The organism is Fodinibius sediminis, assembly GCF_900182555.1.
Taxonomy (GTDB): Bacteria; Bacteroidota; Rhodothermia; order Balneolales; family Balneolaceae; genus Fodinibius; species Fodinibius sediminis.
Map to the genome: position 1 here is coordinate 115343 of NZ_FXTH01000013.1, position 48807 is coordinate 164149.

The following is a 48807-nucleotide window of genomic DNA, read 5'->3' on the forward strand; positions in this document are numbered from 1 at the left end:
TGAAGAGCACAACGCCATTGATTATTTAATCGTAGCCGGTACCGATCTGGGGGGATACCATGCCATCAATACAGCACTGAAGTATCCGTTCGTTTTTGATAAAGCTATCGGGATGAGTGGCATTTATGATATTAAAGGTTTCCTGCACGGTTATTATGAGGATGACGTCTATTACAATAATCCCACGGACTATATTCCCAACCTGAGTCGACAGTCGCTGCTGGACAAGATACGGGATATTGACTTCCGGCTGGTGAGCTACAGCCGGGATCCGCGCATTGACTATGCCCGCCGGATGAGTAATGTATTCCGTATGAAGTTTATCAGGCATGAGCTGGATATCTGGGACAAGGATACGGACCAGGAGTGGGACCAGTGGCAGCAGATGCTTAAAACTCATATTATTTAACACCTTATGGCTGATATTTCAAAGATTTTAGTAGCCAACCGGGGGGAGATAGCTTCCCGGATTATGCGCACATGCAAAGAGCTGGGGAAAAAGACCGTGGCGGTGTACTCCACGCCCGATGCCGAGGCACCCCATGTCCTGATGGCCGATGAATCGATACATATCGGCCCGGCAGCTTCCTCGGAGAGTTACCTGGTGATTGACCGTATCATACGGGCGGCCAGGGAATCCGGGGCCGATGCCATTCACCCGGGGTACGGGTTTTTAAGTGAGAATGCCGACTTCAGCCGCCGGTGCCGCGAGGAGGGGCTCGTCTTTATCGGTCCGGGGCCCGAAGCGATCCGAACGATGGGAGATAAGACCGCTGCCCGCAAGCTGATGAGCCAAGCCGACGTCCCGTTTCCACCGGGTACCAAAAATGAGCTGAAGGATATTGATAAGGCAAAGCAGGTTGCCGATGAGATTGGCTATCCTGTGCTGGTCAAGGCAGCGGCCGGCGGCGGTGGAAAAGGAATGAGAATTGTGGAAGACGAACAGGCATTCCGGGCCGGCATCAAAGCGGCGAAATCGGAAGCCCGCAACGCCTTTGGCGATGACCGCGTCTATATTGAAAAATACCTGGTGGAGCCCCGGCATGTGGAATTTCAGATAATGGCCGATGAGCATGGCAATGTGCTGCATATTTTTGACCGGGAGTGTTCCATACAGCGCCGGCACCAGAAAGTGATTGAGGAGGCACCTTGTCCCATGCTGACGCCAGAGCTGCGTTCCGAGATGGCACAGGCGGCCATTTCTGCAGCACGTGCCGTGGATTATGTGGGTGCAGGGACTATCGAGTTCCTGGTTGACGCAGATCGCAACTTTTATTTTCTGGAGATGAACACCCGGCTGCAGGTGGAGCACCCGGTAACGGAGCTTGTTACGGGGCTGGATCTGGTAGCGCTTCAGCTATGGGTGGCAGAAGGCAAGGCGTTACCCTTTGGGCAGGAGGATATACGGCTGGATGGTCATGCGATTGAATGCCGTATTTATGCCGAAGATCCACGCGAAGATTTCCTTCCCAGTACGGGGACCCTGACCAAGCATCGTATCCCGGCAGGCAACGGTATCCGGGTCGACGCCGGGGTGGAAGAGGGCCAGACGATCACCATCAATTATGATCCGATGATATCCAAGCTCTGTGCCCACGGCAAAGACCGGGATCACGCCATCCGCCGCATGTTGCGGGCCCTGGATGAATATGAGATAGCCGGCTGCCGTACAACCATCCCGTTTTGTAAATATGTTCTTACTCACGAGAGCTTTGTGAATGGCATGTACGATACCCATTTTGTGGGCGACCATTTTAGTACCGGGATACTGGATGAATTTCAGCAGATGCCTTCCGAGGTACAGGCGCTGGCAGCCTCTCTGTTAAAAGAGGCCGGCAATGGAAATCTTTCCCCGGATCACCCACCGGCATCCTCAGGCGGCGGGACCTCGGAATGGTGGAAACGAAGAAAAAAATAACGGGCGGATTATTATGAAAACACTGATTAGGATTGAAGAACTGGGAATCTTCGGGCTTTCCATCATTCTGTTTGCCCAGACTACCTTCGCCTGGTGGTGGTTTCCGCTGCTGTTGCTGGCACCTGACATCAGCATGGTAGGTTATTTGGCTAATCCCCGTATTGGTGCAGCGGTTTATAACCTTTTCCACCATAAGGCGGTGGCAGTTGGTTGTATTATCGCCGGTTATCTGTTATCCATGCCGTGGGCAGGACTCGCAGGTATTATCATGCTGGGCCACGCAGCCATGGATCGGTTGCTGGGATTCGGGCTGAAGTACCCGGATTCGTTTCATCATACCCATCTCGGGCAAATTGGCCAATATTAACACCAGGATTTATTATTTTAAAGTCTTCTGCTGACGGTTAATGCAGTACGGCCTGCCGACAGCTTTTGTTACAGGACCGTAATATCAGGACTGAATCACTTCCAATAGAATTCTATAAAAAAATTCAACGTGAAAAACAACGAACAAGGTCTTTTTACCCAACTCAAAAAACTGGATACTGAACAGCGTAACACCAATACCCGTGAGATCGATTTGGCCGATTCACTTGAAATTGCCCGCCTGATTAATGCGGAAGATAAAAAGGTGGCGTTTGAGGTGGAAAAAAAACTGCCTGAGATTGCCAGGGGCATTGATCTGGTCAAGGAAGCGTTCGACAAGGGCGGACGGCTGATTTACGCAGGAGCGGGAACCAGCGGGCGGCTGGGAATACTGGATGCCTCGGAATGTCCACCTACCTTCGGGACCGACCCGGGTCAGGTAATAGGACTGATTGCCGGGGGAGAAGAAGCGGTTTTCCGGTCGCAGGAACGGGCCGAAGATTTTGAGTCCAACGGCCGTGAAGCACTGCAGGAGATCAACCTGGCTGCCGAGGATATTGTCTGCGGCATTGCCGCCAGCGGACGAACGCCTTATGTACACGGTGCCCTCAAAGAGGCCCGTGAAACCGGTTGCCATACCATTTTTGTCACCACGGTACCCGCCTCTCAAATTACCATTGAGGTGGATGTGATGATCGATATCCCGGTAGGCCCCGAAGTCATCATGGGCAGCACCCGAATGAAGAGCGGGACAGCCCAGAAGATGGTGCTCAATATGCTGACGACGGGATCGATGATTCGCAAAGGCAAGGTCTATGAAAATGTGATGGTGGATCTGCAGCTCTCCAACGAAAAACTTACGGAACGATCCAAGCGCATTGTCATGTCTTTTACCGGGATTGACTACCAGGAGGCCGGTGAATGGCTCGAAAAGGCGGGGGGACATGTCAAAACGGCCCTGGTGATGATTCTGGGCGGATTGGATCGATCGGAAGCGGAGCAAAAACTGGCACAGCATGATGGCTTTATCCGGAAAGTGCTGCAGGAAACAAAGCAGTAATGACTGATGAAAACACTTTTCAGTATTTTCTTATGGATATATTGGGCGGTGTGCATTATCGTTTTTTTCGGGGTGGTGCTGGTATTATACCTTCTGACATTTCCTTTTGACCGATTTCACAGGATTCCGAATAAGGTACTTAAGGGGCTCGGGCGGGTCATGTTGAAGGTGAATCCGGGGTGGTCCATTGCCATGCGAGGAGCGGAACAGGAAAAGATAGCGAGGCCTACCATTGTAGTGGCAAACCATCAGAGTTTCCTGGATATGCCGCTGCTCTACCTGCTGCCATGGTCGATGAAATGGGTAGCTAAAAAGAGTCTTTTTCGTATTCCCATCCTGGGGTGGGTTATCTATATGACGGGGCAGCTGGGCATCGACCGCCGAAATATGCGGTCAGCCCAAAAGCTGGATGCCCTGGTTGCGCCCGTGAAGGCCGGTATTCCAGCCATGATTTTTCCGGAAGGGACACGTAGTCGAACAGGAGAACTTCAGCGGTTTAAAAACGGGGCCTTCAGGCTGGCAAAGGAATATGATTTTAATATCCTTCCGGTGGTATTGCAGGGGGGGAATCAAGCAATGCCGAGGGGAAGCTGGCGGGTGGCCCCCAAACAGCATTTTGATATAGCAGTGTTGGATCCGATTGATCCCGGGCAGTTCGGATCGGTAAATGAATTAAAGGAGGAGGCTTTTTCGTTAATACAGAAAGAGCTGTACGCCTAACAATAGCTGTTTCACAAATTTGATTTCCTTGGACGAAGCCTCCTCAAATAACTACCGGAAAAATTCTGTCTACCGGGTGAGATTTCTGGCTGCTGTAGTTGTCGCAGAGATTATCATGCTGATGATGATTAAGCTGTGGCCGGTACCGGCACAGCCTGATCAATCGCTGAAGGAACGCGATTTCTCCGAAGAGGTCATTCAGCTCGAGGATGCCGTCATCACCCGGCAGACGAGCGGTCCGCCGCCGCCTCCCAAACCTACAGCTCCCATTCCCGAGCCTGCTGATGAGATCATCGAAGAGGAGATTACGGAGCTTGACGATATTCAATTCTCAGAGATTACAGATTCACTTTCCAGTGAACTCCTGAGAGGGCAGGGCAGCGAGGCAGGCCCCATAGCCGGGAGTCCCCAGCAGCCGCCGCGCATCATTCGGATCGTCGAACCCACAACCCCCGATGCAGCACAAAAGGCCAATATCAAGGCGGAACTCACCGTACGTATGCTGGTGGGCACCGACGGGAGGGTGGAGGATGCCAGTATCGAGAAGATTCGTCTCTATGAGCGTCCCGGCTCCCGCGAGTTCAGGATTGTGGAGAATATCGGCTACGGTATTGCTGAGACCACGCTGGATGCCGCAATGCAGTGGAGGTTCCAGCCGGCCCGCAGTAACGGCGAGCCGGTACGAACCTATTCCAGGCAGATTTTTACATATGGTTTTTAGTCATATTCTGAATGATCTGCTATTTATCATTGCATCGCCCTGAAAATTAGCCTATATTTGCGATCTTTCTTAGGAGAGGTGGCCGAGCGGTCGAAGGCGCACGCTTGGAAAGCGTGTGTGCCCTTACCGGGTACCGAGGGTTCGAATCCCTCTCTCTCCGCATTTAAATCACTTTTTCCGGCTCAGGCTTCAGCCAGGTAACCTTCCAGCCGATCCCAGGTTTCTGTGAATCCTTCTATGACCCCCATTTCTACAACGGATTCCAGGGCATCCGGCGAGTCAAACAGGGTGCGGCTTACAAGCTTTGTATCCTCCTTCTTATCAATGAATTCCACCGTAATCTGCATGCCCGGCATCTCACGGTTGATCGAGCCTTCGCTGTCGGTAAAGTAATCGTTGTAGACAATTTTTGAGGGGTTCTCAATGTGCTGGTAAATTGCTTTTCCCCATGATTCATCGCCCGGGTTGGGCCCCCGCAGGCAGTAGCGCCATTCTCCGCCCTCCCGGAAATCCATGGTACATTCTTCCATCGGCCATTGATGGGTTCCCCACCAGTGTTTGAGGTGGCTGCAGTCTGTATATGCATTGAATACGAGTTCACGCGGGGCCTTGAAAACACGCGAAATTATAAGCTCCCGTCCCTTTTTTTCCACATCCATTGTATTATTAGTCATCGTTGTTTTCCTCTTTTGCTTGTAATTGTTGAAGGTAGTTGTCGAGCCGGTCAAAACTGACTTCGAAAAATTCACGGTATTGTTCCATCCACTGATCGATCTCCCTGAGGGGATCCGGCCGGAGATGACAGGGCCGATACTGCGCTTCCCGACTCCTTTCGACAAGCCCGGCTTTCTCCAGGACTTTTAGGTGCTTGGTGATGGCAGGCATCGTCATATCGAAAGGTTCGGCAAGATCAGAAACTGTTTTCTGGCCAGTGGTGAGCTGCGCCAGAATAGCACGGCGTGTAGGGTCAGCAAGTGCTGAAAAGGTATTGCTGAGCTGATCGGTTGACATTATCCTTATTTTACCTATTGGTTATTTAACTATAAAGTAAAATATAGGATGCGGCTGTAATTGTCAAACAGGCAGAATACAGATTTATAAATGCAGGAATACGGCTGATCGGCGGGCAGAAGAAGAAAACGGGAAAAAGACGGTATCAGCTGAAGGAGGCCGCTGATTGGTTCTTGCTTATCTTCACGGGTATAATTACTGTTGTATATAAGCTCCTGAAACACCGCATAAGGAGATCCTGTTGTATCATCAGCGAACCGGTGGTCAAGAGTCTCCAGTTGTACGCATCTTTGCTTGTACATCATGCTGACGTACAGCCCCGAGATAATATGGTGGATTGATGCCATCTGCGCACAGTTCTCACCGTTAGTTTTCTGATCATTAAGAAATGACTGTAAAAACCCGGCGGGTAGGACGAGCACGCCACCTGACTGTTATGGTTATTCTGCCGCAGGATTCTTTGCTGCGTAACGAAAAAGCAGGGCTGATGCAAGGAACATCAGTATGAAGAAGCCGTTGATGCCCATGATCTCGATCACAGAGCTCCCGGCTGACTGTTGCATACCGGCAATAAGTGCAACGACGGTGAGCAATGCCTGTGCAAGTGCTGTCGCAAATAGTGCGCCTGCCATTGCATACGGCCGGAAACGGCCGATGAGGGCACCGGTGATTCCGACAGCGGGTACTCCGAAATACCACAGGTTAAAAGGGTTGTTCTCCGAACCGATGAGTCCGACGGCAAGGTTCGACCAGACAAGGAAGAGCCCGGTGAAGAGGGCGATGCCGACGGCGACCCGGTAAGTGATGTTACCCGACTTTCTTGTGACCCGTTTGTAGGTGAGACCGGTACCCAAAAGCAGGGTTCCGGCAACAAGGAAATCGGTCAGGGTCCAGGTTACTTCATCGGTAAATTGCATTGCCAGCAGGGGAATCAACAATAGGAAGCCCGTAAGAAGGGCGGGGCGGGCAATAGATTGATATAAGGTGCGATCTGTATTCATGGGTATTCCCTCTCGTTATTTTATCCATCGTTGTTGTTCTTTGTGCTGTGGTTACAACGATTTGGTGGAGTTCTCATTTTTACAGCTCTTAAGGATGCTCGCCAAAACGAGTCTTTCCTCTCCATGGACAATATCTGCTATTGGGGGTTCTTTTGCCAGAAAATTTTCTTCCCGTGCTAATCCTTTGCCAGTTCAGATGCATCGATTGTCCATACAAAGCTGTTGGCATCAGCATTTATATCATAAAACATGAAAAAGGATCCCTTTGAAGAGAGGGCAGTGATGTTATGAGTAAATTCAAGCTCGTACTCATAGGGAAAGGGAGGAAGCTCCTGCCATTCATAAGATTGCAGGTCGAGCGCCCACAGGTCGTAATATGCAACTTTGCCCGGTGAATGGTAGCGGTAGCTTAATCCAAGGTATGCTTTTTCATCGTGGACAAAGGTTACGATCCAATCGCTTTTATTGCCGGGATAGGCCGCTACTTTTGTCCAGCCTCCGGTCACCTCATTAAACCGGAGAATGTGAAAGTTCTCGGTAACAGCATAAATGGCATCGTCAGTATGGAATGAGTTTATAAAAGTGTTCAAATTGTAATCGGCCAGTTTTGTACTTTCTCCCGTCAAGGGATCGAAGGAATAAGAGTACCTGCTGGAAAAGTAATAGCCGGTGTTCTGTATCGCAGCACCAAACATATCTCCGCCCCGGTACGCTGGAACAGTAATGGTCCCGAACAACTCCCATTCTTCCGAAATTGCGTCATACCGGTAGGAAAGTGTCTCATCAGAGGCGAAATAGGCGATATTGTCGATTGAAAAAGCCACGTAGTGCCTTCCCGTTGTGCCACCGCCCCCCTGAAAGGAAGGGAGTTCGTTCAGCGAAGCATTCAGAATGTCATAACTGTAAAATTGGCCGCTTTGATAGATAAAATGAGGGGTGTTGTTTACTATTACTCCAAACGTTTGATCAAAACCCAGGCTTGGTTTCGATACGATTTCTTTTCCACACCACGGTTTTGTATTGGCGGACCCCCGGCTGACAAATACCTGGGATTTTGAGTAATATTCTTCGTCCTCGACTTCAACAAAGGCACTTACCCTGTAACGCAGGCCGCAAATTAAATCAGTGGTCATAGTCGTGTCAAAAGTTGAACGGTTGAGCTGGTCACTGAATTCAACCATTCTTCTGCCATCCCGGCTGGTGATACTGAATCCATAATTCTGGACAAACGGATATTTGTCAAAGGGCATTCTGAGCCTAAAGGTGGCGCCATGCTCATTGACCTCCGTAATTTCGGGCTTGAGGGTGGCAAAATTATCTTCAGTTAGAAAACGCCTTTCAGCTACTTCGCTGGATTCACAAGAATAGAAAAACAGGATGAAGAGGAGGGCCGCTGCCAGTATTCTTTTACAGTTCAACCTACGGAAATGGGCGACATAGAGGTTCATCGTGGTGGTCATCTGTGTGTGGGTAGGATGAGCTTGTCTGCATTGATTGAAATTGAACAGAGGCTGAACGGGAGGCTTGGACACGGAATGCCGCAAGGAGGAAGGAAAAACAATTAAAAATCGACCCTTCGCTGTAGAACCCGTCATCCCCGTTTATGAACCACCCCGATTCGTAAGTCATACTAATGTAGTAGTTTAGGGCAGGAGAGGCAAGTAGTGACAGGCAGCGCCCTGGTTGAGTCGGGATCCAGGGCTGACACTGCGATGAATACCACATATAGTTTCTGTTCTTCAGGTTGTTTGCCCGTTTACGCAGCATGTTGACTTACCAGCTGAAAGGCATCACCTGCATACTGACGCGGTTCATGGGTGCGGCACCCTGTAACACAGTGGCATCCTTTGAGTGCGGATGTGGCTGCTCAAAATGAGCTGCCTGCAATCAGTCTGGCGCTATTGTCCCCGGACCAGGGCTACCCAGTCTTGCTGCTGATCTGATGACGGGCGGCCGATGTTCTGTATCCCCGACCCGCGGATGGTTTCCACGCTGCCGGTTTGAAGCGTACCCCCCGTTCGGGGATTATACCAGTGAATGGACAGGCTTTTTTCGGCATCGCCAATGTCCAGGTCGGCCGTTCCGCCGCGGGGCAAATAAATGGCGTAGATGCTGTCGCCGGCGAGAACGTAATCATCCTCGGCCGCCGTCAAACTATCGGCGCTCTGCATCTCATGGAAGGGGAGATGGTCGCGAAAAAAAGACAGCGCATAGTGCGTATAATCCCACATACGATCCCGCGCCCGCCAGTTTTCGTTATTCAGGTCGTTATGGGGATTGTCATAGCCGAAATACCACTCAACACCGCCCCCGCCGGCCATAAGGTTGCCCCAGAGAACGTATTTCCGAACAGAATCCTGGTTGTTATTCTCAACGAAGTCCGGGTCGACACCGCGGCTGGCCGGTCCTATCTCATCGATATTCACCACCCACTGTCTGCCGGCCGAATCAGACTTTGCAAGCCACGCTTTGGTTTCGCTGTGGGCGTTCATGATATTCCCGATCTGTATTGAAGGTCCATCCAGGTGCTCGAAGCCCAACAGCGGACTCATAATTTCGTATCGGCTATGCGGGGCGGAATGGGTATGGAGCACCACAAAAGAGGGGTAGGGGTTGTGGGTTTTGATATAGTGTATCATGTCTTTTTGCTGTCGCGTGTTTTGCCCGTTGGGGCTGAAGCTCGCGGGACCGTTTTCTTCTCCCATATTCCAGGTCACGGCCAGGTGATGTCCAAACCGGGCGATCAGCTCCCGGTAGTATAGCTTGCGTTGGAGCCCGGTGTCCCCGTCGTCGAGCAGGCGTTCGTTTTCCGTTTCCTGGGTCACAAAATGGATCATCAGCCCAAGCTGCTGCATGTGATCGAATACAACTTCCCACTGGTCCAGCTTGCTGACATCAAAACGGCGCCGTTCAGCCGGATCGGTATACGGCCAGACGTCCTTGCCGTCACCTTCAATATTCATGGTGAGCATATACACCGAATTCATTCCCTTGGAGGCCAGATAGTTTAAGGCCCCGATAATTTCTTTTCCCTTTCCGTTTTGCCAGGCGGGGTCGTCAGGGGACCAGTCATCAGCGTGTGGCCCGTAGTGATGCAGTTGGTCCGTGGTTCGGGCCTCACCAGAACGATTTTCACCTTCTCCCATACGGTAGGTGTTGTCGAACTGGTAATAGGCCAGAAAATTTTCCGGGCTGTCGGCTCCGCCCTTGAGGAAATAGTCATCCGTTCCGGCAAATTTCAGGTATCGTTCATCTGAGTGAATCAAGCGGCCTTTGGCCCGGAAGTCCCGCCCGGTTTTATCGGAGGGACCAACCGTAAACGACCCGGTTGTGCCGTCGAGCGGAGCAACGGCGCTGCCGGCACCGGCACTATCATTTATGGCAATACGGTCACCGGTTCTGAAGGAGATTTGATAGTCCCATTTGCCGGTGGCATTCGGCCGGAATCGGATCTGCCATTTATTTCCGGAGGAGGCACTGGTTTCGGATGCATTTCCATCAGCGGCATAAAAACCGGGCACGGTTATCTCCCGGTCGCCATGAGTGAACGTAGCCTGGAGGCGATAATCCAGGAAAGGATTCTCTGCTCCGCTTTCACTTAGCTCAGGTCCCGGGAGGGTAAGGGTAACCTTGTGCCACTGTTTGAGCTCACCGGAAAGAGGGGCGTCGGTACTCTGTTTACAACCGGAAATAAGGACAGACAGGATACAAATTATCAGGAGGTATTGGTCGCGAATAATCATTTATCGTAGGTTAGTTTTATCTGAATAAGTTTGAATGGTTTAAAGCGGTAAAATGACCTTGCAATCGGCTTGCTTTCTTCATGGTTAATCGAATGTTGCTGGTATTGTCCGGGGATGGGAACCGGTTGCCGACATCCTGGCAGTGAGCAGTTTGGCCAGGATCTCCCGGGCTTCAAGGCCGTTAACGCCACGTTCCAGCTCTGCAGATGCCCTCATTACGTACACAATATCCAAAGCAGGGATAACCACCAGAAGCTGGCTGCCGCTGCCGGAGGCGAAAAACGCCTCGTGCCCCAGCACAGATTCCCCGTATATCCACCAGAGATAGCCGTAAGCATAATCCTGTCCATAGGGTACATCCGTTTTAGGGGTGGTGCTGCGGGCTATCCATTCTTCCGGCACAAGCTGGCGGCCTTCCCACAGACCCTTGCGCTCGTATAAAAGGCCAAATCTTGCGAGATCTCTGGCAGACATGCGTATGGTATAAGCCGGGTGGCGCGAACGTTCCGGCTGGTAATGGTAGGCTCCCCAGCCACTGTCATAATCCTGCATTTGGATGGGGGCGGCAATATGTTCTTCAAACGCCTGGAATATACGTTGCCCGGTTAATCGTTCAAAAATGACGCCCAGTACATTGAAATCCCAATTGTTGTAATACCAACGCTGGCCGGGTACGGAACTGCCGCGGTCCGGTTTCTGCATGCCGGGCGGCTCAAATGCAGCGGGATGATAGACACCGGAACGGGCTGTCAGCAGGTCAGCTATGGTTGCTGATTTTTCAATCCTGGTCAGCTTTTGCCTGTCATCTATGCCCAATGCTCCCAGTGTCATGGTGGTATCGACCACACCTTTCGCAATATAGATTCCGTACAGGGCACTGAGAAGGCTTTTGCGAATGGAAAACACAGGGGCCAGCCCTGTATTATCTCCCCATTCTGTCACAATAACCCCATTTTCAACAAGCATAACGGCTTTTGCACCGAGGGAGTCGGCAAATTGCCTGGCCCTGTTGACTTGAGGCGCTGACCAACCGGCCTTTTCCAATGAGGCATATTGTTGCCAGGCGGTATCAGGAATGGGACGGTTCAGCTTGTGATGGGACTGGCCATCAACTGCTGAAAACGATAAGGCGGATAGAAAGAGTACAATGAAGGCGCTGCGGCCTGTGCTGTTTCGGCATCCCATAACCAAGTGTCCCGTTGATAAAAAACAAATCTATAAAATTATAGTGAAGCTCTAAAGAAAGAATTCGGGCACCTCCCGTGAAGTTGCGCGCGAAGGGAGGCTGGAAATTGGAATATTGCGGCGGGAGCCGCGGTCTATCTCAAATGAAAGGGTATAAGTACCCTGCTTGGTGCCGGCCTGCAGGCGGTGAAAACGGGGATAGAGGACCTGCCAAACCGGTCGCCGGAAAAAAATAAATTTTTTTGTAAGGATTCCCTCCTTTTTCACTCTTACTTATAGAGGGAAGTAACAGAGGTGGCCCTGCGGATCAAGGATGATCCGCGGGAGACCATAATCTCTCAACTCCCAAAAGGGAGCTGGTCAACATTTAACAAACATACAGCATTATGTCACTCCAATTCTATTTGATACCCAATCACATGACTTCCGATCCTGACGACTATATGGCCGTCAGCAGCAACTCGGAAACGTACACCATAGAAGATGTTTATGAGCATATGACGCGAGAAGGCTCGACCATTACCAGGGCCGAAGCCCTGGCAGGTTACGAGGAGGTAACGCAGGGCATCATCAATCTTGTAAGGGAAGGCAATTCGGTGGTAACCCCGCTGGCCCATTACAGCTCAAGCATAAAGGGCGTATTCCGCGGCGAGGAAGACGACTTCGATGCCAGTCGTCACCAGGTGAGCGTCAATATGTCTACCGGCCGGCGGATGCGGGAGGTAGCCGGTGATATACCCGTACAGAAAGTCCCGGTCAGGCAGCGTCAGCCTGCCCCCGTTCATTTTCACGACAATGCCAGCGAAAGCCGGGATGCGATCATTACTCCCGGTCGGGGTGCCCGCATCACTGGTTCGCTGTTGAAATTCAACGAGGAAGATCCCCAGCAGGGCATCTTCTTTGTCAATACTGCCGACGGCAGTGAAAGCAGGGTAGCTTCTCAGCTGCTTAGAAACAAACCGGGGGAGCTGATCTTCGTGAACCCCGGGCTGCCCGCCGGCACCTATCGTCTGGAGATTCGCACTACCCTGGGTGACACGGCTGATTTGCGTACCGGCGCACTCTCTTCTGCATTGACCGTAGCCAACGACGGTTGATGCGTGTTGGTCGCATAGTCGAAGCCTCTCTATGGGAACATAGAGGGGCTTTTTTTATGGAAAGAGGATGTCATAGCTTTTGAAACGTCTCCAAAGGGCCTTTTAAGGGGGGCAACCCTGCCTTTCAGTCGGCTCCAAAGGGTATTACAAGAGGCTTAAAAGGGGCTTACAGGCAGAGAAGGCCGTGAAAATGCTTGAACAGGTCCGCTCGGCTGGGCAGTTAGGGCTTCAAAAGGTGGCGTTACTGATCCCATGCTCCCGGCAAATGGCTCCAACTTTTAGCCCTTGCTCTTGTTTTTTGAGAATGGAGATGATTTGTGATTCGCTAAAACGTGATTTTTCATGATTGGAAGTAGTGAATTTTCTCTACTTTCAAACGGTCAACTTTCAGGGAAGACTACAGTCAACCAGAAAGAAGCTGTTGCATAACGTCCCGCCACCCATCTGTTGAAATAAGAGTAACGTTAAAGTTGGAATCAGACAAGAAAGGGTGCGGCCTGTGCCTCACGCGCATAATCAGCTGTACTTATATATCGATCAACGAGCAGCCTGTTCAATAAGATTAGTATGAGGCTAAGTCAATAAGAAAACAATAGGTTACTATTTGCAATAGTGGTATTTTGATATACTGATAATAAGCTATGCCTCTCTCAGAAATTAGATCTCTAAAATTAGCTGTCCGAGACCTCTTCCTTTTTATCGAATCTAAAAATAAAACAGAGTTTAATTACTCAAAGGTAAATAATGAAACCAAGTAGGATAATACTAAGTTTAGGTATCCTGTTATTAACAGCCCTTTCGATTAAGGCCCAGGATTGTAAATGTCCCGAAGCGGCAATGGAAGATGTATCGGAATTGACAGTGATTGGCGTAGCCGATTACGCAAACTTCTTAAATATTAATGGGTTGAAGAAATATTCAAACATCAAATACGAAGGATTACCGTTCAACTCCACAGAAGTGAGAAGGTACATTCTAAAAAACGATAGAAGAAATACCAGAATAAAGGCCACCTATGGAAGAGATGGAAACTTGATTAATGGAATCTACATTATGAAAGATTCTCCTATCCCAAAGGTTATCCGGGATTACCTGGTAACGGACAGCTATAGAGGCTGGACGATGACAAGTAACAAAACCATCGTTCATGACTTTGATATGCAGAAGACTGAGTATGAAGTTAAAATTCAACGTGGTAAAATGAAGCAGACGTTGTTTTTTGATCTTTATGGCAACCGTATAAAAAAACTTGCCCGTACCTAACGATTGATTGGAATCGTAAAAATTAGCAGTCAGGGCTATGCAAATTTGCATGGCCCTTTTTTTATGCATTAGCATAACTTATAGCCTGAGAAAGGCTGTCCCTTCTGTAAGATACCGGCACCGGGCGACCTTGTTCAAACGGAAAAGACGCCACCGCGTCGAAACTATTAATAACGAGTCAGCGATAATAAGGAAAACGCCTGTCCACTTGGTGGCTCCTGATGTCGTTCACGGGGTTGCTGGAGATGCCAAGCCGTGTCCCCCGACGGGATTCAGTTCTATTTGTTCATCGAATGCTGCTATCAGGGGGCGGCCCCGGCTCATGGCCTCCTTTACCGGCGGAAGCGAAAGAGATGCTTGATGATGTTCTTTGCTCTCCCATATTTCGGTAACCCAGATCACCTCATCATGTTCTGAATCATTGGAGACGATGTAACTCAGGCAGCCGGGCATGTCGGCTGATCCTTCGAGCAGGATGTTGACCAGCGCTTCTCGCTGGCCGGGCCTGGCTGTTATTTTTCCTATCAATCCATACATATTGGTATGTTTTTTTATTGGTTTAGGGGGTAATACCCGGGCTGGGGCACAGGCAAAAGCCAACGCTCCTGCACTGGCCATGGATAGAAACTCATTTCGTGAAATGGTACGCTTCATACAGTTACGGTCTCGGGTATAGGGAAAGTTCTCCGGATGTTGAATGCATAACAAAAGGAAGATTAACGAATTTACTGTCGGGGAGCAAGGAAGGCGGAGGTACGGCCGGCTTATTCACTTTTCTTCTTTTTTATCATCTGGACGGCTGTTTGAACCAGCTGGGTATTGTCATAGACAATTTTTTGTCCGGGAAGATAAAGCGTATCCTCGAGGCCTATCCGGCTGTAATAGTTTCGCTGAGCCGCTTTCTTTATCATGGGCCAGGCCGAGCCTTCGTATCCGTGCAGCAGTCTTGGCAGCCCCGGTGAATGGTGATCCAGTACATGCTCAATATCATGCAGAAGCCTGGTAGCCTGGTCGGGAGGCAGGTCTGGAATCTCAATGAGTACCCGGAGGGCTTCCTTCGACTGGGCGAAGGCGGTAAACCGCTTCGCCGCTTCAACAGAATGTATCCCCGCCTCCATTCCTATGTCGAGGGAAAGCAGAAGGCGAGCAACCTCCCGGGCTCCGCGTTCATGAAAATTAACCGATGCAAAGTCGGGCAGCACCGTCCAGGAATCTATCCGCTCAAGTCTCTTGGTTACATCGGGTTCAATCCATTCGCCGGTACTCACGCCGATGGGAGCCGTAACCTCAGCAGCCCGGACAGCATGTAAAGCAGCGGATAGATCGGCAGCGGCTAAACTTTCCTGTCCCTCTTCCCCTCTTGGATGCATATGAATGGCATGCGCACAAGCCTCAACAGCATGCCTGCTTTGCAGGGCGATCTGCCCGGGAGATACTGGAATATGCGGATGTTCCTCAGGGAAACGGCTCCCATTGAGGGTGACTTGTAACAGCATAAGCTATCTGGATCTGCGATGGCCAGCGGCCCTGGACACACGACGCATGCCCTACACGCTGAAGTTATGTAAGAATGAATGACGAAAACCGGTCATAGCTAAATCGGCTGCCGGATATAGCTGTCGGCATCAGTAGCAGTGCTGTCGCTTCAGGTAACCATTTTTCAGACCGGCCATCCTTTTTTTACTTTTAATGAAGGTTTAACGTTACCTTAAAGCCTTCCTGTAAACTGTACACAAAAAGTTGAGATACTTTTAAATGTCTCAGACCCTGGAATGAGTTAGGAACCGGTATGTTTTTACCCTTTCATTTAAATCAGCAGTTTATCCTTTTACATTAATTTTGAAGATGGGTCTGGAGACAGTTGACAAATTCAACGGGGGAATGGGGGGGTGACAAGCAGGGTCTTGTGTTTTAGTGTTAAAACCACGCATTTGTGGCGGTTTGTGGCATAGGCCCGAAAAGTGCCCAGTTCTTTATTGTTGAAGGTGCCGATCCAGCCAAATAATCCTCCATTGCCCATCAGCCGCCAGGATCCTCTTATAGCCTGCGCATTGAATTCGGCATCAACCAGGTTGTGGATATCAAATTCTTTTGTCCAGCCTAAACGGTGAATAATCAATTTCTGGTCGTCAATACTATACCCCTTGATCATAAAAAAAGGCGGTATGAGGATCAGGGCACCCATGGCTATAATCGTGACCGGCTGCGGGTTGAAGTACATAAAGGTCACTGCAAATAGAGTGACGCCAACAGTAATAAACTGCAAAAGCGGGTCCCAGGAAGAGGCCTTAAAGTATGTCATCATAAACGGCTGATGATCCTTTTAGCTGGTTTGGTAGAACGGCACTGCAGTCAGGCGGTGCTGGGGCTGCAACTATATTACAAAAGACAAAATTAGACTGGTAAAAGCAAGGGAGAGTGGAATGACAGCGCGGCTTGACGGCCATGGTGGCTTTAATTTTCGTTACCGGGCCGGGAAGTCCAGAAGAATTATGTCTCCTGCTATATTTAAAAAGGAGGTGATGCGGAAATGTCTTACATTATGGCCATTGATGTAATATGCTGTATGTTTTTAGAATTTTATAGTTAGACCAGGACTATCAGTTGATGAATTATAGCTTCCTTGTGAACAGGGAAAGATGGATATTAACCACGTCGCCCCGTTTTTTTCTCGAGAAATGTTGGACAAAATAACGTCAAATCATTTCCCTGAAATTTCTGATTGTATTTCCAATGACTATGAATGGGCAGTCTTTGGGAATGGTGAGTATTTTGATATGGGAGCCCTGCCCATGGAGGTTCCCCATATCATTCACGGTGGTTCGGCCAACGGTTATAAATCGATGCCTGTAACCATTATTAAGGGGGGAGTGGATTACCACAATGCTGGCGAATTCCGGAATCAAACAGTAGAAGTAACGCTTGTACATAAGATTGTTCAAATACCGAATAAAAACCCATATCAACAATGAAATACGTTATATCATGGTTACTGCTGTTTATGATCGTGCATAGCGGGGCCGTAGTATATGCACAGGATAACCCTCTTACAGGTCTCTGGATGATAGAAAACGTGCAGGTGGGAGGGCAGGAGATGACCCCGGTTGCCAAATGGACCCGGATCAACCCTGACGGGACCTATGAGTCGGGCAACGGATGGCTTAAAAATTCCGAGGGCACCTGGACTTATAATGAGCAAGCCCGAACTTTTCTTGCAAAAGAAACCAACGGGCTGACTGATCCCTATGGAGCTTTTACGGTGGGCCTTGAAGAAGAGCAGATGAAGTGGGTGCGAACAGAGGAGGGGCAGGAGGTTACGGTAAGGATGACCCGTATCCATGAAATACCCCGGTCACCCGCCGACAAGGTACAAGGGCTCTGGGAGGTGGACAGGGATACGCATGATGGAAAAAAGGCATCCTCAACCAGCGATCCCGGGAAAAGACATACCCTGTTTATACGATGGGATCGAACCTATATGGAACATACTCCCGAGGGACAAAGACAGACTGGATACTGGCATATGAATGCCCACAGGCCTGAGATCACCTTCCTGAGCCACGGTGGAGAACAAAAGCCCCCTTCGTGGAGGATAAAAGTTATAAATGATCATGAGATGGTTATGACCGGACTTGCTGATTCCACGAAGGGGCAGGTGGTTAGATACAGCCGACTGAAGTCCTTTCCAGAGTGACTGCCATACGAAGCTTTTTTCACAGGAGCCGGGGAGCAATTGGGAACGGACCCATGTGAATCAGCACCGGCTATGAAGAACCCTGAGGCAGACAGGCACGGACCAAGCCATCGCTTATCTAAAGGCTTGGTTCGTATTCTCTTTGCTGCTTGGTTATAGCTTCTTGTTCGAATTAAAGAATACATTAAATTTATGGCCGTCCGGGTCGGAAAATACGCATACATAATAGCCGTTTTCGTCGTACCATTCTTTGTTGTCCTTCTGTGGATCGAAATGAATAGTCCCACCCGCTTTTTTAACTTCTTCTACCCATTTGTTCACTTCCTCTTTGCTTTCCGCTGAAAGTGTAAACATTATTTCATTTCCTTTCCTCAAGTCTGCTATTTCTCCCTCCATACTGGACTTAAACCGGTTGATTTCAAAAAAATGGATTACAAAATCATCATCACCCACCAGGAAACTTGCCAGTTCTTTGGTAGAAGGGGGGCAGTTCGGCTTAAATCCTAATTTGAGGTAAAAATCCCATGTCCTTTCAACATCCTGTACTGCTAAATTAGCCCAGATTTTTTTGCTATTCATTTTCTGCCTTTTTGATTTGAAAATTTTCTTGAGCCTGTTGCCGGCCACCCTGTGATCCTTTTCTCAGAAAGAGTGCTGGTCTCTGAATTATAGGGACTGGATGGGCCAATCGATGGGTGGTATTGCGACATTATCAGAGGGTAATGGTGACAAAACGATTTTTTGGAGTATGATTGCCAGTCACATGCATAAGCGGCTCCTATAATAGCGTAAAGGTAACAAATTCAAGAATAACGGCTCATTAATACTGTGCGGAGCTAGCTTGAAATGCTGGTGATAGTGACGTTGCATTTATTACGTAAGGTCTGTTAAGATTTTCGACTGCTGATGTTGAAGTGGGGAGGAACCAAGGTAAGCATCGCAGCCTGTAAACGATGGAACCAACTTTCAACGGGGATGCGCCGTTAAACATTGGCCAGAGAATCGTAAGAATTTCGTGATAACTTCGTCTCTCGAGATACTTACCTATAGGGTATACATTCAACCCAAATAAAAAAACAGGCAAATATCATGGGCCTATATCCAGACCAAATAAATGCAGGTATTGTAAGGATGATATTGGCCGTTGGACTTGTATCCTGCAAGGATATATTTCCGGGAACCGGGAGTGGTCCGACAGCCGAATACGAAGTCACGATCGAAAACGTAAGTGAATCCTATACGATTCTTAAAAGTGATGCTTTTGCGGTCTACCATGAAGGTAACCCCATTTTTGACGAAGGGAAACCCGCGACTGGCAACGGCCCCGAAGAGGGCATGTTCGACAAGCTGGTGTCCTCACTCTCATCCGACGGTAATGTTTCGGAAAGAGGAGGATTTAATCAACCTGCAGGAGCCAACGGCCCGGGTTCACTGCTGCCGGGAGAGCAGTATAAATTCAGGTTTACAGCTGCGCAGGGTGATAGATTGACATTTGCCACGATGTATATACAGTCTAACGACCTGTTTTGCAGTTCAACGGAACAAGGCGTGACACTCTTTTCTGCCGCCAACCGGATCTCTGGTGATATTACCGACCAAATTCTTCTTTGGGATGCCGGAACAGAAGTTAACGAAAAACCGGGGGGTGGCGGGCACCAGGTTTTGCGACAAACCGGACTTGGCACCGGAACACAAGAGGGCAATCCCAATGTGTACCTCGTTAACGACCAGTATAATAAGGGGATGTCCCCGATCGAATAAAGGTACCCACAGGGCATGTGGATAAATAAGTATAAATGCTTAAGGTGAAAAGTCAACCCCTGTTGAATGGGGGGACTTATATCCAACGTAGTAAGATATCTCAGCATAGCATTTGTAATTTTGAGGAAAGCTCAGTAGCTATATTGTATGGACAGGAAAAGAATACTAATAATAGAAGACGATGAAGAAATCATTGAGTTGATCGAGATCAATGTGGAGCATCTGGACTATGAGACAGATACGGCTGTTGATGGAGAAACTGGACTTCAAAAGGCGGAAAATGGACAGTATGATTTGATTATTCTTGATTTGATGCTACCCAAATTAGACGGGATGGAAATATGCAAAAGGTTACGATCCGAAAAGGACAATACTCCGATTTTAATGTTAACAGCCAAATCAGAAGAGTTTGACAAAGTAATGGGGCTGGAGTTGGGAGCCGATGATTATCTGACGAAGCCGTTCAGTATCCGTGAACTGTTGGCAAGAATAAAAGCAAATCTGCGGCGGGTTGAAGTGGATAAACAGGAGAAGTTCAGGGAAATGAAGAGGGAGGATCTATCCATTGGTCAATTAGTAGTCGAGCCGGACAAACGAAAGGTAACGATCTCGGGTAAATCTGTTTCGCTGACCCCTAAAGAGTTTGAGTTGTTGCATCTTTTTGCGGCTAACCCGGGGAAAGCATTTTCACGCGAGGAACTGTTAGAGCAGATATGGGGATATAAATTCGAGGGATATGATCATACCGTAAATTCCCATATAAACAGACTTCGGAATAAAATTGAAGAAGATCCATCTGATCCCATTTATCTAAAAACAGTATGGGGCATAGGATACCGTTTTGCCGAACAGGAGGAGATCGAGGAATGAAAAGGTTTTTTCAGTCATTTTATTGGAAACTCTCACTGGTTTTCCTGTTGCTGCTTATTGCGATGGGCATAGCTCAGGTAACCATCACCTATAACTCTTCAATGCAGTTTGTACGGCAGGCCGATCAAAAACTGAACTTGAACCTGGCCGAAAATATGGCCGCCGAATTTGAGGCAGAGCTGGAGGATGAGTTTGATATCAGCCGGATAAAAAGTTCCATCCACGATATGATGGTCGTCAATCCCAGGATAGAGATCTACCTGCTTGATTCTTCCGGAGAAATACTGGCTTTCTTTGTGGAGAAGGGAAGGCAGATTAAAACAGATTCTGTCGGAATGCAGCCGATTCACGAGTTTCTGAATAGTCCCCGGTCGGATCTTATTCTGGGTGAAGATCCCCGGGATCCCACCAGAACTAAACCAATTTCAGTGGCAGAGCTGGATATAGGCAGCCAGCAACCCGGTTATGTGTATATTATTTTGGGGGGCGAGCAGTATGATTCCGCACTCAGCATGCTGGAAAACAGTTATTTTCTGCAGACCAGCCTGAAAGTATTTGGCATCATTTTGTTGGTTACGGGCATTGTGGGTATGATTCTGTTTGCCTTCCTTACCAGGCGTCTGCACCGCTTGTCAGGTGCTATAGTAAAATTTGATGAGGGAGATCTGGATAAACGGGTGCCTGTGCATTCCAATGATGAGATCGGACGGCTGGCCCAGAGCTTTAACTCCATGGCCGACACGCTGCAAGAAAATGTTAAAGAGCTGAAAAAAACGGATCAGCTTCGTCGCGAGCTTATTGCCAATGTCTCTCACGATCTCAGGAGTCCGCTTGCTTCCATCCAGGGATATCTTGAAACAATACTGCTCAAAGGAGCTGAATTGAGTGAAGATAAAAGAGAAAAGTATTTTAAGATCATCCTGAAGAATACCGTTGGCCTGCGAAACCTGGTAGACGAGCTTTTTGAATTGTCAAAACTTGATACCCAACAGGTGAAGCCGGCGGATATGGAGCCTTTTTCAATAAGTGACCTGGTACAGGATGTTGCGTTGAAATACGCGCCCAAAGCTGAAGAAAAGGATATCGGTATCAACCTTGAATGCCCTGCTGGATTGCCGCTGGTCAAGGGAGATATAGCTATGATTGAACGGGTGCTGAGCAATCTGATTGAGAATGCCATTCAATACTCAGAAGAAGGAGGAGATATTCAAATAGAGCTTAAGAAGAAGAATTCATCCGTTCTCATACAGGTGAAGGATACCGGTCGGGGAATACCCGAGAAAGATCTGCCGTTCATTTTCGATCGGTTTTACCGGGCTGAAAAAAGCCGTTCCCGCTCAGGCGGAGGTACGGGTCTTGGATTGGCTATAGCCAAAAAAATCATGGATCTGCACGGGAAAGATATAACAGTCCGGAACAGGAACCATAAGGGAAGTGTATTTGCATTTGAATTGGGTATAGTTTGACCGTCCATGCCGATTATTCTACTTACGTAAGCAGTTCTTGCCTGTTTTGTCTCGAAGGGTTCTTTCCACAGTATGTGTCACCATCTTACTGACAGCTAAGCCATAGTTGAATCGCTGGAATTATTCAGGCTGTTCAAAGTTAGATGTGGGAAAAAAAACAAAAAAGTTCAAAGCCCGCCGACCCAACGGGGAACCGAGTCCGTGCGGATATTGGTTGACTGGCCGTATAAGAGCTGGTATTGTTTTCGTGCATCAGCGGAGAACAAGCCTGTCTTAGCTGAACGGGGGGGGATGCCCGGCAGGCCCTCCAGCCGTGATCACTGAAACGGGTTGCTGCATAGCCGATGAATTGCAGGCTCTGAAATAATAATTGCTGGGTGGGGGGATCTCCTTGATAAATTGCTTTAACTTTAGTTTTTCTTTAGCAAATGTGAGTATGCCTTGTATCGCTCAGGAGTTGCCGTTATCTTTTGTGCTTTTATTGACGTTCTTACTCAATAGAATGTTTGTCCCCAATCTCTTTTTTCATCATGATAGCGAGTAACAGCATAAATAATGGAGCTGTGATTGCCCAGGGAGTGGCAAGAAGTAATAACCGTTCAGAAAAGTCGGGATAGAAGTAAACAAACGCTATCAAAGGAGTGGTAATAGTATGAGCTATAAAGGAATATCTAACCCACTTTTGAATTCCATGTTTTTCAAATACTGGAATGGCAATGAAAGTTGCCAAGCCCATAAATATGTATCCAATGGCATCAAAGTCCCAGAAAAGAGAGTGGGGTGTTTGTTTTAGAAGCTGGATTTCTTCAGCCGTCCCTTGTAATGTTGCAGGAATTACTGTTGCCAATTGCACCACATAGTTGGCAGTGACAAATACAACGTATATTGCGGTAAAAAGAAGGGCGGCATGACTCCAAAATTTTTTCTCTTCAGGTACAACATGATGAAAGGCAAGCATTTCAAGCAGAAAAGGGAGTGTAATACACAGCGAGAAACCATAGATAAGAATCTCATCCATTGGATAAATAAGTAGATCCAGAATTTGCAGCATTTGAACGATGTAAAATGCTACTGTTGCTATAAAAGCAGCGAGTCCTGACCAGTACCCAACTTTAAATATTCTTTTGTTCATAACCGCCAAATGCTAAGGTGTGGAAATTGCTTGCAAATGAAAGATTAACTAATAAATGGATGCCGGGCAAGAAAGGGCGGGCCCAGTGACGACTGCATGACCAAAGTAATTGGCTGGGTATCCAAAGGGGTATTCTAAAAGCGGGTTAGCTGATTTAGCCCTTATTTATTTCATAAATTTTTGTGTTGTCGACAATTGGATATTTATGGGCCATTTTTTCTGCTTCCTCAAGATCGCTTGTTTCAATAATAATGTAACCAGTAATGGAATTTTTAACGAACGGAAGTTCGTTGGTTCCTGATTGAGTAATTTTTCGACCGTGCCGAAGTTCATTTCTGTCAGCCTGAATAGTTGCAATTGATTCAAACCATTGATTCCAGGCGGCGAGACCATCTGATGTTGGTTTTTCAAACCCGGAATGTAAAATTAAAAAGTTCTTTAATATTGATACCTCTTCATATTTTATTCCGATCATTTTTTATGCCAATGAACTATAGTAACAATTCTCTCCTCAAAAGCTCGTTGGCCAACATTCTTTTGTAATACCTGACAACCTGGCGAGGTGCATCCCCTTGAGACGCTGTTATATTTCTATGGTCTTATTATTTGTAAAGTGGCAATGTTAAAGCAAGATTAAATTTCCAGCCAGAACCTCGTGAAATCATAGTTCCTTCATAAGATTGATTATTTATTTCATAGGTGACATCTACTTCTTCCACTTTTTGAAGTCCTAATGAATAATGAGCACCAACGGTAAGTTTCATCCCGCGAAAAATGGCAAAGTTGATATCCATGCCCGCTTCTGCCAGGAATTTATGTTTATTAACAGTTCTTCCCACTGTTTCATACTCAACATAACGGCCATAACTGCCGCTTGAAGTGCCCGTTAATCCAGTTCTTTGACTAGTGAGCCAAGCAAACCCAATTTGGGGAGTCAGGCTTGTTAGATTTGTCCACTGCAGGGTTCTACCAATGTGAACTGGTATTTTAAAACTTGAGATGCCATTTTCAAAAGAGCGTTGACCAAAAGTATTTCCATTGCGTGTGTCAAAATAAAAAGAGTGCGATAGTTCATTTCCATAAAAGCCTGTGTGTAATTCCCATTTATCTTTCTTGATAATGATAGGGAGTCCATAGGTTCCCGCAAGTGCCAAGCCAGGTTGTAAGATTCCACTATCATCATCAACGCTAAATGTATGACGGTTAAAACCAATGGAAAAACCTCCTTCTACAGATGTTTGACCTTTTGCGAAATCAGTCGAGGCAATAAGGACGAGAAGAACAGTAATTATTTTTCCAAAATGACGAAATAGACGCATGATTGAATTTATTGTTAGAAATATAACGATCTCGTACACAAGGGGAAGCAAACTCCGAAACGTAAAATTAGTTTAAAGCGAAAGATTAGCTAGTAAATGAACAGGAGGTTCGAAGATAGCGAGGCCTGTCCCAAGGTAAGGAGCAGGCCTGCGGTTTTTTATTTCGGTTCAATAATAACCCTTTGATACCCGGTTAAGTTATGGGTTCCGTCATCCGTTACCTCCAGTATCACATGGAAGCTCTTGTCAGCCGAGTCGGACGGAACCTCTATCGTTAGCTGGTCAGAATTTTCGCCTGAGAGTGTTACCTCCTTGTTGTAGGTACCCGCTGCAGACATAACCCACCATGAGTAGGTCAGGTTATCCCCATCGGGATCAGAGGTACCCGAAGCAACAAGGGTGACGGAGGTTCCCGGTTCAGGGGAAAGCTTGACATTGTGTAGCCGGTCTCCGTTGACCCTCACAACCGGATTCCGATTGCCGGTGCCTTCTGCTGCCCAGTCCATACGGGCGGCAAAATTGTTGAAGGTGGCCGGGTAGAAGTGCTCCAGCTGGTTTCTGCAGATGGAATACGCCTCCATCTCATCATGGTTGGTGTAGGCATAGGTTTCTTCATCTGGTCCCATTGCCCATTCAAAATAACCACCCCAGCTCCCCCAGCCCGGCTGTTCTGGATTGGTTAGGCCATTCGGCAACACATGCAAGAAGGAAGGGGTGTCGCCTTCGACACCATATTTGTATTTGGGATACATACCACCAAGCGTGCCGTGACCTTGAATATGAGTCGCATATTGATTCCATTTCCCCCTTCCGGTGCCATTCTGAAATTTCCACGCGCACTCGTCCCAGATAAAAAACAGATCCTTTTTAAATTCCTGGCGCATCCATTGATGGGAGCTGATATTATAGGGGGTACCATCTTTATAACTACGATCCTGGTCAGTAATGGTATAGGCGCGGAGTTTGCCCAGGAATGTCTTGAGCTGTTGATCAGTCCGCTCCTGCTGTACTTGCCAGATGGCCTGGGCCAGCGTGTTGCCGCCACCCCAGACAAGAATCCAGAGCGGACGATCATCATGTTCATTAGCCATCTCGATAATCAGATCGCTGCCGGCCGACACATTGTCTTTGCCGATCTGTTCCATACCTCTGGACTGGCTGCCTACAACAGTTCGGTCCCGTAGGTAGCCGGGACTAGGCCAGTAGCCGAACTTCTGTCTGGTCTCATTATCCTTAAAATCATCCTGCCCGGACCGTTTGCGCAAATTGGGCAGATCCTCTTCGTAGGCATCGATCGCATCGTGAATCAGGCGTACCCACTCAGCATTTCCGCCGCTGTTACTCCAGCCGGTGGTAGCCACCAGTCCTTCAATTTCAAGCAAGTCGGCATGTACAAGCAGCCGGATCATGGATTCCATGTCATCGGGTTCCACATTGTTAGGTGATATATCAGTCAGTACGATAACACGTGGTTTTAGTGAATCGGCAGGAGATATAGCCATAAGGGCAGATAGAGGAAACAGTAAAAGCGCCAATAGAAGAAATATTCTCATACGTTTATTTTTTACTCGTAATTAAATAGGGATTCATTTCAGGGCTGCAAAAATACAGCCAGCAACCTTGTGTATAAGGACCTTTAGATTATCGGTAGTAAAATAATTATATCTTGGAATAATCGAAGAGCAACCGGGAGCTGACGGGATGACCGGGATAAGGGATTTGCCTTCCGGGCCAGTGTATGTACGAGTTCCCCGACTATTTCACACCCCACAAGGCACTAACTAGAATCTAAGCCCGATGGGCTTGTAAAAGTAACGTGGGTGTTTGCTTTCAGTCTGAAGTTCCCTACTAATAACTAATATAGGAGAGAATATGACGGAAGTGAACTACTGGCTTGGGGTTGACATATCTAAACGGCAACTGGATTGGAAGTGAATCAGACTAACAACCAACCCCTGCGCTCAGGAAGAGGTTAAAACAGCTCCCGCGGGGTTGCCAGGTTGCTGGGAAAATGGTTCTGTCAGGGGGTATATCCAGGAGAGATAATTAGAACGTGCCGTCTTAATGCTCAACCCTCAACCCTGCATACAGGGTTTTAAGCCCTCTTGACAAGCGGTCTGTGGCATATGCGCAGTGGCCGGAGTGATAAAAATTATTATCAAAAAAGAAGAGTAACTAATAAAAGGGAGGCGGGCAGGGCAGGCTTAGCTTGTGGACGATGCCTCAAGGAACGGGTCGCAGGGTGCTTCGAAAGAGATGGTAGTGTATAACAGGCTCTGAAAAGCATATTCCTGCGTCGGTCGATGTAGTTTCAAAGATAGTACAAATAGTATGTCAGTAGGATGGCTGTCATGTTGTAAATTCCATGGGCTATGATCGACGCCGTTAATCGTTTGGTATATAAGAATAACGCTGTATAAGCAATGGTTGGAACTAAAATATCAAACCAGCCTAATGCATCGGCCGGTAAATGGCCGATAGCAAAGAATGCAATTGATAAGAGAGCAGCAGTCCAAAGTCCTGTCTTTGGATTGTTAAATAGGTCTTTTAAAACATTGATGAAGTAGCCTCTGTTAAAAATCTCTTCTGCAATGCCGCCTCCAATTACTCCTAAAGCTATAAAAGAAAGTGTGCCTAATAATGTTCCATCGAACATCGAGACCATCTGGGCAATATCAGTCCTTTGAGCTCCTCCCGTATTCGGGATGATTAATCCGAATTGCAGCGCTGTCCAAGCCAATCCGGTTAGCAATCCCAGCAGACTATCTGTTTGCCAGTTCTTCGCGGACCAGCCGATATACTGGAAATCTTTGTGCAATAATCTGAGTGAAAAATAAATTAACGAACAAACAGCGGTAAGCTGGAAGAGTGCAATGATCAATAAATTTATCCCTGTAAGACCACCGTTAATTTTTGTAATACCAAAGAATAAGTTTGGGAGAACAAATAAAATAAAGCCCGTAATTATTGTACCGATAAAAATTGCAAGTGTCTTTCTCTTGCTAACTGATCGTTTGATTGTTTTCATTCGTTCTACAAATGGTTGGTTCTTTAACTAGAAGGCTGTACGGAATACTATTTTAAGTTGTTGCAGAAATATGCAGCAGAGACCTTTCTGAATCGATAGAGCTGAATAATGAGTGATCCCCGCCCTCTAACGGCCAATTGGTTAACCGGCCTGGTCTTTTGCCACCGGATGTGGTCAAGCAGTTTATGATGCTTTCTGTATGGCACGGGCTACTACTAAAACGTTTTTCCAGCCCGAACGATGGTCCTCGAACGACCAAATAGCTGAAAGTACAGCCTGGGCAAATCCCCATTGGGCCATTCGATCTTTGTCATAGCCTGTCATTTCGGAGATCATATCTATACGGTTTTTGATCAGGCCTGCCAAATTATCTTCATAAACCAATTTTGACAAGGGATTCCGCAAGAATGCACCTGCTTCATATTCAGGTTCACCAATGACTCCTTTTGGATCAATTGCTAACCATGGTTTTCGTCTACCGGCCAGTATATTTTCGTGATGTAAGTCTCCATGCAGAAGAACAGGGGATGCCATACTTTCTATAAGATCTTTATAGATCGCTTCTCCATTGTCCATAAGATCGGGTGGGAGGGGGCCGGACTTGCCGTCAAATTGAGCACGCAGCTGGTCAAAGCCGGTTCCCCAGTCTTGCAGGGTGGGGAAATTATAGCTTGAATCAGGGGAACGGTGGATTTCCTTAATGACAAATGAAAAAGCTTTGACAGCCTGTTTTTCGTCAAGCTGAGTAATACTGTATCCTGGTTCTATCCTTTCGATTAGCATTGCCCCCCGTTCAGTACTGTATTTTAACAGGCGGGCAGCACCGTTTCCGCCAAAGAATTGTAGAGACCTTGCTTCAAGATCTAATGCATCGCATGGAACTCCAATTTTGAGTACCGTTTTGTTGCCTTCATTGGTTTCGGCCAGGGCCACATAATTATAAGTAAGAGAAGGAAGATAGGTTGAAACCTGGATATTCCAACTTTTTTCAATTGAACGAATTAGTGAAGGTAATTGGTCAAACCATCTTTGCCCGTTGGATCCATGCAACTCCAGGACCCTTTGTTTAAACCCTGATGGAAATTCAGCCATGAGCTTTTAAGAGCTATTCTGCATAGCGGTCCCGCGCAAAAGATGCGCGCAAACCATGGTAATTTAAGAAAAATGTACTACACAAATTGAAGAACTAAAAACCGGCAGGGCAGAACCTGCCGCGGTAATACTATTAAGGTAATTGTTGATTTATCTAAGCAGTAATCTTAAGGCAATTACAGGGTGTGACTATGCCTGTTATTGCTACACCCTGACAAGAGGTCTGGCTCGGTCAGGCCGTGAATTAAACCATTTTAAGTGTGTTTTTCCTCATCCATCATTTCTTACCTGCAGACTATGCTTCGTCCAATATCTGGTAAGATAGGGGGTTTGGTGATTCAACAAAGGCGCCTGATACAGCCGAAACGAATTTCTTTACATCCGCGCCTGCCAAAAATGTATGGCGTTTGGCTTTTGATGTCCACCGCTCAAAATGAACCGTCACGGCAGGATTGGCAGCGGAGCGTAAAACACTATAGGCGATGCAACCCGACTGGGTACGTGCAGCCTGCGCCACATCACGCGATGCTTGTTGAACTATCTTCTCTTTTCCCGGTTTGGCTTCAGCGGTTGTTATGACTATAAGATCGGAGCTTTTCATTTTGTTTAGTCCAGGTTGATAATTTTAGAAAATGAATTATGCATTAGGATGATTTTCGAGAGATGTTTGTTGTACTGACCTGTCCTTCTGACCTTTCAGAGTGGGATCCCCTTTCCCTTTCGTAATTAAGTCGAACAGACTATGGTTGATGTAAGTATCCCAGGCATCTGTACAGACGTCGTGGCATTCATTTTCAGGTACGAGCCCAACATGCGTAAAGCGAATTTCTGTTTGGTCTCCCTTCCTGGCAATATCGAAAACAACATCTATGCCCGTCCACTCGGTTTGCTCCTCAACGAAGCTAAAGTAGTTTTGTAGAACATGCCATACTACTTTTTTGCCCGGCATAAATTCAGTAATCTTAAACGTGCAGCGGTGAATGTCTTGGTAGTAGTAATAAAATATGCCGGGTCTGTCGGTGTCACCTTCAATATTTTCCGACCACCATCCACGCACGTTATTAATGGCCCTGAAAACTTCTTCTGGAGTTTGGTCTACCAGTATGCTGGTGCTAAAATTTTGATCTTTCATTTTTTAATCCTCATCAGTTTTAGGATGTTGTAAATTTTATACAGACAAGGTATTGTCTACATACCACTTTCGAAGGGTGTAAAATAGACTTTCTAACGGGTTGATTTAGACACCGGTTAATTTCTACCTTTTAAAAAAATATTATGAAGCATTTAACCATCATTGTCCCGGCCGGCCGGAATAATCTGGAAAGCATTGTTGGCCCATATAACATTTTTTCAAGAGCCAACAAGCATTGGAAGGAAAGCAGCGGAAAACCCTTGTTTGATATTGAGTTGGCCGGCCTTTCAAATGAGGTGGGATTCTATGGCGACTTGTTTGCGGTGAAGCCACAGACCCGCATTGCGGCTGTATCCAAAACCGATCTCATTATTATACCTTCATTGAATCATAATTACCGGGAAGCGGTAAAGGGAAACAAAGAGTTGGTTGACTGGATTAAGAGACAATATAAAGAGGGTGCTGAAGTAGCAAGTATATGCACGGGGGCTTTTCTGCTTGCTTCATCCGGCTTGCTGGATGGGAAAAGCTGCTCTACCCATTGGTCTGCTGCAGATAATTTCAGAAAGATCTTTCCCAACGTAAAGGTAGAACCGGATAAATTGATTACCGATGAAGATGGAATTTATACCAATGGCGGGGCGTACTCTTTCCTGAACCTGATGATCTATCTTGTTGAGAAATATTACGACCGGCAAACAGCCATTTACTGTTCCAAAGTATTTCAGATTGAAATGGACCGGGAATGCCAGTCAGCATTTATCATATTCAAAGGACAGAAGATGCACAAAGATGAAATAGTGAGAGAAGCACAGGACTACATCGAAAAAAATGTGCATGAAAAAATAACTGTCAAGCAGTTAGCTTCCCGATTTGCGGTCAGCCGAAGGCAATTCGACCGAAGGTTTATCAGCGCCACCGGAAACACTCCTTTTGAATATGTACAGCGTGTAAAAGTGGAAACGGCTAAGAAACTTTTGGAAGTCGGCCGGAAAACAGTCAGCGAGGTAATGTATGAGGTGGGCTATTCCGATGCCAGCGCCTTTCGCAGGGTATTTAAGGAAATTACCAGTCTGACTCCCGTGGAGTATAAGAACCGATACAACAGAGAGGCGGTGGTGTTATGAAAGTGTTGGCTGTAAAGCAAATGTTACCAGCAGTATCCGAAGTTTTTTAATGCTTGCGACATCTCAATATGGGATCTACATATAGGTTTTGACGAAAGGAGGGATACGAACCATACTTCTCCTTTAAACAAGCTAATGTTCTATTCCTTTGAAAAAATAAAAGGGTCAATGACCGGTGCACAGTGCCCTGCTGCCATGCGTTGATTGAAATTGAATGTATTTCAGAAACCGTTTACCACAAAACCGGCAGAAAAGGGCAAACTCTGCCGAACCCTGACGGAACGGCCTGATGGACTGCACAAGTTATAGGGCGAATTTTAAATAAGCTAGCTGCCTTAAGGTCCGGCAGTACCTGTCTTGACTTTTCCAGCCCGCTCGTAATTGGCCATAATCACCCCACTTGGGGTAACAGAACTCTCTATTAAGGTAAAGACTGCCGGAATCGTACCGTGGTCAAACAACTTTTTCCCTTGGCCGAGAGTCACCGGGTGAATTTTGAGCCAGAGTTCGTCCACTAAATCATTATTAAGTAGCAGCTGAATGAGCTTGCCGCTGCCATGAACCTGAATATCAGAACCGGTTGAATTTTTGAGTTTTTTGATATCAGCCAGGCTATTAAGGAATACTGAGTTTTTCCAATCTGAGTTCTTCATGGTCTTGGACATGACGTATTTTGTGCCATCATTGATACCCGGCCACAGGTCTGCATGTTCAGGCCAGTAGTTGGCAAAAATCTCAAATGTTTTTCTACCCAGAAGATAATCTGCAGGATTAGTCCACAGCTGTTTTTCCAGGACCTTGCCATAAGCTTCGTCACCATAAGGTGCAGTCCAACCGCCATATCTGAAACCGCCTGATGTATCTTCATCAGGCCCACCAGGTGCCTGCATTATTCCATCTAATGTAATCATTGATAATGCAATTATTTTTCTCATAGTTGTTCACCGTTTAATTATTAATTAGAACCTGACATCTACGCTCCATTCATCCCGGTGATCGGTCCGGGCTGACAAGTGAGACGGCGAAACCGTCATGATCGTTATCCCTTTTTTCGCTGTTCACTCTCTTTAATCATAGCTGCCAGGTCGGCGGCCGGTCTGATTTCCCAGCTGCCGCCACCGCGGCCCAGCCGGAGGGAGGGATGCTTTGACAGCAGGCGGATGGCATGATTAAGATCGGCAGCTTCAAGGATCATGATGCCGCCTATCTGTTCTTTGGTCTCGGCAAAGGGCCCGTCGGTGACGGAGACTCTGCCGCTGCGCCATTGCAATGTGGTGGCGTTCTGGGCATCCTGAAGGGCTTCCCCTCCGGCATAGTGACCGTTGTTCTTGAGTTCTTTATCATAAGAAAAGCATTCATCCATAAAAATCTGCCGTTCAGGTTCAGACATTGTTTCCCAGACTTCATTATCCATGTATCCCAGGCAAATATATTTCATAGCGGTTTTTCATTGGATTAGGTGAGGTCCGGACAAACAGTAAAAGGAGTCTGTTGTTCTTTTCCGGACCTCATATTATATTTATCAGTTGTTATAAGTTACGGTTTACTTTACCACCTTTGACGGCTTCTTTCACGACAGGATTATCTGCTGCCTCCCGGACGTCTTCAGGGAAGTCCTCTTCTTCAAACACCTGGCGGATCTCAATTGCATCGCCTTCGGCGGCGGGACATTTTGTGGCCCATTCAACAGCTTCTTCCTTTGAATTTACATCTATCACCCAGTAGCCGCCAATGACTTCTTTGGCCTCTGCAAATGGTCCGTCGGTAACCGATGGCGTTTTCCCTTCGAATGAAACACGTGCGCCTTTCGCCGGGGGATGCAAGCCATCGAGGGCAACAAGGGCTCCGGCTTTGGCCAGTTCTTCATTAAACTTCGTCATGGCCTCAACCGCTTCGGCAGGAGGAGTAAAATCTTCACCAGCCTGTTCATCAGCGGGGGTTTGGGGTTGATAGACATTTGGGATCATAAACATTATAAACTCCATAATATATCTCTGAATTGGGTTTCTATTTGAATTCACAGCGAGTGTTCACGGAGTAGTCGAATAGCAAGCGGTGAAATCGACAATGAATCTGTATTTTTTTGAGAAAATTTCGACCAGCCCTTCCCCTCAGCTGTTAATCAGCCCTCCGCTTATGAATTACGATCTGCCTCTTATTTTTGTGTGGGGGACATCATTAGCTGTTCCATCCTTTTCCACAGGTAATACGATAGAAACATCACGGCAAGAAATACGAGCGGACCGATGATTATTTGAATTTCCCCGATATAAGCACCCGAAGCGGAGGCCCCGATAAAATCAAAGGCGAAACCGGCGTAAGCCCACTCCTTGAGTGTTTTAAACCTTCCCATAACTAAAACAACCGCTCCCAGAAGCTTGGCAATCGCCAGGATGGTCAACAGGTATATCGGGTATCCCAGAAGCGTCATAACCTCCTTGCTCCCTTCAGTTGGTATGAGCTGAACAATTCCGGACTGCAGCATTGCCAGTGCGAAAAGAATGGTAACTGTCCAATAAGCAATTTTTATTTTTTTCATGGTAGTTCACTGGTTTTCTGGAATTACTATTGTTGTGTCCACCAGGTAGTCGAATAACAGGCGGGTAAATCGACATTCAGGATTTAACATCTATTGGGTTACCTTCCAAGTTCGTTAAGTTTCCGTTTGATAAATCGCCGCTCAGGATTCTGTTGTGCGAGGGCAAGGGCACGTTCCCAGGACGCCCGCGCCTCTTTTGTTTGGCCCAGTTTCTGGCAGAGTTCCGCCTGGGCCGAGTGGGCCAGGTGATAGTCAGACAGTTCTCCGCGATCCAGGATCGTATTAATTTCATTCAGCCCGGCTTCAGGTCCATCGCGCATGGCAATCGCAACCGCACGGTTCAGTTCAATAACAGGTGAGGGGTTGACGCGCAGCAGCAGGCTGTACAGCCCCACAATCTGTGACCAATCCGTAGTATCGGGACTCTTTGCTTCAGCATGGGCAGCTGCAATAGCAGCCTGAAGGACATATGGACCTATCCGGTTGGACGTAAAGGCTTGTTTGAGCAGCGATAATCCCTCTTCAATCATGTCGGGATCCCAGAGTGAGCGGTCCTGTTCTTCCAACAGGACAAGATCTCCCGTCGGGGTAGTGCGGGCCGGCCGGCGGGATTCGTGCAGCAGCATGAGGGCGAGAAGACCGACAACTTCGGGGTCAGGCAGCAAATCGAGCAGAAGGCGTCCGAGACGAATAGCTTCCCTTGAAAGGTCAAGGCGGGTTACCGTTTTGCCCGAAGAGGCGTAATAGCCTTCATTGAATATCAGGTAAATAACCTGGAGTACGGTCTCGAGCCGATCCGGCAACTCGTGCTCCGGGGGCACCTGGAACGGGATCTTCGCCTCTCGAATTTTGGCTTTGGCCCGTACAATCCGCTGAGCAAGCGTAGGGGGTTTCACAAGGAAGGCACGGGCAATTTCTTCGGTAGTCAGATTGCATACCTCACGCAAGGTCATGGCTGCACGTGCGTCGGAAGAAAGGGCAGGGTGGCAACAGGTGAAGATCAGCCGGAGTATGTCGTCTTCAATTTTTTTGTCAACTTGCATGGACGGGTCGGCTATATCGGCTTTTATGTTTCTGGTCTGCTTTGCGTGTAAGGGGTCGAATTTTGACTGGCGCCGCATACGATCGATTGCTTTAAACCGGCCCGTGGAGATGAGCCACGCTCTCGGGTTGGAAGGGATGCCTTTGTCGTCCCATTGCTCCAGGGCCGTTTTAAAGGCATCATGCATCGCGTCTTCGGCCAGATCAAAGTCTCCGAGCAGACGAATAAGCGTTGCAAACACACGGCGCGACTCTTTACGATAAATCTCATCCACGAGTTGTGAAATATGGTCAGGAGAATTTTTCATGATTGTTTCTTTACTTCCGGAGTATTCACACTGCTTCTACTACTCGTCAAAATTTCAGCTTTATCCCGGGTTTTTAAGGTGCTCGCCCAAAGTGCCGGCTTTTCTGCCTTTTCACCCTCTGGTTTCACAATAAAAGTTTGAATTCTCATAATGACATAATATCCCTGGCTACGATTCTCAGGTCGTTGTTAAGTGAGTGACCGCCGCTGGGAATTTCCCGAAAGGTTGCCCAGGGAAGGTTATTCCTGTGATGGGTGAGATGAGCAAAGGGTACCTCTTCATCGTCGCGGCAATGGTAGAAAAAAGTCGGTACGTCCCTGGGTAGCTTGTCAGCAAAATCTACTTGCAGCTTAAGTCCCTGCACCCAATCTTCATCACCGCTCCAAAACGGGGTAGAGATGAGAAAAATGCCGACAATCTTTTTTGGGAGTTCTTTTTCCGATAAGCATTTTAACAGCATGGAAGCACCCAGGGAGTGTCCCACCAGCGTAGCTTTGCCTTTGATGCCGGAAATTTCTCTGCCAATCTGTTCAGTCCATCCAAAATCAGGCAGGGTTTTATCGGAGGATAGTTCAGGATAATGTACTTCATACGTTTCTCCCAATGTCGTACCTAAGGAAGCTACTAACTTAGCGTCTGTTGCATATCCTTTTTCACCTCCTCCCTGTATGAATATGATAAGCTTGTTCATATCGGAGGTTGATTCATCTGATGTATCATTGAAACGTACTATTGGTTTTACATGACGTTATAAGATGATCCAATATTTATGGTAGTTTAATTTCTTGAATTAACCTTTGCATGGTGAATATGCGACAGCTTGCAGGGGTTTTTGCGACAGATCAATGTAGATTTTCAAAGCCCAGTCACGACCAGGTGCATTAGCTGCAGACGTACAAATGTTAAGCTGATAAATAATGAACGGAGAGCTAAAAGTCAGAAAGCGGCAAGTACTTGGCGGTAAGTGAGCAGGTTCTGTTGAGATTTATTGTACAGACGCATAATAAATTATTCCAGCAGTTCTATTACCAGCTTGCCGGTTCAATAGGATGATACCTATACCCGAGAATGCCATAATGAGATAGCTGACGAAAAATGCTGTTTGCTTATTCTCAATACCTATCCTAAGGCCTTCACGGGAAAAGCGAATATTTTTGCGCTTCTCTACCTGGGGTGTTTAAGTGGGGGGGCAGTAAAAAACCGACATTTGTGATCGATAATGAATTAAATCCTGCCGGGGGCAACCATTCCAGTGGTACCAAATCCCTAGTGCTCCGTCTTTTGCCGTATCGAACCCGTTTATTCAGGATTTTCTTGTATTGCGAGGCGTTATGCCAAATTGAAGTCAATAGAGGATACAACATGCGCAAAACCGGCAGGTGCCAGGGTTTGGAACTGTTTGGGAAAAAAGGTAGACCCGAAAATGAGAAGCTGGTAAAAAGGGGCGGAATTAATGTGTTTGTCAGGTGTATAGCTTTCACTCCCCGAATAGCTGTAACATTAACCTTAGCCTTCTAATATTTTCAGGCTATAGCCCTGTTTCTAAATCAGAGTATGTCATCTTCTCTGTTCCCTTCTGTTATAAATTATGAATGTTTTGTTACAAATCTGTGATAACTACCCTCATAAAAAACCATAATTTTTTTATAGAGAAGGCAAGTTCTTTCGAGAGTAATATCTCAGTTAATGATTCAATTTAGATAATCATCTATTGAATCCTGAACCTGCCAATAACGGAAACCAATAACTAAATCCCATAAAAATGTATGTATTCAAATCAATCCATATTTTTGTCGTAATTGTGATATTCACTTTCATCGGGTGTTCGGATATTGCTAACCCGGAAATGGAGAGTAGCAATGATAAGCTTGCCCCGACTCTTTCTTCAGCTCATTCAGGTCAAGGTGGTGGCGCTTTGACTGCAAATGGGTGGTACGAGGGGGAAGAGATTTACTATATCCATAATGGTATAGAAGAAGGAGTTACTGAACGAGGAGAAAACGATATTTACCTAATTGGAGGTGATAGACTTCACCAGGCCAACGTCGTCGAATTTATTCCTGGCGAATCTGGATACTCACCTCACTGGAATGTATATGTCGTTCACTCAGCTGAAGGAGTTACCGTTCAGGATATCCTCGATTCTGGTTATGCATCAACCCATTATGAGAGTGAAGGGGTATTATTTGATGATGTTGAAGACCTCCGAGCGGCACTCCAGGCCGGACTTGTTACCTTTGATCGTCCCGGTGTTGTTGTAAACTGCCCGATCATTTCAGAGAAAGGTGCCGAAGCTCCCGGGAATACAGAATTATCAGAAGAGTTCCAACCTTTTGGAGAAACATTCTAATTGTATTCCTCAGTTACTTATATAGTCTCCTCTTCCTGTAAAATTGGATAAAACAGGAAGAGGGGATTATTTATATTTAAATACAAATACATTAGTGGTTCTAGGCGGAATGGGGCCAGCTGATTACTGATTCTGAATAATCATCCTTTGCCTTTTAAAGTAAATCGTAGCAAATGTTGAAAGCTTCTATAGCTTTCATTGACCGAAAATGGAAGTCTAAAGTTTCCTTGCCATAATGATTGGCTACATATTTTTCAGCTTTATGAAGGGATTCAATCACGGCTATTATGATCGCATCTCTGGCTGTATCTGCATTTAAATTTTCGTATGCAATCCAGCCCCGTTCGGCAAAAAGTACTATGAAACTTATCTGGCATCCAAATCAGTTGATAAGCTTCTTCTTCCAAATTTGATATATTTTGCTGATTTTCAATTTCAGCTAAGTCAATTCCAAGAGTTATTAGAAGAGGAGAAAAGTTTAAAAACGTCTCAATTCCATTATTTTTTTCTTTTATCTCTCTGAATTTTGGATGTCTTCAATTTTAGGATTTTTATCTTTTTGACATAACTCTTAATTCTATTGCAACCTAACAGCCTGGTGATTCTACTGCCGGGCGTACAACTCTAAAGTCCAAGAAAAAACCTGAACCGGTCAGCAGGATATAATTGTTAACTGCCACGTATTCATAACACAAGTGCTGCAAACAGAAGTCTAAAAGGGATTCAGATCATTTTATGGAATATTGAATATATGCCGCAATGGCTCACCTTCCGGTACTTGAACGATCCACGCATATTCTCCAGGTTCATCGATTTCTAAAGAGAAATATGTAGCACTTTCACCAGGAATGGCATCATAGGTGCTGACACCCCCGAGGAAATCAGCGGGGGCAGGAGTTCTGAGGCCTCCAACTTTGTACCAATCCATCCATGTATTTACTTCATTCAGATCAGTGTTTCCCTCTGTTTTGATCAGATGAATATTATTATGAACAGGATTTCCCAAAGAGTCCGCTTCCATGAGCACAGCAAAAGAATGGGAGCCGGCTTCAGCTTTCCATTGAACATCAATCTCTTTTTCTTTCAGCGTAATTATATTTTCGACAGAGGGTTCAGGACTGTTCGTAGATTCATCGGTAATAGTAAGGGGCCGCGTCATGCCGTTGACGAGGTGAATTACACCATCCTCCGTCTTAACCCAGCAATCCACAGCATACAATCCCGGTTCAAGATATACTGTTTTCTCAGCTGATCTTCCCGGAGAAACCAGTCCCCGTGCGTTCACATATTTTATGCCATCGGCCCAGTCTGGCAACAGTTCATTTACCCGCTCCGATATATCGGAGCGTTCAACTTCACCGGCTTGAAATTCCTCCAATAAAATTTCCCAAGCCCCAACATATTCATCCAGGTATTCTCTATAAGTAATATTTTCGGAGATACGGGCAAAACTTAATTCATGGATTTTATGAGCTTGTTCATTATTTAAAATAAAAGTAATCCATCCGGAGGGTAATTCAGCCGGAGCCTGAAATGCATAATCATATGCGGTAATCTCCACTCTATATTCATCCTTATTTTGTGGACTGCAGCCCCACACCAGAAGTGAGATCAAGGGTATACAGCTAAGATATTTGAGTGTATCCATTTTGTATAGCCGGTGTTTATTTGAATGAATATAGACTGGCAGTTAACAAACTGGCGCTTACGGTGCGCAGAACTTAGTGACTTATTAATAGTCTACTGATTTGATCTTCTATTAGCAAGATCCGAACCCAACGGCGAGTCTGCTAAGGGTAGCGCTTGTTAGGCTGTAGTATGTCGTCATCTCTTACGACACAAAGACTGCACTACACAAATTCGATTCTCCTGAAGATTTTTGCCAACATTTTCCAGTTTCGTCGGTGCCGCTTCACCCATCAGCAGATGAAGACCAAGGGGGGACGGACCTGATTCTGCAAGTTGCTTTGTAACGGAGTTAAACCACTGCACAGACGACTGTGAAACATCCTTCCATTGGATAATCTCCAGACCAGCTTTCTCCAAGTTGCTACGGAAGTCTTCTTGAGAGATCAGGAAGCTGCCGGAGGATACATCGGCCCAAGGGACTGGTAGGTATGGTTCGGCTTCGGAGATTGAGAAAATTTCATGGAATACAAAGACTCCCTCTGGCCGAAGTACCCGTTTAATTTCATCTATGAGCTGATCTTTCGACGAGATATTCATTTGGACATGCTCCATCCAGACTACGTCAAAATGTCCGTCTGAAAACGGGAGTTCCAAGGCGGAAGCTTCGTAAAAGCTTGTTTTTTCTTCCAGGCCCACCATGTTGGATAGCTTCTTTGCCAGCGAAATATAGGTAGGCATCAGGTCAATACCAGTGACAGGGCAGTCGAAGCTGGACGACAGGTATCGTGCGGTTCCGCCCAATCCACATCCAACATCAAGAACTTCTCTGCCGGTAAGCTCTCCTAAAAGCTCAGTCAATTCCGTAGTTGATTCTCTACCACGGATGTGGAACTCGTCAACCGGGGCCAGGTTATCAGGACTGATCTCTGTACCGTCGCCCAATTCTTTCTGAATCGCGTTAAGAAGGGTTTCTTCCAGTCCCTTCCGATCATAGCATTTAATCACTTGTTCGTATGTTCGTTCCATAACTGGTCTCTTTTTGATATATGGATGTGAAAAGTGTGAAACCTAACGACCCACGTTAAAAGGGCGGGATCTTCCCAAAATTCCGATGTTCCGGGGTCATTTAAATTAGGGCTATCAACCGTAACTAATTCAAGGAAGACCTCATGATCTATTTTGAAATAGAACTGCACTTAAATAATATGGTAAATGTAGCACTCAACGGCAATGACAAGGTGGTAAGGGAGGCAAAACTGTCAACTTCTCGATGATCACGGATATTTTTTTTCGATACCTTTGACAGTCCTGTGAAAGCGGTGGTCGAATGTACGAGCAACTGGTACTGGCTATTGGACTGGTGTCGGGCCAACGATGTTGATCTGATCTTGGCTCAGGCGAAGATGGCGGGCGGATCAGCAATGCCAAGGTAAAGACTGACACAGTGGATGCCAGGCGGCCGTCTTCGCCTATACCCATTACAGGATGGTGAAGAAATTCTATCGCAGGATTAAACGACAGAGTGGTCGTCTGGTGACAAGTACGCACTACCGCCGGTTTCAGAGCTGCAAATAGCGTAAACTTGAGGAAGGGAAGCAATGCCCGGTGGTTCGAAACAATGTAGGCAACAAGCTGATAAAAATTATCTGTGTCATATGGAACAGTGGGTGGCCTGCCAGCCTGCTCATGTTTCTCGATTTGCCCGGCCAAAAAAAGAAAATAACCTTTGATAAAGTCATAGCATTCTGGGATAGTAGCATTGTGAATGCTGGAACCTCTGTCCATTGGCAGAAGAGAAGCCCGTAAAAGGGGTTTGGATGCCGGCAGGTTCAACGACACTAAAGCTTTGATGAACAGGTAATCCGAATGTGATCGACGAAGCCGGTTGACAGTTAAAGGTTTGAAACGAGGATGTATTGAATTGCTGCATCTTAAAGATAGCTGAGAACTGCCTGCTTAACAGTTCCCTTTTTAAAAGGGCAGGTGGCTGGATTGTTGGAAGTGTAAGTAGGAATTTTTAATGCCTGATATTACACACGGTCTTTTCAATAGAATCCCACAATGTGTTTAATAAAAGGTATATATAGGATAATTTAGCATCATAATGGTATATTTATATATAGATAAAAAATCAGTTAATAATTGAAATCAAATTTTTGACACTATGATTAAGCAAAATATAGAAGAAGAAATAAACAATCAGATTCAAGAAGAATTTCAGTCAGCATATGCTTATTTGGCGATATCAGCGTGGTTTGAAGAGAAAAACCTCAGCGGCTTTGCTAGCTGGCTGAAAGCCCAGTGGCAAGAGGAAATAGAACATGGTATGAAGTTCTACAATCACTTGATTCAAAGAAATGGCCGACCAATATTGCAGGATATTGAAAAACCAAAAGTGCAATTTGATTCTCCGCTGAACGCGTTCGAATTTGCTCTTGAACAGGAGCAGCATATCACGAAACGTATTCACAAGATGTATAATCTTGCCAGGGAGGAAGACGATTATCCGCTCGAAAGTTTGTTACTTTGGTTTATTGATGAACAGGTAGAGGAAGAAGAGATGGTGCAAGATATTATTGATAAACTAAAATTAGTCGGAGAAGACGGCTCTGGACTGTACCTGCTGGATCGCGAGATGGGTGAAAGACAAGGCCAGAATGGAAAAGAAGCAGAACAAAGTGAAGACCAATAATTGCATAAATATTATTAGTTGGTTGTAAATACAATCATCTTTTGATATAGGGTGATTTTATAATTTAGCAAAAATTGACCGATCTATAGAAAAACCGCCGTCTCGGCTGTGCTGAGACAGGTGGGTGAGTCGAAAGCCATAGCTTACGGCCGTTGTTGTGTGCCTTTTTTATTTCTTCGCTTTTTTGTAAATCAACGAGCCTGTCAAAAGAGTGTCATTTTTTATCTTAAAATCCCTTATTAAGACTCCCAAATTACTAAAGTAACCACTTTCTTCGTTCTTATAGATTTTTCCATTTAATATGCCCCAGTTAAATATGTAGTAGTTATCCTTTTTGTCAATGGAAATGGTTGGCCAATTTTCTGTATTTTGATATGTGCCAAGTATATTATCATTACTATTGCTTACCCTTAGAAATTGCGAATCGTTAGGGTATGAGATTTCATTCTCTATTTCAAAACTCTTGGCCAATTTTGTTTTTTCACTCTTGAAAATACTGTCCGCAGGTAATGCATTTATTAGGTTGTAAGCATAGTCTGCCATTAAATGAGGCAATAAATAAGCTCTGTTGTCATTAGAGAAAGCAATGACCCCAATTTTTTTCTCTGGCATAAATGAGATGTGGAAACTTATCCCTGCCAAATTCCCAAAGCGTGTCAAAATTCTTTCCTTCTGGTATTCAGCAATATCCCAGCCTAAACTGTAGCCCGTTCGTTGGTATGTAAAATAGTTTCTGTCTTGCGGTGTGGTCGAAGCATGAAGTTCTGACCAAGAATATTTATTCAGTAAAATATTGTCTTCTCTAATGTTTGCACTTAACCATTTTGAAAGGTCGTTTACAGTTGAAATTATCCCTCCTGCTGCGTGCATTGTGATGTCCTCTTTGTAAAAGCCCTTTTCAATGATTCCCCTGTTTTTGGAAACGGTAAGTGATGGACGAATGTCTTTTAATTCATAATCACTGACATTTGCACTTGTGTTTTCCATTTTTAATGGTGTGAAAATATAGTCTTTCATTTCATCTTTCCATCTTTTACCCGTTACGTTTTCCACAACCATACCAGCAATGATTGGACCAACATTTGAATATCGAAATTCACCTGATGGGTCAAAAAGAAAGTCAGTATTTAAATCGTTGATTAATTCTTCATTTTTACCACTATATCCCAAAAAGGCTGTTTTCCACGCCATACTGGTGCTAAATGTGCCGTGAGTGTGATTTAAAAGGTTTTTAATTGTTATTTTTTTTGTGTCTATACTGTCATTGTAATTTAGTTGAGAAGATAATCATCAAGTGAGTTGTTTAAATTGAGTACTTTTTTCTGTTCTAATATTTTGAGTAATGTTCCCGTGAATGATTTTGTGCTGGATGCAATGTACATGAGGGAATTATTATTCAGAGAAGATTTTTTGCCATTTAAAATCTCTCTGTTGATAGCAAATGAATAAGCCAATCCATTTTCATCAACTACAGCAAAAATAAAATCGCCAAACAATGCTTTTTCTTTGTAGATGTTTTTTAATTGGTGTTCAAATTTTGAGGAAAATTGGGAATGTTCTTCTTGGAATTTTGGGTTGTTTAGGAATGTAGAATCCTTGTTTGTCGGCTCAGTTAAGGAGTTCTCTTTTTTTGTTTGAGCTATTAATGAATTAGTCATCAAGAAAATGATTGTAACGGCCCAAAATAGTTTCGTCATAAAGATATGATTTGACTTACAATTTAGATTTTAATTGCCCTACGGGATTTACGTATGAAAGGTTACGGATGTGATACAACTATCTATCACACAAGTAGAAGATTGAATAAATGAAATAGCTTGAATATTAAACACTTCACCCTGCATTCTTTAATGACCGCGTGTTTGTGCGTTTTGGGGGGAGGGGGCAGAGGGAAATCCGACTCTTGGATGCCTGTCAGATCGCCATATATGCCCTACGTTATCAAGATCAAGTACGGTTGTTAGAACCTGAAAATGCAAATTTAGATCGTCTTGGGCATTTGTTAAGCTTACGCTTATTATTAGTTGAAGATCGCAGCAAAAACCTGCAATACCTGAGAGATCTTGCATGAAGCTGGGGACTGTCTCAGATGATCAGGGTGGACAACAGCCCGGAATTTGTCAGACGCAAGCTGGACTTGAGGTGTAACCTGACCCTGGCCTTTATCCAGCCAGGCAAATCGTTGCAGAATGGATATCTCGAGCGACTCAACGGAAGCATTTACCGGGAGCTGCTCACTGCGTATGGTGTTTCGAACGATCCAGGAAGTTCGCCAGAAGGCCGAGCAGGGGAAAGGCGATTACAACTGGCGACGACCTCACAGTTCACTAGGCTATAAGACACCGATGGAGCTACTAAAGGAACCCGAAAACTCTGATTTATATTGGGTCGAAAAAAGGAGAAGCCTACAGCCCTTCAAGCTATCCGCTGTTTTCTCAAGAGCCCTATAACGACCATCGGGATAAGCGGCGTAATGCGTTCTCTGGATTATTGATGAATTACATCTTAGCTGAAATCTTTAAATCAAGCAAGGCAATGGGAGTCGCGTCTGCTTGATGCCGTGGTTATGTGGCGGGCCATCTGGTTATTGGTAAATAATTAGTTACAGATCAACAATTAATTATATAATCCAGGGCCGGCGTGAGCCCGAAACGCCCCCCGAATCCGGCATCCATTTTTTTTACTGACAGGTTTTTACCATATTCAAATCCACTGTAATGCGGACCGGTTGGCGGCTCAGGGTACCGGGCATTCGCTTTTCTGCGGTAAAACACAACGTTAAATCTGACAGGAGTTTCCATGGCTAAGAAAATACAACTCAACGAATCCGATATTCCAACCCACTGGTACAACGTCATCTCCGACATGCCGAACAAGCCACAGCCCCCGCTGAATCCCGAGACGGGAGAACCCGCCGGACCGGAAGATCTCTCGCCGATCTTTCCGATGGGGCTGATCGAGCAGGAGGTCTCTGCCGAGCCGAAGATCGAGATTCCCGACGAGGTGCGCGATATCTACCGGATCTGGCGCCCCTCGCCAATGTATCGCGCCACGCAACTGGAGAAGGCCCTCGACACCCCCGCCAAAATCTACTACAAATACGAGGGGGTGAGCCCCAGCGGCTCTCACAAGCCCAACACGGCCGTCCCGCAAGTCTACTACAATAAGCAGGAAGGAGTCAAGAGCATCACCACTGAAACCGGGGCTGGTCAGTGGGGTACCGCCCTGGCTTTCGCCTGTGCCCAGTTCGATATAAACTGTGAAGTCTACATGGTTAGGATCAGCTATGACCAGAAGCCCTACCGAAAGGTGATGATGAACACCTTCGGTGCTGACGTCTACCCCTCGCCGAGCGATCGCACCCAGGCGGGGCGCAACGTCCTGGCCAAGGATCCCGACACCAGCGGCAGCCTGGGCATCGCGATCTCCGAGGCGATCGAACGCGCCGTGCAGGACGAGCAGACCAAGTACTCGCTCGGCTCGGTGCTTAACCACGTGCTGCTGCACCAGACCGTGATCGGGCAGGAGGCGATGAAACAGCTTGAGTATGCCGGCGACTATCCCGATGTGGTGGTGGCCCCGCTCGGCGGGGGTTCCAACTTCGCGGGGATCTCGTTTCCCTTCCTGAAGAATAACCTGCGCGAAGGCAAGAACACCCGTTTTGTTGCTGTGGAACCCGCCTCCTGCCCGAAGCTGACCAAGGGGGAGTTTATGTACGATTTCGGGGATTCGGCGGGCTATACGCCGCTGCTGCCGATGTACACCTTGGGCCATAACTTCACCCCGGCGGCGATCCACGCCGGCGGGTTGCGCTACCACGGCGCCAGCGTGCTCTGCAGTCAGCTGTTGAAAGATGAGCTGATCGAGGCGGTGGCGATCCAGCAGTTGGAGTGCTTCGAGGCGGGCGTGCTCTTCGCCAAGACCGAGGGGATCATCGCCGCTCCCGAAGCAACCCACGGTATTGCACAGGCGATCCGCGAGGCTGAGCGTGCCAAAGAGGAGGGCACCGAAAAGACGATTCTGTTCAACCTCTGCGGGCATGGGTTCGTCGATATGTCGGCCTACGAGGACTACTTCGCCGGAAAGCTCAGCGACCACTCCTTTACCGACGAACAGCTCAAACAGAACCTGCAGGAGGTGCGCGACCTGGCGCCCAATCGGGGTTGATCTATACAAGGAAATCGGAATCAATACCGGTGGGCAAAACCCACTCTCAATTATTGGATCGGTAGCTTAAAATAGTAGGCATCCTAACGACCTGGCGCTTAAGGTGCGCACGGATTGATGTTGAGTTAGCAACTAACGAAAGAAGAGACATAAAACCAAGAGTGGCCCCGACGCATCGGGGGCGAGGTGTGTCCGACTTAATGCGCGGGATCTTTCCAAAAAGGGGTCCTTACTTAGATTAATGGCAGGCAACCATAACTAACTAAGGAGGACCTCATGACCTATGTAGGAATAGATCTTCACTCAAATAATATGGTAAATGTAGCACTCAACGGCAATGGTAAGATGGTAAGGGAGGCGAAGTTGCCGACGTCCCGACGATCTCTGGAGGATTTTTTCGGCACCTTTGACGGTCCTATCCGGGCCGTGGTCGAATGCACCAGCAACTGGTACTGGCTGTCGGACTGGTGCCGGGCCAATGGTGTTGATCTGACGCTGGCCCATTCGAAGATGGCGGGGGCCATCAGCTACGCCAAAGTGAAGACTGATACCGTGGATGCGCATACCCTGGCCGAGCTGTTGCGGGCCGATCTGATTCCGGAGGCCTATCAGATCAAACACGACCGACGAGAGCTTCGAGAGTTGACCCGCGGGCGGCTGCGACTGATCCAGTGGAGAGGAAAGCTGCAGTCTGCGCTGTGGGGACAGGCCATTAAGTATAACGTGCCCATCAGCGGCAGCCAGTGGCGCTATCTCGGAGAGTTGCAGCAGTGGTTACAACCACAGCTGCCCCCAGCAGCGGGTCTGCAGGCTGAACTCATGATTGAACAGATTATTCAGTTACAGCGACAGATCCATCGGATCGAAGAAGAGATTGAAAAGCAGGTACCTTTTGAAGCAACTGCCGAACGGCTCATGGCCGTGCCGGGCCTTGGAAAAGTGGGCGCCTGGACCATTATGGCCGAGATCGGGGACATTACCCGGTTCCCGAGTGCGAAACAATTTGTTAGCTATTGTCGGCTGGTACCGGGAGCCTCCGACAGTGGCGGAAGCCGAAGGCACAAATCGGGTAATAAAGATGGCAACAAGTACCTACGTGCAGCTTTTGGGCAGGCCGCGGTCTCTGCCTACACCCATTATAAAGTGGTGAAGAAATTTTATCGTAAGATTAAGCGTCGAAGCGGTCGGCCCGTGGCCCGAGCCGTTGTGGCCAAAGAACTGGCCAAAGGAGTCTGTGCCGAGTGCTCGGCATGACAAAGAACGAAGAATATAGAGGATTTAAGGGCAGCCGGTACGGGCGGCCTCGCAAACCTGCTGGCCCCAGCCTATAAACCCGCACGCCTAACCGGGACATCTTAAGGTAAGCCCGTGCGTCCCGAGTATTCGGGAGGACATCGGCCGGCTGGCCGGTTAAAGATCTGGGATAGTCCCGATTATTCGGGGCAGCTTCTGCCCATTGGTGGAAGATAAGCCCGTAAAGGGGTTTGGATGCCGGCAGGTAATCCGAACTTGATCAACGAAGCCGGTCGCCAGCGATAGGTTTGAACAAAGGATTTATAGAAATGAATACAAACAGCTGGGTGAGGACTGTCTGCTTGACATTTTCCTTTTTAAAGGGGTTAGGCACCTGCTCTAGTTGATTATAGTATTGACTAAATTATTACCAAGATAATTTGTAATACTGTGATCCGAATTTTCAAAATCACGCAACCCAATAGTTTGGCCAATTGCAATTTCCCATGGTTTGTTACTTCCGATTAAACCCATCAGATCGTTCCTTATATCTTTTAAATCGGTTTCTTTTCTGGAAAAATCATTATCACGGAAATTACACATTGCATCAAAGTGAGGATGGTCCTCATTATTTTCAATCCAGACAAAGATATTGTCTCTTAATTCTTCCCATGAAGTATTTAATCTTTCTAAAACCTCATCAGTGAGTAATAAATTTTCTGCAGCTCTGCAGGATAGCCGAAATCTTTTAATACATCCTAAATCTTCAATTTCCTCTTCTTCAACCTCGTCTTTATCTCTCAAAGAATATCCAACTGCATTGTCATACACTGTCGATAAAATTTTCCTTGACAATGTTTCATAATCATTCATTCTAACGATGCTATCAACTGGGCAAGGATGAATATTAATTTCACCTTGTGAAGTGCGTAGAGCTTGTTGCCAGATTCTTAGATCGTCTTCACCTTCAACGAGAAAAATTGGTGATTCGTTAAATACATTAGATAAAGGATGAGCCCCAAATATTGGTAGAATTGTTCTATGGATTTCATTTGTTGATTCAAACTCTACCCGATTTTCCCCCGCTTTTATAAAACCCACTTTTAAATCATCTGAATCTCTTAATGAACTCAGCAAAGCAGTACTATGAGTTGCGATAATTATTTTAACTGGTTCTTCTTTAAAAATATCAACCAAAAATCTTGCAAATTTTGACTGTAAGTCGGGATGCAAATGGACATCTGGTTCATCAAATAAAAGAAAATTTTCAATTCCTTCTTTTGCTTCTTTTTGAAAGACTAAAGATTCAATTGATAAGGAAATAATCTCAGACTCTCCACTACTTATTTGATCCTCACCTATTTTCCTGTCTTCTTCTTGTAAATAAATTTCAAAATCTTCACCTTCTCTTTTTAACCATATATTTTCAAGCAAGTTATTTATCGATTCAACAATTGTATCAAAAGTATAATCCATGTTTTGACGCAACTGTTGATCAGATTCAATCTCTCTTAAAACAAGGGTTTCAAGTTTCCTGAACTGCAGAACGCTTTGCTGTCTAAATTGTCGATATTGATTGTTCCTTAATTGATTAGGCAACCATCTTTCATCGTTGTTCATATTCCGCTCGATATTCGGCTCATGCTTTAAGGTACCGCCTCTCTCTGGAGTAATATACTTTGTGTTAATATTTTGTTCGTTCCTAAAATTGTATTCATCAAATTGTCTTAGCAATCTACTTTTTCCACTACCATTTTTGCCAAGGAGGACATTTACTTTGCCAAGATTTTCAAGAGAATAGTCATTAAAGTCTAAATTCATAAAAAGTATATTTTATTAAATGAGGCAAGGTGCCTAACGATATTGCGCATAAGCTGCACGCGAATGAATGTTGAATTAGCAACTAACGAAAGACGAGACTTAAAACCAAGAGTGGCCCCGACGCATCGGGGGCGAGGTGTGTCCGCTTAATGCGCGGGTTAGGTATAAAGTTAGTACTCATTTAAATTACTTAGAAGATTAATCTTTTGGGTTAATCTTTCTACTAGGGTGTGTAAACTGAACTCTGTCCGGGCTGCTTATTTTTCGTGGTTACGGGTTAAGTCTAATGGTAGTCGATCGCCATATCGAATAGCCAGCTGC

Annotated in this window: 50 protein-coding genes, 1 tRNA gene and 1 pseudogene (1 of these 52 running past the window's edge); 21 read left to right on the forward strand and 31 right to left on the reverse strand. The window is 46.4% G+C overall.

Going from position 1 to position 48807, the window contains the following annotated elements:
* From FN808_RS14320 to FN808_RS14350, 7 genes are all read left to right on the forward strand, one after another.
* A protein-coding gene (locus FN808_RS14320; protein ID WP_142715295.1) for an esterase family protein crosses the window boundary here: on the forward strand, nucleotides 1–409 show its 3' portion. It extends 305 nt beyond the left edge of the window; the window shows 409 of its 714 coding nt (coding positions 306–714); its start codon lies off the left edge, out of view; the stop codon is at nucleotides 407–409.
* A 6-nt stretch (nucleotides 410–415) separates the two neighbouring features.
* On the forward strand, nucleotides 416–1918 hold the full coding sequence (accC, locus tag FN808_RS14325) for an acetyl-CoA carboxylase biotin carboxylase subunit (protein WP_142715296.1): 1503 nt from the start codon (nucleotides 416–418) through the stop codon (nucleotides 1916–1918).
* A 13-nt stretch (nucleotides 1919–1931) separates the two neighbouring features.
* A complete protein-coding gene (locus FN808_RS14330) occupies nucleotides 1932–2285 on the forward strand; it encodes a DUF4260 domain-containing protein (RefSeq protein WP_142715297.1) in 354 nt (117 codons plus the stop codon).
* Nucleotides 2286–2414: 129 nt separating this feature from the next.
* Nucleotides 2415–3344 carry an N-acetylmuramic acid 6-phosphate etherase gene (gene murQ, locus FN808_RS14335; RefSeq protein WP_142715298.1) on the forward strand — a complete coding sequence of 310 codons (930 nt, stop codon included), beginning with the start codon at nucleotides 2415–2417 and terminating at the stop codon, nucleotides 3342–3344.
* 6 nt (nucleotides 3345–3350) lie between these two features.
* Nucleotides 3351–4064 carry a lysophospholipid acyltransferase family protein gene (locus tag FN808_RS14340; RefSeq protein WP_142715299.1) on the forward strand — a complete coding sequence of 238 codons (714 nt, stop codon included), beginning with the start codon at nucleotides 3351–3353 and terminating at the stop codon, nucleotides 4062–4064.
* A gap of 19 nt (nucleotides 4065–4083) precedes the next feature.
* A complete protein-coding gene (locus FN808_RS14345; RefSeq protein WP_142715300.1) occupies nucleotides 4084–4785 on the forward strand; it encodes an energy transducer TonB in 702 nt (233 codons plus the stop codon).
* Between the two features lie 72 nt (nucleotides 4786–4857).
* Nucleotides 4858–4945, forward strand: a tRNA-Ser gene (locus tag FN808_RS14350).
* 22 nt (nucleotides 4946–4967) lie between these two features.
* Here the strand turns inward: FN808_RS14350 and FN808_RS14355 are convergent.
* The 7 genes from FN808_RS14355 to FN808_RS14385 all read right to left on the reverse strand — a co-directional run bounded on the left by FN808_RS14355 (nucleotide 4968) and on the right by FN808_RS14385 (nucleotide 11992).
* Nucleotides 4968–5459: an SRPBCC domain-containing protein gene (locus tag FN808_RS14355; protein WP_142715301.1), complete on the reverse strand. Its 492-nt coding sequence runs from the start codon at nucleotides 5457–5459 to the stop codon at nucleotides 4968–4970.
* On the reverse strand, nucleotides 5452–5796 hold the full coding sequence (locus tag FN808_RS14360) for an ArsR/SmtB family transcription factor (protein WP_142715302.1): 345 nt from the start codon (nucleotides 5794–5796) through the stop codon (nucleotides 5452–5454). Before FN808_RS14360 ends, FN808_RS14355 begins: the two co-directional genes overlap by 8 nt.
* Before the next feature lie 440 nt (nucleotides 5797–6236).
* On the reverse strand, nucleotides 6237–6797 hold the full coding sequence (locus tag FN808_RS14365) for a hypothetical protein (protein ID WP_221930064.1): 561 nt from the start codon (nucleotides 6795–6797) through the stop codon (nucleotides 6237–6239).
* A 176-nt stretch (nucleotides 6798–6973) separates the two neighbouring features.
* On the reverse strand, nucleotides 6974–8257 hold the full coding sequence (locus FN808_RS14370; RefSeq protein ID WP_142715303.1) for a Kelch repeat-containing protein: 1284 nt from the start codon (nucleotides 8255–8257) through the stop codon (nucleotides 6974–6976).
* Nucleotides 8258–8695: 438 nt separating this feature from the next.
* Nucleotides 8696–10540, reverse strand: a complete 1845-nt coding sequence (locus FN808_RS14375; protein ID WP_142715304.1) for a DUF5060 domain-containing protein — start codon at nucleotides 10538–10540, stop codon at nucleotides 8696–8698.
* Nucleotides 10541–10624: 84 nt separating this feature from the next.
* A complete protein-coding gene (locus tag FN808_RS14380) occupies nucleotides 10625–11725 on the reverse strand; it encodes a serine hydrolase domain-containing protein (protein WP_142715305.1) in 1101 nt (366 codons plus the stop codon).
* A 51-nt stretch (nucleotides 11726–11776) separates the two neighbouring features.
* A complete protein-coding gene (locus FN808_RS14385) occupies nucleotides 11777–11992 on the reverse strand; it encodes a hypothetical protein (RefSeq protein ID WP_142715306.1) in 216 nt (71 codons plus the stop codon).
* Between the two features lie 119 nt (nucleotides 11993–12111).
* Here FN808_RS14385 and FN808_RS14390 point away from each other — a divergent pair, with 119 nt between their 5' ends.
* On the forward strand, nucleotides 12112–12822 hold the full coding sequence (locus FN808_RS14390; protein ID WP_142715307.1) for a DNA-binding domain-containing protein: 711 nt from the start codon (nucleotides 12112–12114) through the stop codon (nucleotides 12820–12822).
* A 231-nt stretch (nucleotides 12823–13053) separates the two neighbouring features.
* Here FN808_RS14390 and FN808_RS14395 read toward each other — a convergent pair.
* Nucleotides 13054–13164: pseudogene (locus FN808_RS14395) on the reverse strand (transposase); the annotation flags it as partial.
* A 402-nt stretch (nucleotides 13165–13566) separates the two neighbouring features.
* On the opposite strand from FN808_RS14395, the gene FN808_RS14400 reads away from it, so the two are divergent.
* Nucleotides 13567–14085: a hypothetical protein gene (locus FN808_RS14400; protein ID WP_142715308.1), complete on the forward strand. Its 519-nt coding sequence runs from the start codon at nucleotides 13567–13569 to the stop codon at nucleotides 14083–14085.
* Between the two features lie 228 nt (nucleotides 14086–14313).
* Here the strand turns inward: FN808_RS14400 and FN808_RS14405 are convergent, their stop codons facing one another.
* The 3 genes from FN808_RS14405 to FN808_RS14415 all read right to left on the reverse strand — a co-directional run bounded on the left by FN808_RS14405 (nucleotide 14314) and on the right by FN808_RS14415 (nucleotide 16390).
* Nucleotides 14314–14739 carry a putative quinol monooxygenase gene (locus tag FN808_RS14405; protein ID WP_221930065.1) on the reverse strand — a complete coding sequence of 142 codons (426 nt, stop codon included), beginning with the start codon at nucleotides 14737–14739 and terminating at the stop codon, nucleotides 14314–14316.
* 110 nt (nucleotides 14740–14849) lie between these two features.
* Nucleotides 14850–15581, reverse strand: coding sequence for a 3-keto-5-aminohexanoate cleavage protein (locus FN808_RS14410; protein WP_142715309.1), 732 nt, complete (start codon nucleotides 15579–15581; stop codon nucleotides 14850–14852).
* A 374-nt stretch (nucleotides 15582–15955) separates the two neighbouring features.
* Complete coding sequence (locus tag FN808_RS14415) at nucleotides 15956–16390, reverse strand: PH domain-containing protein (protein ID WP_142715310.1); 435 nt, start codon at nucleotides 16388–16390, stop codon at nucleotides 15956–15958.
* A gap of 334 nt (nucleotides 16391–16724) precedes the next feature.
* Between FN808_RS14415 and FN808_RS14420 the strand changes: the two genes are divergently transcribed.
* Both FN808_RS14420 and FN808_RS14425 read left to right on the forward strand, forming a co-directional pair.
* Complete coding sequence (locus tag FN808_RS14420) at nucleotides 16725–17057, forward strand: hypothetical protein (protein WP_142715311.1); 333 nt, start codon at nucleotides 16725–16727, stop codon at nucleotides 17055–17057.
* A complete protein-coding gene (locus FN808_RS14425; protein ID WP_142715312.1) occupies nucleotides 17054–17779 on the forward strand; it encodes a hypothetical protein in 726 nt (241 codons plus the stop codon). The genes FN808_RS14420 and FN808_RS14425 overlap by 4 nt, the downstream gene beginning before the upstream one ends.
* A 153-nt stretch (nucleotides 17780–17932) precedes the next feature.
* Here FN808_RS14425 and FN808_RS14430 read toward each other — a convergent pair whose 3' ends face one another.
* Nucleotides 17933–18358, reverse strand: a complete 426-nt coding sequence (locus FN808_RS14430) for a VOC family protein (RefSeq protein ID WP_142715313.1) — start codon at nucleotides 18356–18358, stop codon at nucleotides 17933–17935.
* A gap of 510 nt (nucleotides 18359–18868) precedes the next feature.
* Between FN808_RS14430 and FN808_RS14435 the strand changes: the two genes are divergently transcribed.
* The 3 genes from FN808_RS14435 to FN808_RS14445 all read left to right on the forward strand — a co-directional run bounded on the left by FN808_RS14435 (nucleotide 18869) and on the right by FN808_RS14445 (nucleotide 21876).
* A complete protein-coding gene (locus tag FN808_RS14435; RefSeq protein WP_142715314.1) occupies nucleotides 18869–19540 on the forward strand; it encodes a spondin domain-containing protein in 672 nt (223 codons plus the stop codon).
* Between the two features lie 147 nt (nucleotides 19541–19687).
* A complete protein-coding gene (locus FN808_RS14440) occupies nucleotides 19688–20410 on the forward strand; it encodes a response regulator transcription factor (protein ID WP_142715315.1) in 723 nt (240 codons plus the stop codon).
* A complete protein-coding gene (locus FN808_RS14445) occupies nucleotides 20407–21876 on the forward strand; it encodes a sensor histidine kinase (protein ID WP_185958422.1) in 1470 nt (489 codons plus the stop codon). The genes FN808_RS14440 and FN808_RS14445 overlap by 4 nt, the downstream gene beginning before the upstream one ends.
* A gap of 490 nt (nucleotides 21877–22366) precedes the next feature.
* Here FN808_RS14445 and FN808_RS14450 read toward each other — a convergent pair whose 3' ends face one another.
* The 8 genes from FN808_RS14450 to FN808_RS14485 all read right to left on the reverse strand — a co-directional run bounded on the left by FN808_RS14450 (nucleotide 22367) and on the right by FN808_RS14485 (nucleotide 29579).
* Nucleotides 22367–23008, reverse strand: a complete 642-nt coding sequence (locus FN808_RS14450; protein WP_142715317.1) for a hypothetical protein — start codon at nucleotides 23006–23008, stop codon at nucleotides 22367–22369.
* A 154-nt stretch (nucleotides 23009–23162) separates the two neighbouring features.
* Nucleotides 23163–23483, reverse strand: a complete 321-nt coding sequence (locus FN808_RS14455; RefSeq protein WP_142715318.1) for a YciI family protein — start codon at nucleotides 23481–23483, stop codon at nucleotides 23163–23165.
* Nucleotides 23484–23610: 127 nt separating this feature from the next.
* Entirely contained in the window at nucleotides 23611–24327 is a 717-nt protein-coding gene (locus tag FN808_RS14460) for a hypothetical protein (protein ID WP_142715319.1), read from the reverse strand.
* Nucleotides 24328–24485: 158 nt separating this feature from the next.
* Nucleotides 24486–25829 carry a DUF1593 domain-containing protein gene (locus FN808_RS14465; protein ID WP_221930066.1) on the reverse strand — a complete coding sequence of 448 codons (1344 nt, stop codon included), beginning with the start codon at nucleotides 25827–25829 and terminating at the stop codon, nucleotides 24486–24488.
* Nucleotides 25830–26638: 809 nt separating this feature from the next.
* On the reverse strand, nucleotides 26639–27355 hold the full coding sequence (locus FN808_RS14470) for a CPBP family intramembrane glutamic endopeptidase (RefSeq protein ID WP_142715321.1): 717 nt from the start codon (nucleotides 27353–27355) through the stop codon (nucleotides 26639–26641).
* A 183-nt stretch (nucleotides 27356–27538) separates the two neighbouring features.
* Nucleotides 27539–28447 (reverse strand): aminoglycoside phosphotransferase family protein, encoded by a 909-nt coding sequence (locus FN808_RS14475; protein ID WP_142715322.1) that lies wholly within the window; start codon nucleotides 28445–28447, stop codon nucleotides 27539–27541.
* 295 nt (nucleotides 28448–28742) lie between these two features.
* Nucleotides 28743–29048 (reverse strand): putative quinol monooxygenase, encoded by a 306-nt coding sequence (locus FN808_RS14480; protein WP_142715323.1) that lies wholly within the window; start codon nucleotides 29046–29048, stop codon nucleotides 28743–28745.
* Nucleotides 29049–29084: 36 nt separating this feature from the next.
* The gene (locus FN808_RS14485) at nucleotides 29085–29579 is read right to left on the reverse strand and encodes an SRPBCC family protein (protein ID WP_142715324.1); all 495 of its coding nucleotides are present in this window, start codon (nucleotides 29577–29579) and stop codon (nucleotides 29085–29087) included.
* Nucleotides 29580–29722: 143 nt separating this feature from the next.
* Here FN808_RS14485 and FN808_RS14490 point away from each other — a divergent pair, with 143 nt between their 5' ends.
* A complete protein-coding gene (locus FN808_RS14490; protein WP_142715325.1) occupies nucleotides 29723–30706 on the forward strand; it encodes a GlxA family transcriptional regulator in 984 nt (327 codons plus the stop codon).
* A 335-nt stretch (nucleotides 30707–31041) separates the two neighbouring features.
* Here the strand turns inward: FN808_RS14490 and FN808_RS14495 are convergent, their stop codons facing one another.
* The 6 genes from FN808_RS14495 to FN808_RS14520 all read right to left on the reverse strand — a co-directional run bounded on the left by FN808_RS14495 (nucleotide 31042) and on the right by FN808_RS14520 (nucleotide 35285).
* Nucleotides 31042–31641: a dihydrofolate reductase family protein gene (locus FN808_RS14495; RefSeq protein WP_142715326.1), complete on the reverse strand. Its 600-nt coding sequence runs from the start codon at nucleotides 31639–31641 to the stop codon at nucleotides 31042–31044.
* A gap of 104 nt (nucleotides 31642–31745) precedes the next feature.
* Nucleotides 31746–32144, reverse strand: coding sequence for a YciI family protein (locus tag FN808_RS14500; RefSeq protein WP_142715327.1), 399 nt, complete (start codon nucleotides 32142–32144; stop codon nucleotides 31746–31748).
* Nucleotides 32145–32235: 91 nt separating this feature from the next.
* The gene (locus tag FN808_RS14505) at nucleotides 32236–32691 is read right to left on the reverse strand and encodes a YciI family protein (protein WP_142715328.1); all 456 of its coding nucleotides are present in this window, start codon (nucleotides 32689–32691) and stop codon (nucleotides 32236–32238) included.
* Between the two features lie 170 nt (nucleotides 32692–32861).
* Nucleotides 32862–33245, reverse strand: a complete 384-nt coding sequence (locus FN808_RS14510; RefSeq protein ID WP_142715329.1) for a DoxX family protein — start codon at nucleotides 33243–33245, stop codon at nucleotides 32862–32864.
* Between the two features lie 98 nt (nucleotides 33246–33343).
* On the reverse strand, nucleotides 33344–34594 hold the full coding sequence (locus FN808_RS14515) for an RNA polymerase sigma factor (protein WP_142715330.1): 1251 nt from the start codon (nucleotides 34592–34594) through the stop codon (nucleotides 33344–33346).
* A 145-nt stretch (nucleotides 34595–34739) separates the two neighbouring features.
* The gene (locus tag FN808_RS14520) at nucleotides 34740–35285 is read right to left on the reverse strand and encodes an alpha/beta fold hydrolase (protein WP_142715331.1); all 546 of its coding nucleotides are present in this window, start codon (nucleotides 35283–35285) and stop codon (nucleotides 34740–34742) included.
* Nucleotides 35286–36356: 1071 nt separating this feature from the next.
* Here FN808_RS14520 and FN808_RS14525 point away from each other — a divergent pair.
* Nucleotides 36357–36944 carry a hypothetical protein gene (locus FN808_RS14525; protein ID WP_142715332.1) on the forward strand — a complete coding sequence of 196 codons (588 nt, stop codon included), beginning with the start codon at nucleotides 36357–36359 and terminating at the stop codon, nucleotides 36942–36944.
* Nucleotides 36945–37677: 733 nt separating this feature from the next.
* Here the strand turns inward: FN808_RS14525 and FN808_RS14530 are convergent.
* Together FN808_RS14530 and FN808_RS14535 are read right to left on the reverse strand one after the other, a co-directional pair.
* Nucleotides 37678–38592: a hypothetical protein gene (locus FN808_RS14530; RefSeq protein WP_142715333.1), complete on the reverse strand. Its 915-nt coding sequence runs from the start codon at nucleotides 38590–38592 to the stop codon at nucleotides 37678–37680.
* Nucleotides 38593–38768: 176 nt separating this feature from the next.
* A complete protein-coding gene (locus FN808_RS14535) occupies nucleotides 38769–39599 on the reverse strand; it encodes a class I SAM-dependent methyltransferase (RefSeq protein ID WP_142715334.1) in 831 nt (276 codons plus the stop codon).
* A 1138-nt stretch (nucleotides 39600–40737) separates the two neighbouring features.
* On the opposite strand from FN808_RS14535, the gene FN808_RS14540 reads away from it, so the two are divergent.
* On the forward strand, nucleotides 40738–41265 hold the full coding sequence (locus tag FN808_RS14540) for a ferritin (RefSeq protein WP_142715335.1): 528 nt from the start codon (nucleotides 40738–40740) through the stop codon (nucleotides 41263–41265).
* Between the two features lie 168 nt (nucleotides 41266–41433).
* Here the strand turns inward: FN808_RS14540 and FN808_RS14545 are convergent, their stop codons facing one another.
* Nucleotides 41434–42522, reverse strand: a complete 1089-nt coding sequence (locus FN808_RS14545) for a serine hydrolase domain-containing protein (protein WP_142715336.1) — start codon at nucleotides 42520–42522, stop codon at nucleotides 41434–41436.
* A gap of 14 nt (nucleotides 42523–42536) precedes the next feature.
* Nucleotides 42537–42962 (reverse strand): serine hydrolase, encoded by a 426-nt coding sequence (locus FN808_RS19360; protein ID WP_142715337.1) that lies wholly within the window; start codon nucleotides 42960–42962, stop codon nucleotides 42537–42539.
* Between the two features lie 392 nt (nucleotides 42963–43354).
* On the opposite strand from FN808_RS19360, the gene FN808_RS19475 reads away from it, so the two are divergent.
* The 4 genes from FN808_RS19475 (at nucleotide 43355) to FN808_RS14565 (ending at nucleotide 46686) form a co-directional block, all read left to right on the forward strand.
* Nucleotides 43355–43603, forward strand: a complete 249-nt coding sequence (locus FN808_RS19475; protein WP_142715338.1) for an integrase core domain-containing protein — start codon at nucleotides 43355–43357, stop codon at nucleotides 43601–43603.
* Nucleotides 43509–43715 carry an integrase core domain-containing protein gene (locus tag FN808_RS19480; RefSeq protein ID WP_350354192.1) on the forward strand — a complete coding sequence of 69 codons (207 nt, stop codon included), beginning with the start codon at nucleotides 43509–43511 and terminating at the stop codon, nucleotides 43713–43715. Before FN808_RS19475 ends, FN808_RS19480 begins: the two co-directional genes overlap by 95 nt.
* 349 nt (nucleotides 43716–44064) lie before the next feature.
* Complete coding sequence (locus tag FN808_RS14560) at nucleotides 44065–45432, forward strand: TrpB-like pyridoxal phosphate-dependent enzyme (RefSeq protein ID WP_142715339.1); 1368 nt, start codon at nucleotides 44065–44067, stop codon at nucleotides 45430–45432.
* A 276-nt stretch (nucleotides 45433–45708) separates the two neighbouring features.
* On the forward strand, nucleotides 45709–46686 hold the full coding sequence (locus tag FN808_RS14565; RefSeq protein WP_142715340.1) for an IS110 family RNA-guided transposase: 978 nt from the start codon (nucleotides 45709–45711) through the stop codon (nucleotides 46684–46686).
* A gap of 378 nt (nucleotides 46687–47064) precedes the next feature.
* Here the strand turns inward: FN808_RS14565 and FN808_RS14570 are convergent, their stop codons facing one another.
* On the reverse strand, nucleotides 47065–48486 hold the full coding sequence (locus FN808_RS14570) for an AAA family ATPase (RefSeq protein WP_142715341.1): 1422 nt from the start codon (nucleotides 48484–48486) through the stop codon (nucleotides 47065–47067).
* Between the last annotated feature and the right edge of the window lie 321 nt (nucleotides 48487–48807).

Bases quoted from the DNA above. Each gene is read 5' to 3' on its own strand.
- accC (WP_142715296.1), top strand. From the start codon at position 416: ATGGCTGATATTTCAAAGATTTTAGTAGCCAACCGGGGGGAGATAGCT.
- FN808_RS14330 (WP_142715297.1), top strand. From the start codon at position 1,932: ATGAAAACACTGATTAGGATTGAAGAACTGGGAATCTTCGGGCTTTCC.
- FN808_RS14340 (WP_142715299.1), top strand. From the start codon at position 3,351: ATGAAAACACTTTTCAGTATTTTCTTATGGATATATTGGGCGGTGTGC.
- FN808_RS14355 (WP_142715301.1), bottom strand. From the start codon at position 5,459: ATGACTAATAATACAATGGATGTGGAAAAAAAGGGACGGGAGCTTATA.
- FN808_RS14360 (WP_142715302.1), bottom strand. From the start codon at position 5,796: ATGTCAACCGATCAGCTCAGCAATACCTTTTCAGCACTTGCTGACCCT.
- FN808_RS14365 (WP_221930064.1), bottom strand. From the start codon at position 6,797: ATGAATACAGATCGCACCTTATATCAATCTATTGCCCGCCCCGCCCTT.
- FN808_RS14370 (WP_142715303.1), bottom strand. From the start codon at position 8,257: ATGACCACCACGATGAACCTCTATGTCGCCCATTTCCGTAGGTTGAAC.
- FN808_RS14375 (WP_142715304.1), bottom strand. From the start codon at position 10,540: ATGATTATTCGCGACCAATACCTCCTGATAATTTGTATCCTGTCTGTC.
- FN808_RS14380 (WP_142715305.1), bottom strand. From the start codon at position 11,725: ATGGGATGCCGAAACAGCACAGGCCGCAGCGCCTTCATTGTACTCTTT.
- FN808_RS14390 (WP_142715307.1), top strand. From the start codon at position 12,112: ATGTCACTCCAATTCTATTTGATACCCAATCACATGACTTCCGATCCT.
- FN808_RS14400 (WP_142715308.1), top strand. From the start codon at position 13,567: ATGAAACCAAGTAGGATAATACTAAGTTTAGGTATCCTGTTATTAACA.
- FN808_RS14405 (WP_221930065.1), bottom strand. From the start codon at position 14,739: ATGAAGCGTACCATTTCACGAAATGAGTTTCTATCCATGGCCAGTGCA.
- FN808_RS14410 (WP_142715309.1), bottom strand. From the start codon at position 15,581: ATGCTGTTACAAGTCACCCTCAATGGGAGCCGTTTCCCTGAGGAACAT.
- FN808_RS14415 (WP_142715310.1), bottom strand. From the start codon at position 16,390: ATGATGACATACTTTAAGGCCTCTTCCTGGGACCCGCTTTTGCAGTTT.
- FN808_RS14420 (WP_142715311.1), top strand. From the start codon at position 16,725: ATGGATATTAACCACGTCGCCCCGTTTTTTTCTCGAGAAATGTTGGAC.
- FN808_RS14425 (WP_142715312.1), top strand. From the start codon at position 17,054: ATGAAATACGTTATATCATGGTTACTGCTGTTTATGATCGTGCATAGC.
- FN808_RS14430 (WP_142715313.1), bottom strand. From the start codon at position 18,358: ATGAATAGCAAAAAAATCTGGGCTAATTTAGCAGTACAGGATGTTGAA.
- FN808_RS14435 (WP_142715314.1), top strand. From the start codon at position 18,869: ATGGGCCTATATCCAGACCAAATAAATGCAGGTATTGTAAGGATGATA.
- FN808_RS14440 (WP_142715315.1), top strand. From the start codon at position 19,688: ATGGACAGGAAAAGAATACTAATAATAGAAGACGATGAAGAAATCATT.
- FN808_RS14445 (WP_185958422.1), top strand. From the start codon at position 20,407: ATGAAAAGGTTTTTTCAGTCATTTTATTGGAAACTCTCACTGGTTTTC.
- FN808_RS14450 (WP_142715317.1), bottom strand. From the start codon at position 23,008: ATGAACAAAAGAATATTTAAAGTTGGGTACTGGTCAGGACTCGCTGCT.
- FN808_RS14455 (WP_142715318.1), bottom strand. From the start codon at position 23,483: ATGATCGGAATAAAATATGAAGAGGTATCAATATTAAAGAACTTTTTA.
- FN808_RS14460 (WP_142715319.1), bottom strand. From the start codon at position 24,327: ATGCGTCTATTTCGTCATTTTGGAAAAATAATTACTGTTCTTCTCGTC.
- FN808_RS14465 (WP_221930066.1), bottom strand. From the start codon at position 25,829: ATGGCTATATCTCCTGCCGATTCACTAAAACCACGTGTTATCGTACTG.
- FN808_RS14470 (WP_142715321.1), bottom strand. From the start codon at position 27,355: ATGAAAACAATCAAACGATCAGTTAGCAAGAGAAAGACACTTGCAATT.
- FN808_RS14475 (WP_142715322.1), bottom strand. From the start codon at position 28,447: ATGGCTGAATTTCCATCAGGGTTTAAACAAAGGGTCCTGGAGTTGCAT.
- FN808_RS14480 (WP_142715323.1), bottom strand. From the start codon at position 29,048: ATGAAAAGCTCCGATCTTATAGTCATAACAACCGCTGAAGCCAAACCG.
- FN808_RS14485 (WP_142715324.1), bottom strand. From the start codon at position 29,579: ATGAAAGATCAAAATTTTAGCACCAGCATACTGGTAGACCAAACTCCA.
- FN808_RS14490 (WP_142715325.1), top strand. From the start codon at position 29,723: ATGAAGCATTTAACCATCATTGTCCCGGCCGGCCGGAATAATCTGGAA.
- FN808_RS14495 (WP_142715326.1), bottom strand. From the start codon at position 31,641: ATGAGAAAAATAATTGCATTATCAATGATTACATTAGATGGAATAATG.
- FN808_RS14500 (WP_142715327.1), bottom strand. From the start codon at position 32,144: ATGAAATATATTTGCCTGGGATACATGGATAATGAAGTCTGGGAAACA.
- FN808_RS14505 (WP_142715328.1), bottom strand. From the start codon at position 32,691: ATGGAGTTTATAATGTTTATGATCCCAAATGTCTATCAACCCCAAACC.
- FN808_RS14510 (WP_142715329.1), bottom strand. From the start codon at position 33,245: ATGAAAAAAATAAAAATTGCTTATTGGACAGTTACCATTCTTTTCGCA.
- FN808_RS14515 (WP_142715330.1), bottom strand. From the start codon at position 34,594: ATGAAAAATTCTCCTGACCATATTTCACAACTCGTGGATGAGATTTAT.
- FN808_RS14520 (WP_142715331.1), bottom strand. From the start codon at position 35,285: ATGAACAAGCTTATCATATTCATACAGGGAGGAGGTGAAAAAGGATAT.
- FN808_RS14525 (WP_142715332.1), top strand. From the start codon at position 36,357: ATGTATGTATTCAAATCAATCCATATTTTTGTCGTAATTGTGATATTC.
- FN808_RS14530 (WP_142715333.1), bottom strand. From the start codon at position 38,592: ATGGATACACTCAAATATCTTAGCTGTATACCCTTGATCTCACTTCTG.
- FN808_RS14535 (WP_142715334.1), bottom strand. From the start codon at position 39,599: ATGGAACGAACATACGAACAAGTGATTAAATGCTATGATCGGAAGGGA.
- FN808_RS14540 (WP_142715335.1), top strand. From the start codon at position 40,738: ATGATTAAGCAAAATATAGAAGAAGAAATAAACAATCAGATTCAAGAA.
- FN808_RS19360 (WP_142715337.1), bottom strand. From the start codon at position 42,962: ATGACGAAACTATTTTGGGCCGTTACAATCATTTTCTTGATGACTAAT.
- FN808_RS19475 (WP_142715338.1), top strand. From the start codon at position 43,355: ATGATCAGGGTGGACAACAGCCCGGAATTTGTCAGACGCAAGCTGGAC.
- FN808_RS19480 (WP_350354192.1), top strand. From the start codon at position 43,509: ATGGTGTTTCGAACGATCCAGGAAGTTCGCCAGAAGGCCGAGCAGGGG.
- FN808_RS14560 (WP_142715339.1), top strand. From the start codon at position 44,065: ATGGCTAAGAAAATACAACTCAACGAATCCGATATTCCAACCCACTGG.
- FN808_RS14565 (WP_142715340.1), top strand. From the start codon at position 45,709: ATGACCTATGTAGGAATAGATCTTCACTCAAATAATATGGTAAATGTA.
- FN808_RS14570 (WP_142715341.1), bottom strand. From the start codon at position 48,486: ATGAATTTAGACTTTAATGACTATTCTCTTGAAAATCTTGGCAAAGTA.